The 57671-nt window shown below is 58.2% G+C and carries 48 protein-coding genes, 4 tRNA genes, 3 rRNA genes and 3 pseudogenes (1 of these 58 running past the window's edge); 30 read left to right on the top strand and 28 right to left on the bottom strand.

Features of this window, described 5'->3' with window-relative positions:
* Nucleotides 1-379 carry the 3' portion of a malate dehydrogenase (quinone) gene (gene mqo, locus ACZ9BB_RS00290; RefSeq protein ID WP_476212050.1) on the top strand. The gene continues 1130 nt to the left of window position 1, outside the view, so 379 of the gene's 1509 nt are visible here — the last part of the coding sequence; its start codon lies off the left edge, out of view; it ends in the stop codon at nt 377-379.
* Nucleotides 380-573: 194 nt separating this feature from the next.
* Here the strand turns inward: mqo and ACZ9BB_RS00285 are convergent, their stop codons facing one another.
* Both ACZ9BB_RS00285 and ACZ9BB_RS00280 read right to left on the bottom strand, forming a co-directional pair.
* Nucleotides 574-861: a PA4642 family protein gene (locus tag ACZ9BB_RS00285; protein WP_154855405.1), complete on the bottom strand. Its 288-nt coding sequence runs from the start codon at nt 859-861 to the stop codon at nt 574-576.
* Between the two features lie 63 nt (nt 862-924).
* On the bottom strand, nt 925-1410 hold the full coding sequence (locus tag ACZ9BB_RS00280) for a hypothetical protein (RefSeq protein ID WP_476212049.1): 486 nt from the start codon (nt 1408-1410) through the stop codon (nt 925-927).
* Nucleotides 1411-1561: 151 nt separating this feature from the next.
* Between ACZ9BB_RS00280 and dauA the strand changes: the two genes are divergently transcribed.
* Nucleotides 1562-3283 carry a C4-dicarboxylic acid transporter DauA gene (dauA, locus tag ACZ9BB_RS00275; RefSeq protein ID WP_476212048.1) on the top strand — a complete coding sequence of 574 codons (1722 nt, stop codon included), beginning with the start codon at nt 1562-1564 and terminating at the stop codon, nt 3281-3283.
* Nucleotides 3284-3384: 101 nt separating this feature from the next.
* Here dauA and ACZ9BB_RS00270 read toward each other — a convergent pair whose 3' ends face one another.
* The gene (locus ACZ9BB_RS00270; protein ID WP_007939779.1) at nt 3385-3942 is read right to left on the bottom strand and encodes a hypoxanthine-guanine phosphoribosyltransferase; all 558 of its coding nucleotides are present in this window, start codon (nt 3940-3942) and stop codon (nt 3385-3387) included.
* A 165-nt stretch (nt 3943-4107) separates the two neighbouring features.
* Between ACZ9BB_RS00270 and upp the strand changes: the two genes are divergently transcribed.
* Both upp and ACZ9BB_RS00260 read left to right on the top strand, forming a co-directional pair.
* Entirely contained in the window at nt 4108-4746 is a 639-nt protein-coding gene (upp, locus tag ACZ9BB_RS00265) for a uracil phosphoribosyltransferase (protein WP_223488058.1), read from the top strand.
* 2 nt (nt 4747-4748) lie between these two features.
* The gene (locus tag ACZ9BB_RS00260; protein WP_476212047.1) at nt 4749-6023 is read left to right on the top strand and encodes a uracil-xanthine permease family protein; all 1275 of its coding nucleotides are present in this window, start codon (nt 4749-4751) and stop codon (nt 6021-6023) included.
* Nucleotides 6024-6193: 170 nt separating this feature from the next.
* Here the strand turns inward: ACZ9BB_RS00260 and hemH are convergent, their stop codons facing one another.
* Nucleotides 6194-7216 carry a ferrochelatase gene (hemH, locus tag ACZ9BB_RS00255; protein ID WP_476212046.1) on the bottom strand — a complete coding sequence of 341 codons (1023 nt, stop codon included), beginning with the start codon at nt 7214-7216 and terminating at the stop codon, nt 6194-6196.
* Between the two features lie 8 nt (nt 7217-7224).
* Nucleotides 7225-8133 carry a TIGR01777 family oxidoreductase gene (locus ACZ9BB_RS00250; RefSeq protein ID WP_476212045.1) on the bottom strand — a complete coding sequence of 303 codons (909 nt, stop codon included), beginning with the start codon at nt 8131-8133 and terminating at the stop codon, nt 7225-7227.
* Nucleotides 8134-8329: 196 nt separating this feature from the next.
* On the opposite strand from ACZ9BB_RS00250, the gene ACZ9BB_RS00245 reads away from it, so the two are divergent.
* The 6 genes and pseudogenes from ACZ9BB_RS00245 to ACZ9BB_RS00220 all read left to right on the top strand — a co-directional run bounded on the left by ACZ9BB_RS00245 (nt 8330) and on the right by ACZ9BB_RS00220 (nt 13722).
* The gene (locus ACZ9BB_RS00245) at nt 8330-9316 is read left to right on the top strand and encodes an NAD(P)/FAD-dependent oxidoreductase (RefSeq protein WP_476212044.1); all 987 of its coding nucleotides are present in this window, start codon (nt 8330-8332) and stop codon (nt 9314-9316) included.
* A gap of 243 nt (nt 9317-9559) precedes the next feature.
* Nucleotides 9560-10102 (top strand): annotated as a pseudogene (locus ACZ9BB_RS00240) (YbgA family protein); the annotation flags it as partial.
* A complete protein-coding gene (locus tag ACZ9BB_RS00235; protein WP_476212043.1) occupies nt 10099-11040 on the top strand; it encodes a MerR family transcriptional regulator in 942 nt (313 codons plus the stop codon). The pseudogene ACZ9BB_RS00240 and the gene ACZ9BB_RS00235, both read left to right, overlap by 4 nt.
* A gap of 34 nt (nt 11041-11074) precedes the next feature.
* Nucleotides 11075-12523, top strand: a complete 1449-nt coding sequence (phrB, locus tag ACZ9BB_RS00230; protein ID WP_476218155.1) for a deoxyribodipyrimidine photo-lyase — start codon at nt 11075-11077, stop codon at nt 12521-12523.
* 56 nt (nt 12524-12579) lie between these two features.
* A complete protein-coding gene (locus ACZ9BB_RS00225; protein WP_476212042.1) occupies nt 12580-13356 on the top strand; it encodes an SDR family NAD(P)-dependent oxidoreductase in 777 nt (258 codons plus the stop codon).
* 60 nt (nt 13357-13416) lie between these two features.
* A complete protein-coding gene (locus tag ACZ9BB_RS00220) occupies nt 13417-13722 on the top strand; it encodes a YkgJ family cysteine cluster protein (protein ID WP_476212041.1) in 306 nt (101 codons plus the stop codon).
* A gap of 72 nt (nt 13723-13794) precedes the next feature.
* Here the strand turns inward: ACZ9BB_RS00220 and ACZ9BB_RS00215 are convergent, their stop codons facing one another.
* The 6 genes from ACZ9BB_RS00215 to hemA all read right to left on the bottom strand — a co-directional run bounded on the left by ACZ9BB_RS00215 (nt 13795) and on the right by hemA (nt 19161).
* On the bottom strand, nt 13795-14313 hold the full coding sequence (locus tag ACZ9BB_RS00215; protein WP_476212040.1) for an acyloxyacyl hydrolase: 519 nt from the start codon (nt 14311-14313) through the stop codon (nt 13795-13797).
* A gap of 115 nt (nt 14314-14428) precedes the next feature.
* Nucleotides 14429-15220, bottom strand: a complete 792-nt coding sequence (murI, locus tag ACZ9BB_RS00210; RefSeq protein WP_476212039.1) for a glutamate racemase — start codon at nt 15218-15220, stop codon at nt 14429-14431.
* On the bottom strand, nt 15213-15968 hold the full coding sequence (locus ACZ9BB_RS00205; RefSeq protein ID WP_476212038.1) for a molybdopterin-synthase adenylyltransferase MoeB: 756 nt from the start codon (nt 15966-15968) through the stop codon (nt 15213-15215). Before ACZ9BB_RS00205 ends, murI begins: the two co-directional genes overlap by 8 nt.
* Entirely contained in the window at nt 15962-16792 is an 831-nt protein-coding gene (prmC, locus tag ACZ9BB_RS00200; protein WP_476212037.1) for a peptide chain release factor N(5)-glutamine methyltransferase, read from the bottom strand. The genes ACZ9BB_RS00205 and prmC overlap by 7 nt, the downstream gene beginning before the upstream one ends.
* Complete coding sequence (prfA, locus tag ACZ9BB_RS00195) at nt 16793-17875, bottom strand: peptide chain release factor 1 (protein ID WP_476212036.1); 1083 nt, start codon at nt 17873-17875, stop codon at nt 16793-16795. It lies immediately after the preceding gene.
* Nucleotides 17872-19161: a glutamyl-tRNA reductase gene (hemA, locus tag ACZ9BB_RS00190; protein WP_476212035.1), complete on the bottom strand. Its 1290-nt coding sequence runs from the start codon at nt 19159-19161 to the stop codon at nt 17872-17874. The genes prfA and hemA overlap by 4 nt, the downstream gene beginning before the upstream one ends.
* A 235-nt stretch (nt 19162-19396) precedes the next feature.
* On the opposite strand from hemA, the gene ACZ9BB_RS00185 reads away from it, so the two are divergent.
* The 8 genes from ACZ9BB_RS00185 (at nt 19397) to ychF (ending at nt 26317) form a co-directional block, all read left to right on the top strand.
* Nucleotides 19397-21121, top strand: a complete 1725-nt coding sequence (locus ACZ9BB_RS00185) for a tetratricopeptide repeat protein (RefSeq protein WP_476212034.1) — start codon at nt 19397-19399, stop codon at nt 21119-21121.
* Between the two features lie 4 nt (nt 21122-21125).
* Nucleotides 21126-21743: a lipoprotein insertase outer membrane protein LolB gene (lolB, locus tag ACZ9BB_RS00180; RefSeq protein ID WP_476212033.1), complete on the top strand. Its 618-nt coding sequence runs from the start codon at nt 21126-21128 to the stop codon at nt 21741-21743.
* 2 nt (nt 21744-21745) lie between these two features.
* Complete coding sequence (gene ispE, locus ACZ9BB_RS00175) at nt 21746-22597, top strand: 4-(cytidine 5'-diphospho)-2-C-methyl-D-erythritol kinase (protein ID WP_476212032.1); 852 nt, start codon at nt 21746-21748, stop codon at nt 22595-22597.
* 37 nt (nt 22598-22634) lie between these two features.
* Nucleotides 22635-22709: transfer RNA gene (locus ACZ9BB_RS00170), tRNA-Gln, on the top strand.
* Nucleotides 22710-22755: 46 nt separating this feature from the next.
* Complete coding sequence (locus tag ACZ9BB_RS00165; protein ID WP_003171603.1) at nt 22756-23697, top strand: ribose-phosphate pyrophosphokinase; 942 nt, start codon at nt 22756-22758, stop codon at nt 23695-23697.
* Between the two features lie 142 nt (nt 23698-23839).
* Complete coding sequence (locus tag ACZ9BB_RS00160) at nt 23840-24439, top strand: 50S ribosomal protein L25/general stress protein Ctc (protein ID WP_476212031.1); 600 nt, start codon at nt 23840-23842, stop codon at nt 24437-24439.
* 169 nt (nt 24440-24608) lie between these two features.
* Nucleotides 24609-25193 (top strand): aminoacyl-tRNA hydrolase, encoded by a 585-nt coding sequence (gene pth / locus ACZ9BB_RS00155; protein WP_008074178.1) that lies wholly within the window; start codon nt 24609-24611, stop codon nt 25191-25193.
* 23 nt (nt 25194-25216) lie between these two features.
* Entirely contained in the window at nt 25217-26317 is a 1101-nt protein-coding gene (ychF, locus tag ACZ9BB_RS00150; RefSeq protein WP_007939747.1) for a redox-regulated ATPase YchF, read from the top strand.
* A gap of 193 nt (nt 26318-26510) precedes the next feature.
* Here the strand turns inward: ychF and ACZ9BB_RS00145 are convergent, their stop codons facing one another.
* Together ACZ9BB_RS00145 and ACZ9BB_RS00140 are read right to left on the bottom strand one after the other, a co-directional pair.
* On the bottom strand, nt 26511-27416 hold the full coding sequence (locus tag ACZ9BB_RS00145) for a DMT family transporter (RefSeq protein ID WP_476212030.1): 906 nt from the start codon (nt 27414-27416) through the stop codon (nt 26511-26513).
* A 172-nt stretch (nt 27417-27588) separates the two neighbouring features.
* Nucleotides 27589-28212: a glutathione S-transferase family protein gene (locus ACZ9BB_RS00140; RefSeq protein WP_476212029.1), complete on the bottom strand. Its 624-nt coding sequence runs from the start codon at nt 28210-28212 to the stop codon at nt 27589-27591.
* A gap of 83 nt (nt 28213-28295) precedes the next feature.
* On the opposite strand from ACZ9BB_RS00140, the gene ACZ9BB_RS00135 reads away from it, so the two are divergent.
* A complete protein-coding gene (locus ACZ9BB_RS00135) occupies nt 28296-29141 on the top strand; it encodes a helix-turn-helix domain-containing protein (protein ID WP_476212028.1) in 846 nt (281 codons plus the stop codon).
* Between the two features lie 213 nt (nt 29142-29354).
* Here the strand turns inward: ACZ9BB_RS00135 and ACZ9BB_RS00130 are convergent, their stop codons facing one another.
* Complete coding sequence (locus ACZ9BB_RS00130; RefSeq protein ID WP_476212027.1) at nt 29355-30572, bottom strand: MFS transporter; 1218 nt, start codon at nt 30570-30572, stop codon at nt 29355-29357.
* A gap of 321 nt (nt 30573-30893) precedes the next feature.
* Between ACZ9BB_RS00130 and ACZ9BB_RS00125 the strand changes: the two genes are divergently transcribed.
* The 5 genes from ACZ9BB_RS00125 to ACZ9BB_RS00105 all read left to right on the top strand — a co-directional run bounded on the left by ACZ9BB_RS00125 (nt 30894) and on the right by ACZ9BB_RS00105 (nt 35845).
* On the top strand, nt 30894-32951 hold the full coding sequence (locus ACZ9BB_RS00125) for a methyl-accepting chemotaxis protein (RefSeq protein WP_476212026.1): 2058 nt from the start codon (nt 30894-30896) through the stop codon (nt 32949-32951).
* 116 nt (nt 32952-33067) lie between these two features.
* Nucleotides 33068-33144 (top strand) — tRNA-Met (locus tag ACZ9BB_RS00120).
* A gap of 140 nt (nt 33145-33284) precedes the next feature.
* Nucleotides 33285-35129: a gamma-glutamyltransferase gene (gene ggt / locus ACZ9BB_RS00115; RefSeq protein WP_476212025.1), complete on the top strand. Its 1845-nt coding sequence runs from the start codon at nt 33285-33287 to the stop codon at nt 35127-35129.
* 116 nt (nt 35130-35245) lie between these two features.
* Nucleotides 35246-35470 (top strand): type II toxin-antitoxin system HigB family toxin, encoded by a 225-nt coding sequence (locus ACZ9BB_RS00110; RefSeq protein ID WP_476218153.1) that lies wholly within the window; start codon nt 35246-35248, stop codon nt 35468-35470.
* A 3-nt stretch (nt 35471-35473) separates the two neighbouring features.
* Complete coding sequence (locus tag ACZ9BB_RS00105) at nt 35474-35845, top strand: helix-turn-helix domain-containing protein (protein WP_476212024.1); 372 nt, start codon at nt 35474-35476, stop codon at nt 35843-35845.
* Between the two features lie 31 nt (nt 35846-35876).
* Here the strand turns inward: ACZ9BB_RS00105 and ACZ9BB_RS00100 are convergent.
* The 3 genes and pseudogenes from ACZ9BB_RS00100 to ACZ9BB_RS00090 all read right to left on the bottom strand — a co-directional run.
* Nucleotides 35877-36314, bottom strand: a pseudogene (locus tag ACZ9BB_RS00100) (methyl-accepting chemotaxis protein); the annotation flags it as partial.
* A gap of 150 nt (nt 36315-36464) precedes the next feature.
* Nucleotides 36465-37103: pseudogene (locus tag ACZ9BB_RS00095) on the bottom strand (PAS domain-containing protein); the annotation flags it as partial.
* Nucleotides 37104-37313: 210 nt separating this feature from the next.
* Nucleotides 37314-38627 (bottom strand): MFS transporter, encoded by a 1314-nt coding sequence (locus ACZ9BB_RS00090; protein ID WP_476212023.1) that lies wholly within the window; start codon nt 38625-38627, stop codon nt 37314-37316.
* A 281-nt stretch (nt 38628-38908) separates the two neighbouring features.
* Between ACZ9BB_RS00090 and ACZ9BB_RS00085 the strand changes: the two genes are divergently transcribed.
* Both ACZ9BB_RS00085 and ACZ9BB_RS00080 read left to right on the top strand, forming a co-directional pair.
* Nucleotides 38909-40084, top strand: coding sequence for a hypothetical protein (locus ACZ9BB_RS00085; protein ID WP_476212022.1), 1176 nt, complete (start codon nt 38909-38911; stop codon nt 40082-40084).
* A 181-nt stretch (nt 40085-40265) separates the two neighbouring features.
* Nucleotides 40266-40790 carry an SET domain-containing protein-lysine N-methyltransferase gene (locus tag ACZ9BB_RS00080; RefSeq protein ID WP_476212021.1) on the top strand — a complete coding sequence of 175 codons (525 nt, stop codon included), beginning with the start codon at nt 40266-40268 and terminating at the stop codon, nt 40788-40790.
* An 8-nt stretch (nt 40791-40798) separates the two neighbouring features.
* On the opposite strand, the gene can is transcribed toward ACZ9BB_RS00080, so the two are convergent.
* A complete protein-coding gene (gene can, locus ACZ9BB_RS00075; RefSeq protein WP_476212020.1) occupies nt 40799-41443 on the bottom strand; it encodes a carbonate dehydratase in 645 nt (214 codons plus the stop codon).
* A gap of 152 nt (nt 41444-41595) precedes the next feature.
* Between can and ACZ9BB_RS00070 the strand changes: the two genes are divergently transcribed.
* The gene (locus tag ACZ9BB_RS00070) at nt 41596-42000 is read left to right on the top strand and encodes a serine kinase/phosphatase (protein ID WP_476212019.1); all 405 of its coding nucleotides are present in this window, start codon (nt 41596-41598) and stop codon (nt 41998-42000) included.
* A gap of 98 nt (nt 42001-42098) precedes the next feature.
* Here ACZ9BB_RS00070 and rimI read toward each other — a convergent pair whose 3' ends face one another.
* Together rimI and ACZ9BB_RS00060 are read right to left on the bottom strand one after the other, a co-directional pair.
* Nucleotides 42099-42551, bottom strand: coding sequence for a ribosomal protein S18-alanine N-acetyltransferase (gene rimI / locus ACZ9BB_RS00065; RefSeq protein WP_476212018.1), 453 nt, complete (start codon nt 42549-42551; stop codon nt 42099-42101).
* On the bottom strand, nt 42544-43284 hold the full coding sequence (locus ACZ9BB_RS00060) for an energy transducer TonB (RefSeq protein ID WP_476218151.1): 741 nt from the start codon (nt 43282-43284) through the stop codon (nt 42544-42546). The genes rimI and ACZ9BB_RS00060 overlap by 8 nt, the downstream gene beginning before the upstream one ends.
* A 206-nt stretch (nt 43285-43490) precedes the next feature.
* Here ACZ9BB_RS00060 and mksB point away from each other — a divergent pair, with 206 nt between their 5' ends.
* Genes mksB through mksF form a run of 3 tightly spaced genes read left to right on the top strand, consistent with a single transcriptional unit; the run spans nt 43491 to nt 48296 of the window.
* Nucleotides 43491-44768: an Mks condensin complex protein MksB gene (mksB, locus tag ACZ9BB_RS00055; protein ID WP_476212017.1), complete on the top strand. Its 1278-nt coding sequence runs from the start codon at nt 43491-43493 to the stop codon at nt 44766-44768.
* Nucleotides 44758-45459 carry an Mks condensin complex protein MksE gene (gene mksE, locus ACZ9BB_RS00050; RefSeq protein ID WP_476212016.1) on the top strand — a complete coding sequence of 234 codons (702 nt, stop codon included), beginning with the start codon at nt 44758-44760 and terminating at the stop codon, nt 45457-45459. The genes mksB and mksE overlap by 11 nt, the downstream gene beginning before the upstream one ends.
* Nucleotides 45456-48296 carry an Mks condensin complex protein MksF gene (gene mksF, locus ACZ9BB_RS00045; protein WP_476212015.1) on the top strand — a complete coding sequence of 947 codons (2841 nt, stop codon included), beginning with the start codon at nt 45456-45458 and terminating at the stop codon, nt 48294-48296. The genes mksE and mksF overlap by 4 nt, the downstream gene beginning before the upstream one ends.
* 115 nt (nt 48297-48411) lie before the next feature.
* Here mksF and ACZ9BB_RS00040 read toward each other — a convergent pair whose 3' ends face one another.
* From ACZ9BB_RS00040 to ACZ9BB_RS00005, 8 genes are all read right to left on the bottom strand, one after another.
* The gene (locus ACZ9BB_RS00040) at nt 48412-50715 is read right to left on the bottom strand and encodes a PqiB family protein (protein ID WP_476212014.1); all 2304 of its coding nucleotides are present in this window, start codon (nt 50713-50715) and stop codon (nt 48412-48414) included.
* Nucleotides 50708-51331 carry a paraquat-inducible protein A gene (locus ACZ9BB_RS00035; RefSeq protein ID WP_476212013.1) on the bottom strand — a complete coding sequence of 208 codons (624 nt, stop codon included), beginning with the start codon at nt 51329-51331 and terminating at the stop codon, nt 50708-50710. Before ACZ9BB_RS00035 ends, ACZ9BB_RS00040 begins: the two co-directional genes overlap by 8 nt.
* Complete coding sequence (locus tag ACZ9BB_RS00030; protein ID WP_476212012.1) at nt 51318-51977, bottom strand: paraquat-inducible protein A; 660 nt, start codon at nt 51975-51977, stop codon at nt 51318-51320. The genes ACZ9BB_RS00035 and ACZ9BB_RS00030 overlap by 14 nt, the downstream gene beginning before the upstream one ends.
* A 150-nt stretch (nt 51978-52127) precedes the next feature.
* Nucleotides 52128-52243 (bottom strand): 5S ribosomal RNA (gene rrf, locus ACZ9BB_RS00025).
* A gap of 160 nt (nt 52244-52403) precedes the next feature.
* Nucleotides 52404-55295, bottom strand: a 23S ribosomal RNA gene (locus tag ACZ9BB_RS00020).
* A gap of 237 nt (nt 55296-55532) precedes the next feature.
* Nucleotides 55533-55608 (bottom strand) — tRNA-Ala (locus tag ACZ9BB_RS00015).
* A 34-nt stretch (nt 55609-55642) separates the two neighbouring features.
* Nucleotides 55643-55719, bottom strand: a tRNA-Ile gene (locus ACZ9BB_RS00010).
* An 82-nt stretch (nt 55720-55801) separates the two neighbouring features.
* Nucleotides 55802-57340: ribosomal RNA gene (locus ACZ9BB_RS00005) — 16S ribosomal RNA — on the bottom strand.
* The 16S, 23S and 5S rRNA genes sit together here with 2 tRNA genes alongside, the layout of an rRNA operon.
* Nucleotides 57341-57671: the final 331 nt, after the last annotated feature.

Here is a 57671-nt window from a genome sequence, read left to right as displayed (position 1 = left end):
TTTCTACCCTGAAGCGAAAGCCGAAGACTGGCGCCTGGAAGTGGCCGGCCAACGGGTGCAGATCATCAAGAAAGACCCGAAGAAAGGCGGCATTCTACAGTTCGGTACCGAACTGGTCGCAGCCAAGGACGGCTCCCTTGCCGCCCTGCTCGGCGCGTCGCCAGGCGCTTCGGTGACTGTTTCGATCATGCTTGAGCTGATCGAAAAATGCTTCCCGAACAAAGCTTCCGGTGAATGGGCTGCCAAACTGGCGGAAATCTTCCCGGCTCGGGAAAAGGTCCTGGAAACCGATGCTGCGCTGTATCGCAAGATCAACACGCAGAACAACATCGCGCTGGAACTGGTTGAAGAAAGCAGCGAAACCCCAAGCTACGCTTGATTCAGCCCCATAAAAAACGCCCCGTTCTCATTGAGAGCGGGGCGTTTTTTTATGGGCAGTGAATGTGGCGAGGGAGCTTGCTCCCGCTGGGTTGCGAAGCGGCCCCAAAATTCTGCGAACGGCAGAGAATTTGTGAGCGCTGCGCACTCAAGCGGGAGCAAGCTCCCTCGCCACAGATGCCGGTGTGCCTGACGTTAACCGCGAGCCTTGTCGATCAGTTCGATGTACTCGGCGGCGTTGCGCTGATCCTTGATCAGGGCAACGAAGTCATTGCCGTGTTCATCCTTGCCGTTCAGGTCCAGGCCGGCTTCGACAAAGAACGTCAGAAAACGCTCGAAATCATCGATGCGCAGGCCACGGTACGCCTTGATCAGTTTGTGCAGCGACGGTGAAGTGGCGTCGACCGGCTCGAAATCGAGGAACAGTTTGATCTGCGCATCGCCGATCTCGTCACCAATCACTTGCTTCTTATCTTTACGCATTGCCGACTCCAGCTCGCAGACATTTCACAGGGCGGGCAGTTTACCCCTGCCTTGATGCCGGGCTCAACGCGGACGAACGCTGCCTGTGTGCAGATCGGCCCAGATATGGCCATTGGCGTAACTCAGAAACTGGCAATACACCGTGTCGTTGCGCAGCAAATCGACCACCACCCGGTACTGGGCCAACGGGTAATACAGGGTCAGGGTTTTGCTTTTTTCGTCGTAGATCGGTTTTTTCAGGCTTTTGCTTTCGCCATCGAAGTTGACCAGCACCTGGCTGATGGTCGCGCCCTTGTTCAAGGGTTTGCCCTTGAGGCGGATCAGCAGAGGCGACGTGACCGGGATCGGCTGTTGATTGGACTGGCGCTGGCTGCCGAGTACCACTGAATACTCAGTGACCTGCAACAGTTGCTGCTGCTCGGGTTCAGCGTCACGCAGGGTCAGGTCATCCGGGGGCAAAAACTGCGCGTGCATCGGCGCCGGAGCGGCGGCCAGAGGCAGGCTGAGGGTCAGCAACAGGGCGGCGCAGCTGCGGATCAAAAGGCTCATGACAGGCTCCGGGGGCGGGGCCGAGCACTCTAGCATGATGATCAATCGGGTGAATAACCGATCCAGATCAATACTCTGGAAGACAAGGCTGGGCATACTGAAAGAGCCTTCAGCCCTATTTCGACGGTGCGCCGTCTATTTTGGAGTCCCCATGTCATTCTCCATGCCCCCGTTATTCGCCGCCTGGCGTCAGACCCTGCGTGCAGGTTATAGCCTCAGACGCTTGCGCGGCGACATCAGTGCCGGGGTGACGGTAGGGATTATCGCCATCCCCCTGGCCATGGCCTTGGCGATTGCGGTGGGAGTAGCGCCCCAGCAAGGTTTGTATACGGTGCTGATCGCGGCCCCCCTGATCGCCCTGACGGGAGGCTCGCGCTTCAATGTCAGCGGGCCGACAGCCGCGTTCGTGGTGATACTGCTGCCGATCACCCAACAATACGGTCTGGGTGGCCTGCTGCTTTGCACCATGCTTGCCGGGGCAATCCTGATTGCCTTGGGGCTGATTCGGGCCGGACGGCTGATTCAGTACATTCCTTATCCGGTGACCCTGGGCTTTACCGCCGGGATCGGCATTGTCATCGCCACACTCCAACTAAAGGATTTGCTGGGCCTGAGTACCACCGGGCATGCCGAACATTACATCGAGCAATTAGCTGCGCTGCTCCAGGCGTTACCCAGCGCCCGCCTGGGAGACGGGATCATCGGTGTTATGTGCCTGGCGGTGCTGATTGTCTGGCCGCGCTTTGTGCCGAGGATTCCGGGACATCTGGTCGCACTGGCCGTCGGCGCATTGTTGGGGCTGGCGCTGGAAGATGGCGGGTTACCGATTGCGACGCTGGGCGAGCGCTTCAGCTATATCGTCGACGGCGTCAGCCACCCCGGCATTCCGCCGTTTCTGCCGAGCTTCGACTGGCCGTGGAATCTGCCGGGGCCCTACGGCCAGCCGCTGCATTTGTCTTACGACCTGATCCGCCAATTAATGGCGCCAGCGTTTGCCATCGCCATGCTCGGGGCCATCGAATCGTTGTTGTGCGCGGTGGTGGCCGATGGCATGACGGGCAGCAAACATGACCCCAACGCCGAACTCCTGGGTCAAGGCATTGGTAACCTGGTCGCCCCGCTGTTCGGCGGCATTACCGCCACCGCGGCGATTGCCCGCAGCGCCACTAACGTGCGCAGCGGGGCGTTTTCGCCATTGGCGGCAATTATTCACAGTGCAGTGGTACTGCTGGCGATACTCGTCCTCGCCCCGCTGTTCAGCTACTTGCCAATGGCTGCTCTGGCGGCATTGCTCGTGATGGTGGCGTGGAACATGAGCGAGGCCCGGCATGTCGTGCACACCTTGCGCATCGCACCACGCAGCGATGTGTTGGTCTTGCTGACCTGTCTGAGCCTGACAGTGCTGTTCGACATGGTGCTGGCCGTTGCCGTTGGGCTGTTGCTGGCCGCCGGGCTGTTCGTCAAGCGCATGAGCGACCTCACGGACACCGCCGAATTGCCTCGAGAGTTCCATCAAGCCTTACAGGATTTGCCGGAGCATGTTCGTTGCTATGCGATACGCGGGCCGTTGTTTTTCGGCGCTGCGGAAAAAGCCCTGGGCGTGCTGCGCAAATTCAGCCCGGAAGTCAAAGTGGTGATTGTCGAGATGAGTGCCGTGTCCATGCTGGACATGACGGCGTTGGCGGCCTTCGACAATATCCTCAGGGATTACCGCACCGACGGCATCGGCCTGATTCTGGTCGGGACGGTTGCGCGCGTGCGCCTGAAACTCAGGCGCGCGGGCATCCATCGGGAACAGCGTCAGTTGGCTTACGTGAACAACCTGGAACAGGCTCGACGCAAAAGCGAACGCTGGCTCGTCGGGCAGGACTGAATGCGCAGTTCAAGCGAACTGAGCAGGCATTCGGGTGGGAGATCTGCCTTCAAACGTCAAAGTGTCTGGCGGCTAAAACCGCCCCCAGATAGTCACCCTGCTTACAGGCCTTTAACGGCAAAAATCCCGTTGGCGTTACGCCAGTAGCCTTTGTAGTCCATGCCATAACCGAAGATGTAACGGTCAATGCACGGCAGGCCGACGAAGTCGGCTTTCAGGTCCGGGCGAGCCTTGCGGTCGTGGTCCTTGTCGATCAGCACGGCGGTGTGCACTTTGCGGGCACCGGCGTGTTTGCAGAAGTCGATGATCGCGCCCAGGGTATGACCTTCATCGAGGATGTCGTCGATGATCAGCACGTCACGGTCGATGAACGACACTTCCGGCTTGGCTTTCCAGAACAGCTCGCCGCCACTGGTTTCGTTGCGATAGCGGGTGGCGTGGAGGTAGGACGCTTCCAGCGGGAATTGCAGATGGGTGAGCAGCTTGCCGGCGAAAATCAGGCCGCCGTTCATCACGCAGAACACCACCGGATTGCTTTCAGCCAGTTGTTCGTTGATGTGTGCACCGACGCGGGCGATGGCCGCCTCGACTTCAGCTTCGGTGTACAGGCAGTCAGCCTCTCGCATGATTTGACGGATATGCTCGAGATCAGCGGACATGGCGCTCTCCAAGGGGGGGTTGTAGTCACGAAAGGCGGGCAAAGGTACGCATCAAGCGAGGCCAGATCAAGCGTTTGTGGACTAACGTACTGTATGTCTATAGGACAACACCCTCGGATAGATTAATCTAGGCCGGTTTTTTTGCCCGCCGCCGGAGCCTTTCCCATGCCCATCCTCGAGATCCGCCATCCGCTGATCCGTCATAAACTTGGCCTTATGCGCCGCGCCGATATCAGCACCAAGAATTTTCGTGAGCTCGCTCAGGAAGTCGGCGCCCTGCTGACCTATGAAGCCACCAAAGACCTGCCGCTGGAAAGCTACGACATCGAAGGCTGGTGCGGCACGGTGTCGGTCGAGAAAATCGCCGGCAAAAAAATCACCGTGGTGCCGATCCTGCGTGCCGGTATCGGCATGCTCGAAGGCGTGCTGAGCCTGATCCCGGGCGCCAAAGTCAGCGCCGTGGGCGTGGCCCGCAACGAGGAAACCCTCGAAGCCCACACTTACCTTGAGAAACTGGTGCCGGAAATCGACGAACGCCTGGCGATGATCATCGACCCGATGCTCGCCACCGGCGGCTCGATGGTCGCCACCATCGATTTGCTGAAGAAGGCCGGCTGCAAGGACATCCGCGCCATGGTGCTGGTGGCTGCTCCTGAAGGCATCGCCGCTGTGGAGAAGGCTCACCCGGACGTGACCATCTACACCGCTTCCATTGACCAGAAACTCAACGAACACGGTTACATCATCCCAGGCCTGGGCGATGCCGGTGACAAGATCTTCGGCACCAAGCAGAAGGACGCTTGAGCATGCAGCAAGAGTTCAACGATCCGCTCTGGCGCACGGTACTGTCTGGCGCGCAGATGCTGTTCGTGGCCTTCGGCGCCTTGGTGTTGATGCCGCTGATTACCGGCCTCGACCCGAACGTGGCGCTGTTCACTGCAGGCCTGGGGACGATTCTGTTCCAGATCGTCACCGGGCGTCAGGTGCCAGTGTTCCTGGCGTCGAGCTTTGCCTTCATCACCCCGATCATTCTCGCCAAGGGCCAGTTTGGCCTGGCGGCGACCATGGGCGGTGTGATGGCGGCCGGCTTCGTCTACACCTTCCTGGGCCTTGCGGTGAAGATCAAAGGCACCGGGTTTATCGACCGTTTGCTGCCTCCGGTGGTGATTGGCCCGGTGATCATCTCCATCGGCCTGGCCATGGCGCCGATCGCCGCCAACATGGCGATGGGCAAGGCTGGCGATGGCACTGAGCTGATTCATTACCAGACGGCGATGATGATCTCGATGCCGGCACTGCTGACCACCCTGATCGTCGCCGTGTTCGGCAAAGGCATTTTTCGCCTGGTGCCGATCATCTCCGGTGTGCTGGTCGGTTTTGCCATGGCGTTCTATTTCGGCGTGGTCGATACCGCGAAGATTGCCGCTGCGCCGTGGTTCGCGATTCCACAGTTCACCGCGCCGGAATTCAACTGGCAGGCGATTCTGTTCATCGTTCCGGTGGCCCTGGCCCCGGCCATCGAGCACATCGGTGGCGTGATTGCCGTGGGTAGCGTGACCGGTCGCGATTACCTGAAGAAGCCCGGTTTGCACCGTACCCTGCTCGGCGATGGCATTGCCACCACCGCGGCTGGTCTGTTCGGCGGCCCACCCAACACCACCTATGCCGAAGTGACCGGCGCGGTGATGCTGACCAAGAACTACAACCCGAAAATCATGACCTGGGCGGCGATCTTCGCCATCAGCCTGGCGTTCATCGGCAAGTTCGGCGCACTGCTGCAAAGCATCCCGGTGCCAGTGATGGGCGGGATTCTCTGCCTGTTGTTCGGTTCGATTGCCGCGGTGGGGATGAACACCATGATTCGCCACAAGATCGACCTGGGCGAAGCTCGCAACCTGGTGATTGTCTCGGTAACGCTGGTGTTCGGGATTGGCGGCATGCTGGTCGGCACCGGGACTGGCCCGGACGATTTCGGCCTCAAAGGCATCGCGCTGTGCGCGGTGGTGGCGATTGCGCTGAACCTGTTGCTGCCGGGCAATGACAGTTGGAAGCACAAAAAGGCGGATGAGCCGTTGTTGTAAGCAGGCGACTCAATCCCCTGTGGCGAGGGAGCTTGCTCCCGCTTGACCGGGCTGGCGCACCAGTGCGCAGCACTCACAAAATCTTCATTGACTGCAAAGATTTTGGGGCCGCTTCGCGACCCAGCGGGAGCAAGCTCCCTCGCCACAACAAGCCCACCTTCACTGTGTTCTTACAACGCCAATGGCGCCCTTTCGCACAAGGTGCTCAACGCCCGTGCCCATTGCGGCTCATCGTTAAGGCAAGGCACCAGCACCAACTCCTCCCCTCCCGCTTCGCGGAATTGCTCCTGCCCACGATCACCGATCTCCTCCAGTGTTTCGATGCAATCGGCAACGAACGCCGGGCACATCACCAGGACTTTCTTCACGCCGCTTTTAGCCAACTCATCGAGGCGTGCTTCGGTGTAGGGTTCGATCCACTTGGCCCGGCCTAGACGCGACTGGAACGACACCGACCACTTGCCATCCGGCAGGCCCATGCGCTTGGCAAACTCTGCGGCGGTGCGCAGGCACTGACCGCGATAACAGGTCGCGACCACTTCCGGCGGCGCCCCCGCGCAGCAATCGCCACCACCTTCGAAGCTGTGACCCGGATTGAGCTTCTTCAGGTGCCGTTCTGGCAAACCATGAAAGCTCAGCAGCAGATGATCGTAATCCTGCTGCAAATATGGCGTAGCGCTGGCCACCAGGGCATCGAGGTATTCCGGCTGATCGTAGAACGGCTGGAGAATCGAGAACTGCACGTCGAGTTTCTTCTCCCGCACCACCCGCTTGGCTTCCTCGACTACCGTGGTCACGGTGCTGTCGGCGAACTGCGGGTAGAGCGGCGCCAGGGTGATTTTCTTGTGCCCCTGAGCCGCCAGACGAACCAGCGCCGACTCAATGGATGGCTCGCCATAGCGCATCGCCAGCTCCACCGGCCCGTGGGTCCATTGCGCGGTCATGGCCCGTTGCAGACGACGGCTCAGTACCACCAGTGGCGAACCGTCCGCCCACCAGATCGACGCATAAGCGTGGGCCGATTGCTCCGGGCGCTTGATCAGAATCAATGACACCAGCAAACGCCGCACCGGCCATGGCAGGTCGATCACATACGGGTCCATCAGAAATTGATTGAGGTAACTGCGCACATCCGCCACCGAGGTGGAAGCAGGTGAACCCAGGTTGACCAGAAGCAACGCGTGATCGGTCATGCAACGTCCTATTTCTCAAGGCGGCTGGACACATCGTCCAACGCCGCGCGCAAATCAGTGAACTGGAAAGTGAAACCCGCTTCCAGCAAGCGAGCCGGCATGGCCTTCTGGCCGCCCAGCAACAACAATGACAACTCGCCCAGCACCACCTTCAAGACGAGGGCCGGCATTGGCATGAACGCCGGCCGATCCAGAACGCTACCCAATGTTTTGGCGAATTCGCGATTGCGTACCGGCTTGGGCGCGCAGGCATTATATGGACCGCTGGCCTCATTGCGATGCAGAAGAAAATCAATCAGGGCGATTTGATCGTTGATATGAATCCACGACATCCACTGCCGACCGTTACCGATCGGCCCGCCGAGCCCCAGTTTGAACGGCAGTAACAGCCGCGACAAAAAGCCGCCCTCGGCAGACAACACCAACCCGGTACGGATCAGAATCACGCGAATACCCAAGGCTTCGGCGCGCTGCGCGGTTTCTTCCCAGGCGATGCACAACTGGCTGGCGAAATCATCGATGATCGGTGGAGAGGCCTCGGTCAACTCCCGCTCGCCACCGTCGCCGTACCAACCGATCGCCGAGCCAGAGATCAGCACCTGCGGTTTCTGCTCGCGGCTTTCGAGCCAGGCCAGCAGGGTTTCGGTCAGGGTGATCCGGCTGCTCCACAACAACGCTTTGCGTTTGTGGGTCCAGAGCCGATCGGCGATTGGTGCACCTGCTAGGTTGATAATTGCATCCACCTGCTCCTGACCCAGCTCCTCAAGTCGGGCAACTCCGCGTACCTGAGTGCCACAGATTTTGGCGACTTTTGCAGGCGTGCGACTCCAGACCGTCAGGCGATGTCCCTGAGCCAACCAGTGTCGGCAAAGTTGACGTCCTATCAAACCAGTACCGCCGGTCAGCAATATGTGCATGACATCTTCCTCGCGTGGCGTTTTACCCGGATCACTAGTCTATTTTTATAAGCAGGGATCTTTGGTATCGGGCAGGCTCTGTGTTTAACAATAGGCCAAGCTGTCAGATCGAGAACGCTAAAAGTTATACCAAAAAACAATATTGTACAGGTTTGAACCACGGCGTAGTCTGTACAGACAGGTAAACGAGGCCCCTATGACTGTACCTATCGCAATCATCGGCACCGGCATCGCCGGACTCTCAGCCGCCCAGGCCCTTACGGAGGCCGGGCATGTCGTGCAACTTTTCGATAAAAGCCGCGGCAGTGGCGGACGCATGTCGAGCAAGCGCAGCGATGCGGGTGCTCTGGATATGGGTGCGCAATATTTCACTGCCCGCGACCGCCGCTTCGTCACCGAAGTCCAGCGCTGGCAAAGCAATGGTTGGGTCGCCGAGTGGACGCCGCAGCTCTATACCTTCCACGGCGGCCAGCTCAGACCTTCGCCGGACGAACAGACACGCTGGGTCGGCACGCCACGCATGAGCGCAATCACGCGCGGCCTGCTCGGCGAGCTGGAAGTGCATTTCGCCTGCCGCATCACCGAGGTCTATCGCGGTGAAGAACACTGGCATCTGCAAGACGCCGAGGGCTTCACCCATGGCCCGTTCAGCCATGTCGTCATCGCCACGCCAGCCCCTCAGGCGACCGCACTGCTGGCGGCTGCGCCGAAACTCGCCGGGGCCGCTGCCGGGGTAAAAATGGAGCCGACCTGGGCTGTCGCCCTGGCTTTCGACACGCCGCTGGACACCGCCATCGAAGGCTGCTTCGTGCAAGACAGCGCCCTCGACTGGCTGGCACGCAACCGTAGCAAACCAGGACGCGACACCACCCTCGACACCTGGGTGCTACACGCCACCAGCGCCTGGAGCCGGCAACATATCGATCTGCCCAAGGAAGCGGTGATCGAGCAATTGCACGGTGCTTTCGCCGAACTGCTGCACGATGCCATGCCTGCTCCGACCTTCAGCCTCGCTCACCGCTGGCTTTACGCCCGGCCGGCCAGCAGCCATGAGTGGGGTGCCCTGGCCGATGCTGATCTGGGCCTGTATGTATGCGGCGACTGGTGCCTGTCCGGCCGTGTCGAAGGCGCTTGGCTCAGTGGTCAGGAAGCGGCCCGCCGCCTGCACGAACATCTGCAGTGAGCGGCATCAAGTCGAACCTATTACTGCTGTCGGGAAGGGCAGCAGCCCTGCAGAAAAAAACTTATACAAAAAAATTGACTTGTACACCTTTGGATCTATGCTGAAGTGCATGTTGTACAGAAACACCACTCTGTACAGGTTCAGATTCGAGGTGCTCCAATGCCCGCACAGTTCGCGCCCCGTCCGAAAATCGCCATCAGCGCGAAGGCGTCACAGCTGTGCAGCCGCATCCTTTCTGACTATGCGCTGCATCCCGATTTACCGACGCAAGACAAAGGTCAGCTCAACGATCCGGTGCTGCGGGAAAACTTCCTCATCCGCGTCATCGTTTACGGCGCCTGGCAGCAGTTGCTGCAAGCAGGCCTGACCCGGCGCGGCCTCACTGAGTTTCACTCTCGCTACAAATACCTGTTGATGGCCCATAACCCGGTGCAATACAAAACCCTGGGCAGCCTGCTGGGCAACATGGGCCAGACCGATCCCCAAGTACTCGGCCCGCGCTATTTCAGCGAGCTGATGGTCGCCTTGCAAAAATGCGCCACCCGCAGCACCCACACGAACGTCCTGCAACACATCAGCGGCTATCTCAAACGGGCCATCAGCGCTGAAGACAAACAGCAAATACAGCACGTCATCGACCAGTATCGTCACGGCATCGTGCCCCTGGTGGTGCCACTGACATTGCTCAAACAGCACTTTCACCAACATCCGAATCCGTACATTGCGCAACAGGTTTACCTGCAACCACCCCCGGAAAACCTCTGCCTGCGAAACGCAACTCAATGAAAAGCCCACCCGACACCCGCACCAGTGAAGACCTCGGCATCGACCTCAAGCAGGCCCTGGAGGCAGGCTGGCTGCCCATTCGTGAAGTGGCCCGGCAAACCGGGGTCAATGCCGTGACTTTACGTGCCTGGGAACGGCGCTATGGGCTGATCGTGCCTCAGCGCACTCCCAAGGGGCATCGCCTGTTCTGCGCCGAACACGTTCAACGGATCCTGACGATTCTCACCTGGCTCAATCGCGGTGTAGCGGTCAGCCAGGTCAAGCAACTGCTCGATACGCCTCAAGTGTTTACCGAACCCGTCGGGAACGATTGGCAGTTGCTGCTCCACACACTGCTGCAAGCGGTCAGCCAACTGGCCGAACGCACGCTCGATGACATTGTGAACCAGGCAATGGCGCTGTATCCGCCACGCACCTTGTGTGAACAACTGTTGATGCCGTTGCTGGCCGAACTGGAGCAACGCTGGCAAGGCCAGTTCGGCGCGCAGATGGAACGGGTATTTGTTTATTCCTGGCTGCGTAGCAAATTCGGCGCGAGGATCTACCATAACAACCGCCAACTGCGCAGCGCGCCGCTGCTGCTGATCAATCACTCGGACCTGCCAATGGAGCCTCATCTGTGGCTCGCGGCCTGGCTGATCAGCAGCACCGATTGCCCGGTGGAAGTTTTTGACTGGCCGCTCCCTGCCGGCGAACTGACCCTGGCGGTCGATCACCTGCAAGCACGCGGCGTATTGCTGTATTCCAGCAAAGCCATGAATCTTTCGCAGCTGCCGAAACTTTTGAATGGCATCAGTTGCCCAAAAATGATCGCCGGACCAACGGTATGCATCCACCACGCCGAGTTGTCCGCAAGAACCACCACCATTGCTGATTTGTCCCTGGCCGAAGACCCATTATCGGCCCATCGGGAACTGATTCAGCGCGGGCTTATTTAATGGCGCATTTTTAATGAACCGTGCGGACACCACCATGCAATTGATCTGGCTGCGCAGCGACTTGCGTCTACACGACAACACCGCCCTCTCGGCCGCCGCAGCCCGCGGCCCGAGTGTGGCGGTGTATTTGCTGAGTCCGCAGCAATGGCTTGCGCATGACGATGCGCCGTGCAAAGTGGATTTCTGGCTGCGCAACCTGAGCGAATTGCGCCACGCGCTGGACGCCCTGAACATCCCGCTGCTGATTCGCAAGGCGTCCCGTTGGGATGAGGCTCCTAAGGTCCTGCTCGAGCTGTGCCAGCAACTGAAGATCGATGCCGTGCACGCCAACGAGGAATACGGCATTAATGAAACCCGTCGTGATGCGGCGGTGGCCCAGGCGCTGAAAGCCCAGGGCATCGACTTTCACTGCCATCTCGATCAATTGCTGTTCAAGCCTGGCACCGTTCTGACCAGAACCGGTACTTACTTCCAGGTCTTCAGCCAGTTCCGCAAGGCCTGCAACGAACTGCTGCACGCCTCATTACCCAAGCGGATCGCAGCACCCGTCGCCCAGGCTCCGCTGGATATCGGCAGCGACGAAACGCCCACCCGCGTCGATGGTTTCGACACGCCTGGCGAGCGTTTGCGGGCCCTCTGGCCGGCCGGTGAAACCGAAGCCCAACGCCGTCTCGACGCCTTTACCGATGCACAGATCGATTACTACCACAGCGAACGCGATTTCCCGGCGAAACCCGGCACCAGCCAACTCTCGCCTTATCTCGCCGCCGGGATCATCTCCCCTCGTCAGTGCCTGCACGCCGCGCTGCGAAGCAATCAGGGAGAGTTCGAAAGTGGCAAGATCGGCGCCGTCACCTGGATCAATGAGCTACTGTGGCGCGAATTCTACAAACACATTCTGGTGGGCTACCCTCGGGTCTCCCGGCACCGCGCCTTCCGCCCGGAAACCGAAGCCCTGGCCTGGCGTGACGCCCCCGAAGAACTCAAGGCCTGGCAGCAAGCCCGCACCGGCCTGCCGATCATTGATGCAGCCATGCGCCAATTGCTGGAAACCGGCTGGATGCACAACCGCTTGCGCATGGTCGTGGCGATGTTCCTGACCAAAAACCTGTTGATCGACTGGCGCGAAGGCGAGCGTTTCTTCATGCGGCATCTGATTGACGGCGATCTGGCGGCGAACAACGGTGGCTGGCAGTGGAGTTCGTCCACTGGCACCGATTCGGCGCCCTACTTCCGGATCTTCAACCCGCTGAGCCAGTCGGAAAAGTTCGATGGCGAAGGGGTTTTCATCAAGCATTGGTTGCCGCAGATCAATGAAATGAACAAAAAAGACCTGCACAATCCCGCGAGACTCGATGGATTATTCGGTGTGACGGATTATCCAGCGCCTATCGTCAACCTGAACACTTCCCGCGAGCGGGCCTTGGCCGCGTTCAAGAATCTGCCGTCGCGACAGGGTTTATCGCCACCGGAATCACCTTGATAGCGCAGTTTTACGTATGAACATGGGATTGAATCAGGAAGATAAAGGAGATTGAGATGAGTCGTACACCTCCAAGGCGATACTGGTTGACCGGCGCCAGCAACGGTATTGGTGCCGCACTGGCCGAGCAAATACTGAAAAGCGGCGCCCACCTGGCCGTCAGCTCCCGTTCCCTGGCGCCATTGGAAGCGCTGTCTCGGCGTTATCCCGGACAGGTAATGGTGGTTGCAGGTGATCTGACCAACGGCCAAAGGGTGCGCGAAATCGGCGAGCAGATTGCAGAGCAATGGGGTTCTGTGGACACCATGATCCTCAACGCAGGCACCTGCGAATACGTCGACGTCAGTCAGTTCGACTCATCAATCATCGAGCACATCGTGCGCACCAACCTGCTCGCCAGCAGCTATTGCATCGAAGCCGCCCGGCCCCTGCTGCAGGCGGGCACTGCGCCACATCTGGTGGGCATGGCCAGCTCGGCAACCTACTTGCCCCTGCCACGGGCCGAATCCTATGGCGATTCAAAGGGCGGGCTGCGTCATCTGTTCGAATCCTTGCGCATCGATGTGACCCCGGAAAACATTGAAATGACCGTGGTCAGTCCAGGGTTTATTGATGCCCCCCTGAACAACGATGCTTCGCCCCCCATCGACTGGTCGGCGAGCAAAGCCGCGCGATATCTCTTCGACATGCTCAAGAATCGCCCACTGGAGCTCTCCTTGCCGGAACTGCTCATGCCTACCCTTTGGCCTCTGCCACAAATGCCCGACCAGACGGGACCGGCAATCGGCGAACATGTGGCGCGAAACAACCCGCCGCTCGAGGATCTGTCGTGAAGCCTGGGCGTCCGTCAGGCCTTTCACACAGCAGCTGCCCACTGCCTTACACTGCGCGCCATGAAAATCATTCCCCATACTCAAATCGCCGAGCCTGCGGTCACCTGCTCGACCTGCGCAGCCTGCTGCTGCCAGCTTGAAGTCATGCTGATCACCGACACCGGTGTGCCTGAACGCTTTATCGATACCGATGATTGGGGTGGGGAAGTAATGTTGCGGCTGGATGACGGCTGGTGCGCCGCGCTGGATCGCAACAGCATGATGTGCACCATCTACGAAAAACGTCCGCTGATCTGTCGGGAGTTCGAGATGGGGGCGCCGGAATGCATCACCGAACGCCAGGGAATTGCGACGGCGTATCGGTGACCGCCAGATCCCCGATACCAATGTGGGAGCCCCCTCGTCACAGGTTGCTCCCACATTTAAAACACCGCGGGCTTACAACGGCATCGTGTAATGCAGCGCGTAACTCTCTACGCCGTCGTTTGGGTTGCTGAGCCCGGCATTGGAATAGTGCGTGGCACGTATCCCGACTTCATGTCCGCCGTTAAAGCGCAAACCGAACCCGAAACGGTCTTCAAACTGAAAGGCACTGCCGAGCTTGTTATCTTCGTATTCGGTGTTGGCAAACACCGCGATACCGATACCGGCTTCGACGTAGGGTTTGATGGTCTGACCGGCAAACTCGTACACCAGTACCGGCGAGAACGACAAACTGTGATTGCTCGCTGTTTTGTCGCCATCCCAGTAGGTGTAAGCGCCGCTCCAGTAGCCAGTCAAGCGACCAATATCACTCTGCAACCAGCTCTTGTCCCAATCGAACTGCATGCCCAACCGGTAGGTCATGGTCGAATCGCTGGTCTGGCCAACCCCGAACTCCACCCCTGCCGCCTGCGCAGTAAAACTGTGCCCCATTAACGCGGTCGCAATCGCGGCCAAGCAGAATAGTCGCTTCATTAGAAACATCCTTTCCGAACAATTTAGTATGGTTTTTATGCTGCCCAACAAACAAAGCTATAGAAGTCCCCGTTTAATCAGAAGTTCACCCCAATTATTCGTTTGCTACGCGTCTCTACTCCTCGAAGCTTCGCACAACCCCAGACATATTCCACAGTATCGGCAAGATATTTCTGAAATGCGCAGGATCGGCACTCGACCAGAACTGTGCAGGGCGAGCAGGTCCCTCGGCCAGTAACTCACGCTCGGCCAACAGACGTTGAAGTTGCCGCGCCACGGCAGCGCCAGTATCGATCAGGCTGATGCTCTGCGGGAGCATCTGCTTGAGCAGCGGCTTTAGAAAGGGATAATGCGTGCAGCCAAGAATGATCGTGTCTACACCGGCAGCCAGTAGCGGGTCGACATACCCTTGCAGCAACTGACGCAATGCCTCGCTGTGCAGGTCGCCATTTTCAATCAGCTCCACCAGCCCAGGGCACGGCTGAGTGATCACCCGCACATCGGTGGCGAAACGGTCGAGCAAGGCGGCGAACTTGGCACTCTGCAAAGTTCCGGTGGTGGCGAGTACGCCCACCACACCGCTGCGGGTCGCCGCGGCGGCCGGTTTGACCGCGGGCTCCATGCCGACGATGGGCCACTCGGGGAAATCGCGGCGCAAGTCCGCAACGCCAGCGACGGTCGCCGTGTTGCAAGCCAGCACCAACGCCTTGGCGCCCTGCTGTTGAAAGAACTGCGCCATGACACTGCAACGCTGACGGATGAATGCCGGGGTTTTCTCGCCGTAGGGAATATTCCCGCAATCGCCGAAGTACAACAAAGATTCGTTGGGCAGCAACTGCTGGATCTCGGCCAGCACGGAGAGTCCACCGACACCGGAATCGAATACAGCAATTGGCGCTTCACGCATGGCTCGACCCACAGACGCTGCAGCCCGGATCACGCTTGACCCGCAACTCACGAAAGCGCGTACCCAAGGCATCGATCAATAACAGGCGCCCCACCAGCGGCTCACCAAACCCCACCAATAACTTCAGCGCTTCGAGGGCTTGCAGGCTGCCGACCAGGCCCACCAGCGGGCCAAGTACGCCGGCTTCGCTGCACGTCAACTCGGCTTCGCTGCCGTGCCCGTATAAACAGTGGTAGCACGGACTTTCCGGACGACGGGGGTCGAACACCGATAATTGCCCTTCCAGCCGAATCGCTGCGCCGCTGACCAGTGGTTTACGCGCGGCCACACACGCGGCGTTGACCGCCTCGCGTGTGGAGAAATTATCGGAACAGTCCAGCACCAGATCCACCGCCGCCACTGCCGCGGCCAGGGAATCTTCATCGAGGGCAGTGCGATGGGCAGTCAGTTGAATCTCAGGATTGATCGCGCTCAGACGACGAATCGCCGAATCGACCTTGCTCAGGCCGACACTGTCGGTGTCGTGGACGATCTGGCGCTGCAGATTGGTCAGGTCGACTGTGTCGAAGTCTGCCAGATGCAACTCGCCAACACCGGCCGCGGCCAGATACAGCGCAACCGGTGAGCCGAGACCGCCAAGGCCGACAACCAACACGCGGCTTTCCTTGAGTCGTAGCTGGCCGTCGATGTCGACGTGTTGCAGCAAAATCTGCCGGCTGTAGCGCAATAATTCCTGATCATTCAGCACGGCAAGCGCCCCAGACTGATGCGTTCGTGACTGCCCAGATCGGTGCGGCTATGGACCTCTTCAAACCCGCGGCTCAGCAACAAGTCGCGCACTGCGCGGGCTTGATCGTAACCGTGTTCGAGCATCAACCAGCCACCCGCTTCAAGATGCTCCGGTGCCTGGGCGACGATCAGACGCAGATCGTCGAGCCCATCGACACCGGCCACCAGCGCACTGGCCGGCTCGAAGCGCACGTCACCCTCAGCCAGATGCGGATCGGTGCTCGCGATGTAGGGCGGGTTGCTGATAATCAGTTGGAAACGCTGGCCTTCCAAAGCGCTGAACCAATGGCTGCTCAGCACGGTGGCGTTGTTCAGGTGCAGCCGCTGGCGATTGCGCTCGGCCAGGGCCACGGCTTCCAGCACGCGATCCACGGCGGTGACTTTCCAGGCAGGGCGCTCGCTGGCCAGCGCCAGGGCAATGGCGCCGCTGCCGGTGCCCAGATCAAGAACCCTGGCCGGGGTCGCAGGCAACAGCTCCAACGCGGTTTCTACCAGCAGTTCGGTATCGGGACGCGGAATCAGCGTGTGGGGCGCGACTTCCAGGTCAAGTTTCCAGAAGCCCTGCTGCCCCAGAATGTAAGCCACCGGCTCACCGCTGCGACGACGTTGCAGGTACTCGGCAAACTTCAGTGCCGCTTCGCTCGGGACGATCCGCTCAGGCCAAGTGTGCAGAAAGCTGCGGGATTTGCCCAAGGCAGCCGCCAGCAGCAACTCGGCATCCAGACGCGCGGTGGGCGAGTCGGGCAAATCGGCGGCGCGCAACAAGCTGGCAATGATCGTCATTTACTCACCTATCGCTGCCAATTGGTCGGCCTGGTACTCGGCCAGCAACGGTTCGATGACCGCATCCACGCCACCCGCAAGAATTTCGTCGAGCGAATACAGCGTCAGGTTGACCCGGTGGTCGGTGACCCGGCCCTGGGCAAAGTTATAGGTACGGATCCGCTCGGAGCGGTCACCGGAACCTACCAGCAATTTACGCTCGCTGGCGATGGCATTGGCCGCCGCGCTGGTCTGTTGGTCGTTGAGCTTGGCCGACAGCCAGGACATCGCCCGGGCGCGGTTCTTGTGCTGGGAACGTTCTTCCTGGCACTCGACGACAATACCGGACGGCAAGTGCGTGATGCGGATCGCCGAGTCGGTCTTGTTGACGTGCTGACCACCGGCGCCGGAGGAGCGATAGGTGTCGACCCGCAGGTCCGCCGGGTTGATCTCGATGGCTTCCTGCTCATCCGGCTCGGGCAACACCGCCACGGTGCAAGCCGAGGTGTGGATGCGCCCCTGGGATTCAGTGGCCGGAACCCGCTGCACACGGTGCGCGCCGGATTCGAACTTCAGCTTGCCGTAGACGTTCTCGCCTTCGACCCGGGCAATGACTTCTTTATAGCCGCCGTGTTCGCCTTCGTTCTCCGAGAGGATCTCTACCCGCCAGCCACGCCGTTCGGCATAACGCGAATACATGCGGAACAGGTCACCGGAGAAAATCGCCGCTTCGTCACCGCCGGTGCCGGCACGGATTTCGAGGAACACGTTACGCCCGTCGTTCGGGTCCTTGGGCAGCAGCATACGTTGCAGGCCGGCTTCAAGTTCGACCAGTCGATCCTTGGCTTCGCGGACTTCTTCCACGGCCATTTCACGCATGTCCGGGTCGCTGTCCTTGAGCAGTGCCTGAGCCCCTTCGAGGTCGCCCTGCACTTTAAGCAGTTGTTTATAGGTGTCGACGATCGGCTCGACTTCCGCATATTCCTTGGAATAGGTGCGGAACTTGTTCTGATCGGAAATGACTTCGCCATCGCCAAGCAGGGCGGTCAGTTCCTCGAAACGGTCCTGGAGGATGTCCAGCTTATTGAGCAGTGACGCTTTCATTGCGGTTTCTTATCCGAAAAGCTATCCGATGAGCCCTCACCGAGGGCAAAGAGTTCCTGGGCCATGGCCAGCGCATCGAGGCGGCCTTCGGCAGAGAGCTTTTTCAACTGCACACTCGGGGCATGCAAGAGTTTGTTGGTCAGGCCGCGGGCCAGTTGCACCAGCACGTCCTCGGCACTGCTGCCATTGGCGAGCATGCGCTGGGCCTTCTGCAATTCTTCGTCGCGCAGGCGCTCGCTTTGTTGACGATAGGCCTTGAGCACATCCACCGCCGCCAGTTCGCGCAGACGGATCATGAAATCTTCGGCACCGACCGAAACCATCTCTTCGGCGGCCTGGGCAGCGCCCTGACGGCTCTTGAGGTTTTCGGCGACCACTTCATGAAGGTCGTCGACGCTATACAGGTAAACGTCGTCCAACTCGCCGACTTCCGGCTCGATATCCCGGGGAACGGCGATATCTACCATGAAAATCGGCTTGTGCTTGCGCAATTTCAAGGCACTTTCCACCGCACCTTTACCGAGAATCGGCAACTGGCTGGCGGTGGAACTGATGACGATGTCGCTGCGCACCAGTTCTGCCGGAATGTCCGAGAGCAGCACGGCGTGAGCGCCGAACTGCTCGGCCAGGATGCTCGCGCGTTCCAGGGTGCGGTTGGCGACCACGATTCGCTTCACCCCCAGTTCATGCAGATGGCGGGCGACCAGGGTGATGGTCTCGCCGGCGCCGATCAGCAACGCCTGGCTGCGTTGCAAATCACTGAAAATCTGTTTCGCCAGGCTGACTGCGGCAAACGCCACGGACACCGGGTTTTCGCCGATGGCGGTATCGGTCCGCACCTGTTTGGCCGCATTGAATGTGGCCTGGAACAGCCGCCCGAGCAGCGGACCGATGGTGCCGGCCTCACGAGCGACCGCGTATGCCGATTTCATCTGACCGAGAATCTGCGGTTCGCCCAACACCAGCGAATCGAGCCCGGAAGCAACCCGCATCATGTGACGAACTGCCGCATCATCTTCATGCACATAAGCGCTCGCGCGCAGCTCATCGAGGCTCAAATGATGATAATCGGCCAGCCAGCGCAACACGATGTCAGCCGAAAGGTGATCCTGTTCTATATACAGTTCACTGCGATTGCAGGTGGAGAGGATCGCAGCTTCGCGGCTGTCGGTGAGTCGGCAGAGCTGCTGCAAGGCCTCAACCAGCTGCTCAGGGGTAAAGGCCACGCGCTCGCGGACGTCTACTGAAGCAGTCTTGTGGTTAATACCGAGTGCAAGGAAGGCCATTCAAGGTCGCTGATGGTGACGTGAAGCCGGCAATTGTCCTACTTCGACAGAGCCAGAACAACCACTCGATATCTATCGTTCCTGCAGGAGCTGCACAAGACTGCGATCCATTCTTATTTACACAGTCGCCGAGCCTGCGCAGATTGCGCGCGCGGGTAAATTAGCCGGGCGGTTATGTTTGGCTCAAGGCTTGTGTCATGATGATCCGACCGCAGGTTAGTCGTCCTCTTCCTATATGAATAGATCTTCCGCGTTGCTCCTCGCTTTTGTCTTCCTCAGCGGCTGCCAGGCCTTGGCACCCGTTTCGTCGGACGGTACGCCGCCGGTCGAAGACAGCACTCCGGCACCTGAAAAGCCCAAGGTTTATAGCTCGTTCAGCGAAGAAACCATCTTCAGCCTGCTGAGCGCCGAACTGGCCGGCCAGCGCAATCGTTACGACATTGCCCTGGACAACTATGTAACCCAGGCCATCAATACTCAGGATCCGGGCATCTCCGAGCGGGCATTTCGCATTGCCGAGTACCTGGGCGCCGATCAGGCCGCCCTCGATACCGCACTGATCTGGGCAAAAAATGCCCCGGACGATCTCGAAGCGCAACGGGCAGCGGCCGTGCAACTCGCCCGCGCCGGGCGTTACGACGACTCCATGGTTTATATGGAGAAAGTCCTGCAAGGCAAAGGCGACACGCATTTCGATTTCCTCGCCCTGTCCGCGGCCGATACCGACCAGGAAACCCGCAACGGTCTGATGAAAGGTTTTGACCGCTTGTTGCAGCGTCATCCGCACAACAACCAGCTGATCTTCGGCAAGGCCTTGCTGCTGCAACAGGACGGCGATACCAAGGGCGCGCTGACACTGCTCGAAAACAATCCTCCGGACGAAGGTGAAGTAGCGCCTATCTTACTGCGCGCGCGCCTGCTGCAAGGGCTCAACCGCGGCGATGAAGCCTTGCCGTTGTTGCAAAAAAGCATCAAGAAATACCCGGACGACAAACGCCTGCGGCTGACCTATGCGCGCATGCTGGTTGAACAGGACCGCATGGACGACGCCAAGGTCGAATTCTCGAGCCTGGTGCAGCAATACCCCGAAGACGACGAACTGCGTTATTCCCTGGCCCTCGTCTGCCTGGAAGCCAAGGCCTGGGTCGAGGCCAAAGGTTACCTGGAAGACCTGATCGCTCGGGAAAGCCACGTCGACTCGGCACACCTGAATCTGGGACGTATCGCTGAAGAGCGTAACGATCCCCAGGGCGCACTGATCGAATACGCCCAGGTCAGGCCGGGCAACGACTACTTGCCGGCGCAATTACGTCAGGCCGATATTCTGATGGGCAACGGCAAGACCGCCGAAGCCCAAAGCCGCCTGGCGGCTGAACGCGACGAACAACCCGATTACGCGATCCAGTTGTACCTGATCGAAGTCGAAACCCTGTCTGCCAACAAACAGGGCGACAAGGCCTGGAAAGTCTTGCAGCAAGCCCTGCAGCAATTCCCGGACGATCTGAATCTGCTGTATACCCGGGCGATGCAGGCGGAAAAACGCAATGACCTGGCACAGATGGAAAAAGACCTGCGCCTGATCATCAAGCGCGACCCGGACAATGCAATGGCGCTGAACGCTCTCGGCTATACCCTGTCCGACCGCACCACGCGCTACGCCGAAGCCAAGGCCCTGATCGAACAAGCGCACCAGCTCAACCCGGAAGACCCGGCCGTTCTCGACAGCCTTGGCTGGGTGAATTTCCGCCTGGGTAACCTCGACGAAGCCGAGCGGTATTTGCGCCAGGCGCTGGAGCGCTTCCCCGATCAGGAAGTCGCCGCTCACCTGGGCGAAGTCCTGTGGGCCAATGGCAAACAACGCGAAGCCAGACAAATCTGGGGCAAGTTCCTCAAGGAACAACCCGACAGCCCTGCCCTGCGCAGCACCATCAAACGCCTGACCGGATCAGAGACTCTTTAAGATTATGTTTTTGCGCCACATCATTGTTTTCAGCTTCATCGCCCTGCTCGCCGGTTGCGCGGGCTTCGGCGCCCGCGAATCGGTCGAAGGTCGCGGCAACGCAGCCCAATGGCGCGAACACAAACAGCAACTGACTGGCCTCGACGGCTGGCAGATCAACGGCAAGATCGGCATCCGTGCGCCAAAAGACTCAGGCAGCGGCACATTGTTCTGGCTGCAACGCCAGGATTACTACGACATTCGCCTCTCCGGCCCGCTGGGCCGTGGCGCGGCCCGCTTGACCGGTCGCCCCGGCAAAGTTTCGCTGGAAGTGGCCAATCAGGGCCGCTATGACGCGAGCACCCCGGAAGCCCTGGTCGAAGAACAACTGGGCTGGAAATTGCCGGTGTCCCATCTGGCATGGTGGGTTCGCGGGCTCCCGGCCCCGGACAGCAAGAGTCGCCTGACCCTGGACGTCGACAGCCGCCTGTCCAGCCTCGAACAGGATGGCTGGCAGGTCGAGTACCTCAGTTATGCGGAGCAAAACGGCTACTGGCTGCCCGAGCGGATCAAACTGCACGGCACCGACCTTGATGTCACGCTGGTGATCAAGGACTGGCAACCACGCAAACTGGGGCAGTGAAGATGACTGTTCCACGCCTGACATTGCCCTCGCCCGCCAAGCTCAACCTGATGTTGCACATCCTCGGTCGCCGTGAAGACGGCTACCACGAACTGCAGACGATTTTTCAGTTTCTCGACTATGGCGATGAAATCACGTTCGCCGTTCGCGATGATGGCGTGATTCGGCTGCACACCGAATTCGCCGACGTCCCTCACGACAGCAACCTGATCGTCAAAGCCGCGAAAAAACTTCAGGAGCAATCCGGTTGTTCGCTGGGTGTCGACATCTGGATCGAAAAAATCCTGCCCATGGGCGGAGGCATCGGTGGCGGCAGTTCGAATGCGGCAACAACGTTGCTGGGCCTCAATCATCTCTGGCAACAGGGCTGGGATGAAGATCGGCTGGCCGCGCTGGGCCTGACACTGGGTGCCGACGTCCCGGTTTTCGTGCGTGGCCATGCGGCTTTCGCCGAAGGCGTGGGGGAGAAACTCACCCCTGTAGAGCCTGAAGAACCGTGGTATCTCGTACTGGTGCCGCAAGTATCTGTAAGTACAGCAGAAATTTTTTCAGATCCACTGTTGACACGTAACTCTCCTCCCATTAAAGTGCGCCCCGTTCCCAAGGGAAACAGTCGAAATGACTGCTTACCGGTGGTAGCAAGGCGTTATCCAGATGTACGTAACGCATTGAATTTGCTAGGTAAATTTACCGAAGCAAAACTCACCGGAACTGGAAGTTGTGTGTTTGGGGGCTTCCCAAGCAAAGCTGAAGCTGATAAAGTCTCGACCCTTCTTACAGAGACCCTTACAGGGTTTGTAGCAAAAGGAAGCAACGTTTCGATGTTGCATCGCAAGCTGCAAAGTCTGCTCTAAAAGGAATCGAGTACTGGGTACTCGTTGCAACAGATACAGGGGCGTCGCCAAGCGGTAAGGCAGCAGGTTTTGATCCTGCCATGCGTTGGTTCGAATCCAGCCGCCCCTGCCATTTTCCTATACTCATCCAGGTTACCCTCAGCCTTCAGGTACTGCGCGTGTCCAAGATGATGGTCTTTACGGGGAACGCTAACCCCGATCTGGCTCGGCGTGTTGTACGTCAGCTGCATATCCCTCTCGGTGACATCTCTGTCGGTAAGTTCTCCGACGGCGAAATTACTGCCGAGATCAATGAAAACGTTCGCGGTAAAGACGTCTTCATTATTCAGCCGACTTGCGCTCCGACCAACGATAACCTGATGGAACTGGTAGTGATGGCTGACGCCTTCCGCCGCTCCTCGGCTACTCGTATCACTGCTGTTATTCCTTACTTTGGTTATGCCCGTCAGGATCGCCGTCCGCGTTCCGCACGTGTGGCAATCAGCGCGAAAGTCGTCGCTGACATGCTTACCGTAGTCGGCATCGACCGTGTTCTCACGGTTGATCTGCATGCTGACCAGATTCAGGGTTTCTTCGATATTCCGGTAGATAACATCTACGGCTCCCCGGTACTGGTGGATGACATTGAAGATCAGCGCTTCGAAAACCTGATGATCGTGTCCCCGGACATTGGCGGCGTCGTGCGTGCACGGGCTGTTGCCAAATCCCTGGGCGTGGATCTCGGGATCATCGACAAACGCCGTGAGAAAGCCAATCACTCTGAAGTGATGCATATCATCGGTGATGTCGAAGGGCGTACCTGTATTCTGGTCGATGACATGGTCGATACCGCCGGCACTCTGTGCCACGCGGCCAAGGCCCTGAAAGAGCATGGCGCGGCCAAGGTTTTCGCCTACTGCACGCACCCTGTGCTGTCGGGTCGGGCGATCGAAAACATTGAAAATTCCGTGCTGGACGAGCTGGTGGTGACGAACACCATCCCGCTGTCCGCTGCAGCACAAGCCTGTGCGCGTATCCGTCAACTGGATATCGCACCGGTAGTTGCCGAGGCGGTCCGCCGCATCAGCAATGAAGAATCGATCAGCGCGATGTTCCGTTAAGGGCCCTGCCCTTTTCATTACATCCTGTTGACGAAAAGCGCCCCGCCCCGGCATTCCTGTCGGGGCGGGGCTTTTTTGCCCATATCGCCTTTAGCGCTGGTCGCAAACGCTGGGGCGAATGTGGTTATTTTGGAGATACAACATGAACGATTTTACTCTGAATGCTGAAGTGCGTTCCGACCTGGGGAAAGGTGCGAGCCGCCGCCTGCGTCGTCTCGCCGCCCTGGTTCCAGCTGTAGTTTACGGTGGCGAAAAAGCCCCTGAATCCATCAGCATGCTGGCGAAAGAAGTTGCCAAACTGCTCGAAAACGAAGCGGCTTACAGCCACATCATCGAGCTGAACATTGGTGGCACCAAGCAAAACGTCGTCATCAAAGCTCTGCAACGTCACCCGGCCAAAGGCCACGTGATGCACGCTGACTTCGTACGCGTAGTTGCCGGCCAGAAACTGACTGCTATCGTTCCAGTGCACTTCATCAACGAAGCTGCGCCGGTCAAGAAAGGCGGCGAAATCTCGCACGTCGTTTCGGAAATCGAAGTTTCTTGCCTGCCGAAAGACCTGCCTGAATTCATCGAAGTTGACCTGGCTAACGCCGAAGTCGGCTCGATCATTCACCTGTCCAACATCAGCGCTCCTAAAGGCGTTGAATTTGTTGCTCTGGCTCACGGTAACGACCTGGCTGTTGCCAACGTTCACGCTCCACGTGTTGCTCCAGAAGCTGCAGAAGGCGCTGCAGAGTAATTTCACTCTGTACGCCGGAGTGACCGGAAACATCGCGGACTAGAGCGTAGCGAGAAAGCGGGCGAGAACGCGGAGTTTACATAATGGTAAATGAGCACTTGTCGTCCACTTTCGCCGCACACCCTGATGGCGGCGATGTTATCCATCACTTCAAGGAAGGGCCCCTATCGTGACTGCCATCAAACTGATCGTTGGCCTGGGAAATCCAGGCGCTGAATACGAACAGACCCGGCATAACGCAGGGGCCCTTTTTGTTGAGCGCATCGCGCAAGCACAGGGCGTAAACCTTGTGGCCGATCGTAAGTATTTTGGCCTGACCGGGCGCTACTCGCATCAAGGTCAGGATGTTCGTCTACTGATTCCCACCACCTACATGAACCGCAGCGGCCAAGCCGTGGCGGCACTTGCCGGCTTCTTTCGTATAAAGCCTGAAGAAATCCTGGTGGCGCATGACGAACTCGACCTGCCTCCGGGCGTTGCCAAGCTCAAACAGGGCGGCGGCCATGGCGGTCACAACGGGTTGCGCGACATCATTGCGCAGCTGGGTAATCAGAATACCTTTCACCGCCTGCGACTTGGCATTGGCCACCCGGGCGTTGCCAGTATGGTTTCAAACTTCGTCCTGGGTCGTGCGCCACGCGCCGAACAGGAAAAACTCGATGCCAGCATCGACTTTGCCCTCGGCGTACTGCCGGATATCCTCGCCGGTGAATGGAACCGCGCGATGAAAAACCTGCACAGCCAGAAGGCCTGACTCTAACTCCTCGGGGAAACACCATGGGATTCAATTGCGGCATCGTCGGCCTGCCTAACGTCGGTAAGTCCACCCTGTTCAACGCCCTGACCAAGTCCGGGATCGCGGCCGAGAACTTCCCCTTCTGCACCATCGAGCCCAACAGCGGTATCGTGCCGATGCCGGATCCGCGCCTGGAAGCCCTGGCAGTCATCGTCAAGCCCAAGCGTATCCTGCCGACCACCATGGAATTCGTCGACATCGCGGGCCTGGTTGCCGGCGCCTCGAAAGGTGAAGGCCTGGGTAACAAGTTCCTCGCCAACATCCGCGAGACCGATGCCATCGCCCACGTAGTCCGCTGCTTCGAAGACGAAAACGTAATTCACGTCTCCAACAGCGTTGACCCGAAACGCGACATCGAAATCATCGACCTGGAACTGATCTTCGCCGACCTCGACAGCTGCGAAAAGCAACTGCAGAAAGTCGCCCGCAACGCCAAGGGTGGCGATAAGGATGCAGTGGTCCAGAAAGGCCTGCTGGAGCAACTGATTGCTCACTTCACCCTCGGCAAGCCTGCGCGCAGCCTGATGAAGAACATGAGCGCCGACGAGAAACAGGTGATTCGCGGTTTCCACCTGCTGACCACCAAACCGGTCATGTACATCGCCAACGTCGCTGAAGACGGTTTCGAGAACAACCCGCTGCTGGATGTGGTCAAGGCCATCGCCGAAGAAGAAGGCGCCGTGGTGGTTCCGGTCTGCAACAAGATCGAAGCCGAAATCGCCGAACTGGAAGACGGCGAAGAGAAAGACATGTTCCTCGAAGCCCTGGGCCTCGAAGAACCGGGTCTGAATCGCGTAATCCGCGCCGGCTATGAAATGCTGCACCTGCAGACCTACTTCACCGCCGGTGTCGAAGAAGTCCGCGCCTGGACCGTCCGCGTCGGTGCTACCGCACCACAAGCCGCTGGCGTGATCCACACCGACTTCGAAAAAGGCTTCATCCGCGCCGAAGTTATCGCTTACGACGACTTCATCCAGTACAAGGGCGAAGCCGGCACCAAAGAAGCCGGTAAATGGCGTCTGGAAGGCAAGGACTACATCGTTAAAGATGGCGACGTGATGCACTTCCGCTTTAACGTGTAACAGGAACCGTGGATTTCCACGGATCTCGATAGACTCAAAATCCCCGTAATCACTTGATGATACGGGGATTTTTGCGTCTTGGGATCACCATCTTCCTCGACCACACGCAGACCTCGCGGGCCTGTGCGTAACGTATTGGTGGCCAGGGTCATGGCAGTCCGTCATTCACGATACCGCCGTGATACACCTTCTATCAGGTCGCTTCGGGCAAAGAGTGCGCTTTCTCAGGCGGTTTGATTGAGCCAATGTAAACCGCAAAGACAGTCAGCAGCGCGCCACAAATCTGCAGCGTGGAGCTGGCCTTGCCGAGAAAGGTGACATCAATGAAATACGTGATCACCGGCTCCAGCAGCAGGATCAGACCGGCCAACCCCAGGCTGATGGCTCCAATCGAACGGTTGACCAACAACCAGCCGACAAACTGCACCAGCACCCCGTATATGATCAACATCAGCAAGGTTTGCCCATCCACGATGGCCAAGCTTTCCCCAGTTGCCAGCGCGTATGTCAGCAGAACCAGCGCCGCCCAAAGACTCAAATTGAGCATCTGTGCGATCTTGTCACCCCCGCCGTCAGGCAACTGGGTGTTGATCTTCAGGAAGTACACGCAGATGGCATACGCCAGCCCCGACAGCACGCCATACACCACGCCCTTGATCCCTACCGCACTGGTCATCTCGGGTAGCAACAACAGATAGAGCCCGACAAATGCCAAGGTAATGGATACCAGGAAGTAGATCGAAGGTTTTTCCTTCAACAGGTACAACCCCAGTAGGGTCATGAAGAACACCTGACAGTTGGTCAGGATCGACCCGATGCCCGGGCCGACGATATAGATGCTCTGGTGCCAAAGCACCAGGTCAATGGCCAGAAACACCCCAGCCAACGCGGTGTACAGCTGCGCCTTGGCGGTTTTGAGCAGCACCGGTGTTTTGCGCACCTTGAGCAGCAGGAAGAACAGGATCGAGGCGAACACCATCCGATAGAACCCTGCGCCACCCGCACCGATATGGGCGAAAGCGACGGCTAGAGCAGACAGACTGAGCATCAGTCCGCCGATGGTCAATTCAATGATTGCCCGATTGTTATTAGTCGACATGAGAAACCTCATTGATAAAGACCGGCATTAACTTTATGAACACTCACAACTCCCCCCAGGTAACAAACACCGGACTCGACAAAGCAGAAAAGCCCCAAAGGTCTTTTCTGCCACGCGTCAAAAACACAACTAATTTTTAATTAGCTTTAATAGTTAGCCGCCACACAATTCTTTAAACTTCTTGCGCGGCCAACTTCAACCATTGTTGTACCGGCGCATAACTCAGAATGTTTTCGACATAACCCTGCAGTTGTTCAGGGATGGCAATCCCATAACGACGGAAGCGGAACACCACCGGAACAAACATCGCATCAACAATGCCAAAGTCACCGCAGAGGAACTGTGTTGAACCGCTCACCTCACGGAGCTGCTTCCAGATTGCGAATACCCGCATGATTTCCTCTCGGGTCTCGGCGGTCAGGCTTTCCGGGATGTCACCGGTGTTCAGGCCAAACGACATCTGCGTGCGCAGATGGGTGAAACCGGAGTGCATCTCTGCCGCAGCAGCTCGTGCCAGGGCCCTGACCCGTGAATCTTGAGGCCAAAGGTTGGCGGTCGGATATGTGCCGGCAATGTATTCGCTGATGGCCAGGCTGTCGTTGATGACAACATCATCAAGCAGCAGCGCCGGTACCTTACCGGAAGGCGAGTGCTCCAGAATGCGCTCGCGCGTGTCGCTTTGTTCCAGTTTGATCTGAAGGGTTTCAAATGCAACATCCGCTGTCACAAGAACCAGCCACGCACGAAATGACCATGAAGACTTATTAAAATCCCCAACTACCAGTTTTGTAGACATCGCATCCCCTAGCTTGTGTTGTGAAATAGGTGCTAAATTTAGCGACCTTTTCTTCATACGTATTGCACAAAACTGGACAATTAATGGATGAGAATCGCCACAACAAAGCCTCTCAAAAAAACAAGGACTTTGTTCAATTCTGGCGTATACCCGAAGGCGACTGTGAATTGCTATCTGCGCGTTACAGCACTCAATCTTTCGGCCGACATTCACATGACCGGTACGCTATCGGCGTTATAAGTAGCGGTGTTGAAAAGCTTTTTTATCGCGGCAGTTACTACATGGGGGTCGCTGGCAGTGTGGTCACCATTACCCCCGGGGAGATCCACGACGGCTTGCCAGGCCATGATGAGGGCTGGATGTATCGAATGCTCTATATCGACCCCGAATGGGTCAATCGGATGGTGTTTCAAGGGCGTTTTTCAGACAATCATATTCATCTTTTTCAAACAGCTCTGAGCCAGGCCCCCGACTTCGCCCGGACCTTTTTGCATCAACATCAAATCATTGAAAAATCCCCCTCCAGCCTTGAACGGGAAACTATCCTGCTGGATCTGGTGACGCAGCTCTTCGAGCGCAGCGGAGCGCCCATCGAACCGGTCAGTGCGGTTGAGCAGCATGCAGTGCAAAAGATCAAGAGGAAGCTCGAAGACGAGTTCGACAAACATCTGTCTCTGGAAGAACTGGCACAACTGGTGAATCTTGACCCTCTTTACCTGATCCGGGTGTTCAAAAAAAGCGTTGGCGTCTCCCCCCACAGCTATCAAATCCAGAAAAGAATCGCCCAGGTCCAAAAACTGCTGCGCACCGGGTCCAGCCTCGCAGAAGCGTCATTCGCTTGCGGCTTTTTCGATCAAAGCCACATGACTCGGGCCTTCAAAAAAGTAGTGGGCATCACACCCGGCAGGTTCCGCAAAAGCAGTACCTGAGCTTGTGCGTCCCCATCGTCTGACTCATTTGAGCCCGTATCCATTGCACCTTCCTGATAAGAAGTCGGAAGGTGTAAACCTTTTTCAGGGCGAGACATGTTGCTTCCGACCCGTAGGAGCGAGGCTTGCCCGCGAAAAACGATGACGCGGTGATTCAGGCAAACGGCATAACGGCCTTCGCGGGCAAGCCTCGCTCCTACAGGTGCAGCAGTGTTACGCTTTTTTGGTTCTCGGCAGGAAGATCGCCAACACCCCAAGCAACGGCAAGAACGAACACAGCAAGTACACGTACTCAATGCCATGGATATCCGCCAGATGCCCGAGCAACGCGGCGCCAATCCCGCCGAAGCCGAACATCAGGCCGAAGAACACCCCGGCAATCATCCCGACATTCCCCGGCACCAGTTCCTGCGCATACACCACGATGGCCGAGAATGCCGAGGCTAGGATGAAGCCGATCACTACGCTCAGAATACTGGTCCAGAATAGATCGACGTGGGGCAGGATCAGGGTGAACGGTGCGACGCCCAGGATCGAGAACCAGATCACCGCCTTGCGCCCGATTTTGTCGCCGATCGGTCCGCCGAAGAAAGTCCCCGCCGCTACCGCACCGAGAAACAGGAACAGATGCAGCTGCGAGCTGGCCACCGACAGGTCGAATTTCTCGATCAGGTAGAACGTGAAGTAACTGGTGAAACTGGCCATGTAGAAATACTTGGAGAACACCAGCAAGCCGAGTACCACCAACGCACTGATCACCCGGCCTTTAGATAAACCGTGCGTCGCTGCCTGACCTTGTTTGAGTTTGAACAGATTCAAGTGATTGGCGTACCAGCGACTGATCCGGTACAGCACGAACAAGGCAAACAACGCAAACAGTCCGAACCAGGCCACATTGCCCTGGCCGTAGGGAATGATGATCGCTGCAGCCAACAACGGCCCGAAGGCCGAGCCCGCGTTACCGCCGACCTGAAACGTCGACTGCGCCAAGCCAAAGCGGCCACCCGAAGCCAGTCGCGCCACGCGAGAAGCTTCCGGGTGAAAGGTCGAGGAGCCGATACCGATCAACCCCGCCGCCAGCAGAATCATCGGGAAGCTGCCGACCACCGACATCATCAGAATGCCAATCAATGTGCAGACAGTGCCGGCCGGCAATAACCATGGCTTGGGATGGCGATCCGTGTGGTAACCGACCCACGGCTGCAACAGCGAGGCCGTCAGTTGAAAGGTCAGGGTGATCAGGCCGACCTGGGTGAAAGTCAGGCCATAGCTGGCCTTGAGCATCGGATAGATCGACGGCAGCACCGCCTGAATCAGGTCGTTGATCAAATGCGCCAGCGCCACCGCGCCGATGATACGCATGACCAGCGGACTGCTTTGTGAAGTGGCGGGCGTCTGTGTCGCGGCGGACTGAACGTTGCTGATGGCCATGAGAGTTTCCGTACTGCGGATGGGTGCGCACTGGCAGGTCGGTCAATGTGCCATTTTTCGGTGCAGGTACGCCATCCCCTTAGCCTGCTAACGACCTCGAAAAAAGGTGATAGCGCAAAGCCATGGTCTGAATCTTGCCTTGTTTATTCGCTTCAACGCGGCCCCTTACAAAGGGGACCGAGAATGGGAAGTTTCGCTACAGAGTCGGCCTACAGAGCTGACCAAGGTGAACTTTCGAGGCCTTTTAGAAGGGCACAAGTCGCGGTCGCAATGACCTCGACGCACGCCAATGGTGCGTGGTGTCCAGAGGAGTCATGGGGCATGCAGGCTTTTTTATCACCGGGGATCGGGCTGCTGGGGCGTTTCGGCTTCGCGCGCAAATTTCAGCTGCTGTTTCTGCTGTTTATCCTGCCACTGGCAGGCAGCCTGTGGATGATTGGCCAGGACTATCGTGACAAGTTGAGCCTGATCTCCGGCGAACGCGCCGGGGTTCGTCAATTACTGGCCCTCGATGCACTCGACAACCTGCTCGCCGCCCAGCGCGACCGCGCCGCTCGCTGGCGTGCCACCGAAACCAATCGCCAACCGACACCTGCGACTATCGCGGCGATGGCTGCGTTCGACGCGGTTCAACCGGCCGTCGCCCAAGCCACCACGGACCTGGGCAATACGCTGAAAAACGAAGGCGCCGAGGGCGCAACCCTCACCCGCTATCAAGCCCTGCAAACCGCCCTCACCGGCCTGGATTCGAAAAGCCTCAGCAGCGTCGGTTGGTGGCCGGATGGTTACGATCGGTTCACCAATGCCTTGACTGCCCTGCAAGCGTTGCGCGAACAAATCGCGATGGACAATCGCCTGACTCTCGCGCCATGGCTGGAAACCTGGCTGCTGACGCAGATCTCCACTCAGCATGCACCGGACCTGATCGAACGGGTCGGCCGCCTCACCGCGGTCGGCCAAGCGTCGGTGGTGTCCGGGCAGTTCACCCTGCAAAGCCGTCTGCAACTGCGGGACCTGCGCAGCCGCATCGGCGATGCCCGGGAGCAGCTTGTTAAAACGGCTGGCCTGCTGGAAGCGCGTCTGCCCAGCGCCTTGCAAACCTGGGCCGGGCAGTACCACGATAGCCTCAAGCATCTGGATGCCGGTTTGAAAGTGCTGGACGATGGCGTCTTCGGCGGCAGCATCAACCTCAAGCCGGAAGACTTCGAACGCAGCCTCGACGCCCTGCTCGGCGACCTCGCCTCGCTGCGTCAGCAATCGCTGGTTTCGCTGGATCAACGGCTGGATTATTACCACGGCTCGGCCATCCGCCAGTTCATCCTGGTGGCGACAGTTTTTGGCTGCCTGCTACTGGCTGCACTGTACCTGTTCATCTGTTTGCAGGCCTCGATCCGTCGCAGCGCCAGCGGCATCACGCTGCTGGCCGAAGCACTGCGTGACGGCAACCTGAGCCTGCAAGTACCAGTGCAGGGTCGCGACGAACTGGCGGCGATCAGCACCGCACTCAATGTCGCCGTGGTGCAACTGCGCAACAGCCTGCTGGGGGTCGATCATGAAACCCTGCAGTTGAGCAACGCAGTACGCGCCCTTAATGATCATTCCAGCGGTGCCCTCGGCGAAGTCGAGGCTCAGCAACTGCAGATCAGCCAGATCGCTGCGGCGGCCACGCAACTGGCAGCCACCTCGCAAGGGGTCGCCCAGAGCTGCGAACAGGCGTCAGGCAGCGCCCAGCACACCCAGCGCATTGCGGCCGACAGCAGCCGCGACAGCCAACGCACGACGGCGAGTATTCAGCAGCTCAATCAGCGCTTGAACGACACTGCGGCGGCACTGGGTCGGGTCAGCGAGCAAGGGCAACAGATTCAATTGGTGGTCGATACCATTCGCGGCGTGGCCGAGCAGACCAACCTGCTGGCTCTCAACGCCGCCATCGAGGCCGCACGGGCTGGCGAGCAAGGTCGCGGCTTTGCCGTGGTGGCCGATGAAGTGCGCAGCCTGTCGCAACGCACCCAATCCTCCACCGCGCAAATCGCCGGCACTGTCGACAGCTTGCGCAGCACCGTTAACGAAGCGGTGAGCTTGATGGAAGCCGCCTGCGGCCAGGCACAATCGGATGCGCAAGCTGTCACAGGTCTCGGCGAGCGCCTGGGAGAAATCGCCAGCGCGGTGCAGAGCGTAACCGACACCCTGGCGCAGATCGCCACCGCCGTCGAAGAACAAGCGAGCACTGCCGATGAAGTCAGCGGCAACATCCAGCAAGTCGATCAGGCTGCGGTACGCTTGCTTGAAGGCGCGCGAGCGGTGAACCTGGCCGCAGACAGCTTGAGCCAGGGCAGCAAGGCCTTGAGTGCGAATACAGGGAGATTTCAGCTCGGTTGATGCCCTTCCCTGACCCGTTTTTTCGGGTCAGCGGGATAAGCGGTTGAAAGTGTGGAGAAATATTTTAGATTTACGCTTGACGCATCTTCATTCCAGGTGAATAATGCGCGCCACTTGGCTACATAGCTCAGTTGGTTAGAGCATAGCATTCATAATGCTGGGGTCCGGGGTTCAAGTCCCTGTGTAGCCACCAAGTACTAAAAACGGCTTACCGAAAGGTAGGCCGTTTTTTTATGCCTCGAGAAAAGTTTCGGCCCTCATCCCTGAATTGCGTATCACGCCCTCGGCCGATAAAGTCCTCAGACCTTTTATCCCATGGACGGAGTGCCCCGCGTGTTCTCAGCCTTCCACTTGAGCCTCTCTCGCCTGTCAGCCCTTTCGCTGATTGCCAGCGCTTTTACCCTCGCCGCGTGTAATGCCCCGCCCTCTTCACCTTCGGTCTCGACCCTGCCGGTCGCGCCGGAAATCGCTTCTGGTTATCGCACCGACCTGCAGACCCGGCACGCCTCCAGGCATATGGCTGCCGCCGCCAACCCGCTGGCTGCCGAAGCCGGGCGGGAGATGCTGCGTAACGGCGGCTCGGCGATTGATGCGGCCATTGCCATGCAAGCGGTGTTGACGCTGGTCGAGCCGCAATCGTCGGGTATCGGCGGTGGCGCGTTGATTGTGCTGTGGGATGGCAAAGCTGTGCGCACCTACGACGGTCGCGAAACCGCTCCGGCCGGTGCCACCGAGAAACTGTTCCTGCAAGCTGACGGCACACCGATGCCGTTCACCCAGGCGCAGATTGGCGGGCGTTCGGTGGGTACACCGGGTGTGTTGCGGGCGCTGGAGCTGGCCCATCAGAAGCACGGTCGCCTGCCGTGGGCGACCCTGTTCGAACCCGCCATCAAACTCGCGGAACAAGGCTTCGCCCTCTCGCCACGCCTGCATCAAATGATCGCGGCGGATTCGTTCATACCGCGCTCACCCGACATGGCCGCCTACTTTCTGAATGCCGATGGCAGCCCGAAAGCCGTCGGTACGCAGCTGAAAAATCCGGCACTCGCCGCGGTATTCAAGCGCATCGCCAAGGAAGGTCCCGACGCGCTGTACAAAGGCCCTATCGCACAAGAGATCGTCGCCAAGGTTCAGGGCCACACTAACCCTGGCAGCCTGTCTCTGAACGACCTGCAAGGCTACAAGGCCAAGGAACGCGCGCCGCTGTGCACCGACTACAAGCGCTGGCAGGTCTGCGGCATGCCGCCACCGTCGTCGGGCGGGATCGCCGTGGCGCAAATCCTCGGCACCTTGCAAGCCCTGGAAACTCGCGACCCGCGCTTTGCCTTGGCGCCGCTCAAACCGGTCAAGACCAGTAAACCGGCAGGCATCGAACCGGTCCCTGAAGCCGTGCACCTGATCGCCGACGCCGAGCGCCTGGCTTACGCCGACCGCGCGCAATACGTCGCCGACACTGACTTCGTACCCGTGCCGGTAAAAGGTCTGATCGACCCGACTTATCTGGCCAGCCGCGCCACCTTGATGGGTGACCGCAGTATGGGCCTGGCCAAACCCGGCACTCCGCCGGGCATTCAGGTTGCCTATGCGCCGGACCGCTCGCCGCTGCGCATCTCCACCTCGCAAGTGGTGGCGGTCGATGACGAGGGCGGCGCCGTGTCCATGACCACCACCGTGGAAGCAGCATTTGGCTCACACCTGATGGTCCAGGGCTTTATGCTCAACAACCAGATGACCGACTTCTCCTTCATCCCCGAGGAGCACGGGCAAAAGGTCGCCAACCGGGTCGAGCCCGGCAAACGCCCACGCTCGTCCATGGCGCCAACGCTGATCTTCGACCGCCAGAGCGGCGAGTTCCTGGCCACCATCGGCTCCCCTGGTGGCTCGCAGATCATCGAATACGTCGCCAAATCCACTATCGCTCTGCTCGACTGGAATCTCGACCCGCAAGCGGCCATCAGCCTGCCCAACTTCGGCAGCCGCAATGGCCCGACCGAACTGGAACAGGGGCAGTTCAGCCCGACGCTGGTTCAGGCGCTAAAGGACAAAGGGCACAGCGTGAACGAGATCGACATGACCAGCGGGACTCAAGCGATTGTCCGGGTCAAGGATACGCAGGGCAAAGCGGCATTGGCCGGCGGGGCCGACCCACGGCGTGAGGGGGAAGCATTGGGGGATTGAGTCGTACGCAGAAATGAGGAAAGGCTTACCGGGAGGTAGGCCTTTTTTGATTGGAGAAGAATCCAGATCAAGTTCCTCGCGTAGCCTTTTCCTACCCTCAAATTGCTACCTCTTGGATAGGGTATGGAAACCGTTTTTATCTCGAAAACCTTGTTAATCTCAAGGCACACTTTGCCACCGCCAGCATTCTCAAAAGCCGCAGAGTCGTGTTCAACATCAAGGGCAATGACTTTCGGTTAGTAGTCGCGGTGGCCTATCGTTTCGGCGCTGTATACATAAAATTTGTCGGCACCCACAAGCAATACGATGGGATCGACGCTGATACCATCGAAATGGAATAACCCATGAACATTCATCCGATTCACACCGACGAGGACTACCGTGTAGCCCTCAAAAACGTATCGGCACTATTCGACAATGAGCCTGAGCCGGGAACCCCCGAAGGCGATTACTTCGACATCATGATTACCCTCATCGAGGCCTATGAGTCGAAGCAGTTTCCGGTCGACCTACCCACTCCGATCGACGCGATCAAATTTCGTATGGAGCACTCCGGTCTGTCCGCCGCTGATCTGGCACCAGCCATTGGCCGGACAAACCGGGTTTATGAAGTACTCAACGGTAAGCGTGCGTTGACGCTTCCGATGATCTGGAAGCTTCACGATCTATTTGGGATACCAGCCGAAAGTCTGATAAAGCCAGTGAAGCAGGCCTGATTTTTTAGGGTTACGAAGCGGATTCAGGGCATCAAGTCGATAGTTGGTTGGCAAACTGCCCAACCGCGTTCACCACTTTCTGCGCACCGTCCTGGATCTCGACGATCACCGTGCCCGCCTCCGCCGCCAGCGCCAGGCCTTGTTCAGCCTGCAGTTTGCCGTCAGTCATGAGGGCCACGGCGTTGCGCGCCATGTCCTGGTTCTGACGCACGACGCCGACAATTTCATCGGTCGCCTGGCTGGTGCGCGAGGCTAATTGCCGGACTTCGTCCGCCACCACGGCAAACCCGCGCCCCTGTTCACCGGCACGCGCCGCTTCGATGGCCGCGTTGAGCGCCAGCAAGTTGGTCTGCTCGGCGATGCCGCTGATGGTTTTGACGATGGTGCCGATCACCAGCGATTGCTCGTTCAGTGCTTCGATGCCTTCGCCGGCGGTTTGCATGTGTTTGGCCAGGTCACGCATCACGTCTACAGCTTGGGTCACCACGGCAGTTCCGCGCTGTGCACTCTGGTCGGTTTGCTGAGAAGTGCTGTAGGCAATGTTGGCCGCCTCGGCGACAGCCTGCTCCTGATTGACCTGATCGGTAACCACCGTGGCGAACTTCACCACTTTGTAGAGTTTGTTGTTGGCGTCGGCCACCGGGTTGTAGGAAGCCTCCAGCCAGACCACGCGACCGTGGCTGTCGACGCGTTTGAAACGATCAGCGACGAACTCGCCGGCGTTCAGGCGACGCCAGAAGTTCTGATAATCGGCACTGTTGTATTCCTCTGGCTCGCAGAAGGTACGGTGATGTTTACCCTGGATCTGCGCCAGACTGTAACCCATGCCACTGAGGAAGCGGTCGTTGGCTGTCAGCACGTTACCATTGAGATCGAACTCGATGACCGCCGTCGAGCGCACCAGCGCACCGATCAGGTTTTCATGCTCACGAGATGCCTCGATGGTACGGGTCAGGTCGCTGGAGTAAATCGAGAAGTTCTTGATCCGGCCGTCCGAGGACCGCACCGGTTGCATGATCGAACGCAACCAGGCTTCGGCACCGTTGCCACGCAACAAACGGACCGCGCCGGCAAAGTGTTCGCCACGGCCCAGCGCGGCCTTGAAGCGGTGATGGAATTCATCCGACTTCACGTGGACCGGGACAAGGTCTTCGATGTGACGGCCGATCAGGTCGTTGCTTTTGTAGAGCATCTCGCCGATGAAGTTTTGGTTGACCGATTGAATTCGCCCATCGGGGTCGAGGGTCAGGACCAGCATCTCGCTTTCCAGGCTCTCCTTGACTTGCAGAAGGCTGGAGAGTTCTTCGCGAAGAGCCGACAGCTCCTGCTTCAAGCGTTTATTGAACATGGGAAAGCACCGATGGACAGAGATAAAAAGCGGCTTACAGCCTAGCCATCGGCTTTGCGGGTATTTTCTGAAGAGAGTTTTCAGAGTTGTCCTACAAAAATAGTCGCGGCACAAACAGCCTCATGCCGCGCCAGCTACCGAACAGCGTCCGACTCTCGGCATTCGCGCACCGAAATACACCGCGCTGCTGATGCCCACGGCCCCCATCACCGCGCAGAAGATCACACAAATCCACGGACTCCACGGCATCAGACCGATCAACAGCAGCGGTGTGACACTCGCCCAGGCGGCGTAGGCAATGTTGTAGGTGAAGGAAATCCCCGATACACGAATCCGCGCCGGAAACAGGCTGACCATCACTGACGGCACTGCGCCGACTACCCCGCAACCGAGGCCGGCCACTGCATAAGCCAGGCCGAGCCACTGGCCTTCGATGATCAGGCAGGTGTAGAGCACGCCGATGCCCAGGGGCAGCAGCAGGCTATACAGCATTACCGTGCGCCAGGCGCCGATGCGGTCGACGAGCAGCCCGGCGAGTACGCAGCCGATGTTCAGAAAGACGATGCCCAAGGCACTCAGGGCGAAGGTGTGGCTGGCGCTCATGCCGAAGGTTTTCTGCATCATGGTCGGGGTAATGACCACAAACACCACCACGGCCGAGGTCAGCACGCAGGTAAGGATCATCGCCGGCAGCATCGCCAGGCGGTGCTCCCGAAGGACCGTGCGTAGCGGCAGTTCGACAGCCGCCTCGCGCTGGGCCTGCATCGCCATGAACACTGGGGTTTCGCTGAGCCAGCGGCGCAGCCAGACACCGATGACGCCAAACACACCGCCCAGCAGAAACGGGTAGCGCCAGGCGTAATCAAGGATTTCCGTCGGGGTGAATACCTGAGCCAGAAAGGTCGCCGTCAAAGCGCCGATCAGGTAACCGAAAGTCAGCCCTGCCTGCAGGAAACCGAGGGCATAACCGCGATGCCCGACCGGTGCGTGTTCGGCGACGAATACCCAGGCGCTCGGCACTTCACCACCCACCGCAGCGCCTTGCAGGACCCTCAGGGCCAACAGCAACAGCGGTGCGAAATAGCCGATCTGGGCGTAGGTCGGCATGATCCCGATCAGCAGGCATGGCAACGCCATCATCAGGATGCTCAGGCTGAAAACCTTCTTTCGCCCCAGTCGATCGGCGAAATGCGCCATCAGGATTCCACCCAACGGACGCGCCAGGTAGCCGGTGACGAAAATCCCGAAGCTTTGCAGCAGGCGCAGCCATTCGGGCATTTCGGGTGGGAAGAACAATTGGCTGAGGGTCAGCGCGAAAAATACGAAAATGATGAAGTCGTAGATTTCCAGCGCGCCACCAAGGGCTGCAAGCCCCAGGGTCTTGTAGTCCGAGCGGGTGAAGGGCGCCGGGCGCGCGTCGGTGTTGGCAGTCATGGCAAAGAACTCTGGCAGGCAAAAAACCAAGGCGCCCATGGTCTACGCAAATGCGCCTGTGGACAACCCATCAGACCCTGGTCCCAAACACCCAAAACAACGTCAGCACTGGCCCCCTCTTCCATCCCTCACAGCCAGCGCCCCGACGAAAGATGCTTTCGCGGATGAAGGATGCTCTCAGGCTGGCGATCTTTTCATGTGGGTACTAGACCGTTCGACACAAGTAGTTTCAGTATGTACTCGCCCCGCCTCCGAGGGCTCACGCTGAAAAGGATCTGAGCATGTTAAAACTCGCAGGACTCACCCTGGCCGCACTCACCCTGAGTACCGCCGTCCACGCCGATGTCGATCTGAATCTGGGCAGTACGGAACGCGTCACCCGTCTCTTCTCCTACCCCAACAACTGCAACGTCATCTGCTATCGCAACTGGACGCTGGAGCAGACCGTCGAGCATTACCTGACCCAAAGCGTACAGCGCGATGGCTACAAAACCGCAAAAGTGCTGGTAAAAACCGACAACAATCAGCTCTACGCCAATATCAGCGGCGTACCCAAAGGCTATGACAAGCCACTGACCGCATTGCTCAAGGCCGGGGATTTGGCCTACAACGGCGCCAGCAAACTGAACGCCGATGGTAAATGGACCTTTAGCTGGTACCTGTTCCTGCCGCTGGGCATGGCGCTGGAAAACCGCAAAAGCGTCGAACTGCTGCACTTCCCCCCGGATTATTCCCTGACCCAGGCCCAGGACTACCTGGAGTCCAAGACCACCGACCGCTGGGCCGCGCTGCTGACGAACAACGGCATTCCCGCCGACCAGACGCCGGCCTATCAGACCATCATCGACATCGCGCCGATTGCCGCGCCGTCCAGCGCCGGCAAGGATCTGGAAGGCGTCTACGGCTACTTCCAGGACTACCAGACCACCATGGTCAAGGAAGTCAGCCAGAACGCCAAAGGCGCAGCATTGCCAATGGTCGCCTTTGGTTCACCGGTGCGTAACTGGATCAAGCAACAATACGGACAGACCGTGGACGTGCTGGGCCTGGCAACCATCATCCCGAGCAAGGGTGTGGCGGTCCCCGTACTGGGTTCCAACCACCCGAGCTACATCTGGTACGCCGCCGACCCCGCAGCCTATAGCGGTGACGATGCGCAGGCCAAGGCCGACGCCGCGGGGCTGAAAGTCATGGGGCAGGATTTGAGCGCCGCGTGCTGGCAGGCCGGGATGGGCAGCAAACCGGGCACTGACCCTACCGTCCAGCTGAAAAGCTGTACTCAGACCTGGCAAGTGACCCAGAAAGAAAAAACCTGCGAACTGTTTTACACCTCGATCCGCAACCTGACGCCTGAACAGGCCGTGGTCAAGTGTTCGACAGCGCAGGTCAAATCTCAGCTGAAACAGTTGAAGATCCCGGCCCTTGTGACCTCCTCCGCCCCTGCTCCACACTTGTAAAACGTTAAAGCTCTTTCTCGCGTGAGCCATGGCTCACGCGAGAAAGAGCTTTTTTCGCCTGTCATATCTGACAGTAGATCAATTGTTTCATTTGCGAGAGGCTTGGGGCACACCCATGTGCTGCAGGGCTGACAGGATGTCAGTAGACGGCGGTCGTAGCACTCGACTGACAAGGATTGTTATGAGAGCCCATGCAGAACAAGCAATACCCCCACCACCATCAAATGGCATCTATCCGTTTGTAGAATTGCCCCTTCGTCTTGGGTTCCCCTCCAAAGACGACTTTGAAATCATCGACAACGCTCAGGGGGCGGCAATGGCTGTCGTGGCACTGCGCGAGTTCCCGCGCATCAGCCGAATCTGCCGGGTTTCCGGACATTTGCTGCCCTATCGCTGCCGACACACTCGGCAACTGGCTCCAGGAATCCACCTCTACGATCCGCGCTTCTGCGGTCTGCTGAGCCACTCCTGCGACCCCAACGTCTTTCTCGACATGAGCGAGCTGTGGTTATGGGCACTCAAGGACATCAAAAAAGGTGATCGACTGACGATGGATTTCGCCGCGACAGAAGACAAACTGCAGCGCCAGTTCGCCTGCCACTGCGGTTGTCCCTGCTGCCGTGGCTGGATTATCGGCTATGACGAGTCGCCGAACGCCAATGGAGAACGGTTTTTCCAACACTGGCGTCGACGAAGTCTGCGCTGAAAGCGTTCTTACAACGCTTCGACCGGACGCAGGCGATATTGCGGCGGCAATTGCTCGAAACCGCTGATGGTAGCGTTCAGGCTTTTCCAGCGACCGTCCTTGATGCCATAGATGCAGCCGTGGATCGACAGGCTCTGCCCGCGATGCCAGGCGTTTTGCACAATGCTGGTGTGACCGACGTTGGCCACTTGCTGGATCACGTTGAGCTCGCAGAGGCGGTCGACCCGTTCTTCTTCGGTGGGCAACTTGGCCAGTTCGTCGCGTTTTTCATAATAGAGATCGCGAATCGAGCGAAGCCAGCCGTCGATCAGACCCAACTGACGATCCTGCATCGAGGCGCGTACACCGCCGCAGCCATAGTGGCCGGTCACCAGAATGTGTTTGACCTTGAGCACATCGACCGCGTACTGAATCACTGACAGGCAGTTGAGGTCAGTATGCAGCACCACGTTGGCCACGTTACGGTGGACGAACAGATCGCCCGGCAGCATGCCGACGATCTCGTTGGCTGGCACGCGCGCATCGGAACAGCCGATCCACAGGTATTCCGGGGTTTGCTGACGGGCTAGCTTGGCGAAGAAATCAGGATCTTCCTGCTTGATCGCATCGGCCCAGCGCTCGTTGTTATCAATCAGATCTTGTAAGTCGTTCATGCAATGAAGCCTCGAGAATGATGCGCTGGTTTGACAGACAACCGCCTGTCGGGGTCACGCGCGAGATGCAGATACCCGGAGTCCATGCCGGCGGAATTCTCAGGAGTACAATAGGGTCAATGGTAGTAGGGCCTACAGTATGAGGAATTGCCATGACTGATTCACGACGTTCGTTCGAGGCGGCACAACCCGAACCTGTCGACGACGATGAAGACCGCACGGGTTCAGTGCCTGAGCTGGACTTCAACGAAGAAGAATCCGGCACCAGAATCGGCGATCTGATCCCCGAACGCGAGCGTGCGCAAAAAATCCCCGACGAGCGCGTCCGTGAGGCCGGTATGACCGGGGCCTCGACCGATGACCACGAGTCCACCGACGATGACATGAGCCCGGAAAACCTGATCCGTGAAGACGGCGCACGAGATGCCCATGAAGCGGGTGAAGGCGAACAGGCCGATTGGGACTTGAGCATTGTCGATGAAGACGACATCGGCGGGGGTAATGGCCTGGATGAGGCGGAATTGGCGCAGCGCGACCCTGTCGATGGCAAGCGTTGATCTACAGCGCCTGACAGACCGCCTTCGCGGGCAAGCCTCGCTCAGAGGTCGCACAAGCCCCAAGGAGCGAGGCTTGCCCGCGAAGCTTTTAAAGGGGATCAGTCAACCAAGGTGCAGGCCATGACGACAGCATCTTCGCGCCCACCAACGGCCGGGTAGTAATCCCGTCGACGCCCAACCTCGTTGAACCCATACCGCTCATACAACCGAAACGCCGCCCGGTTGCTGTCGCGCACTTCCAGAAAACATTCCCGCGCCTCTGCCTTATAGGCAATCGACATCAAATGCTCCAGCAGCGTCAAACCCAGGCCTCGGCCCTGATTTTCCGGCTTGACGGTGATGTTCAGCAAATGGGCTTCGTCGAGAATGATCTGCACCACGCCATGACCGACCTGTTGCTGACCTTCGAACATCAGCCAGATCTGGTATTTGCCCAGGCCATCGAGAAAAATCCCGCGGGTCCAGGGATGACTGTAGGCCGCATATTCGATTTTCAGTACAGCGTCCAGGTCCGCCTCGGTCATTGGGCGGAACGATACAGCGTCACTCATTCGATTCTTTCCAACGCGCCATTAGCCGACGCATGGCTTGCCAGACATCAGCCTTACGCTGTGGCTCTTCCATTAATAACTCCAGACCCGGCAGGGCCCAGACCGAACCCAGGCCTTCGACCTGAAGTTCACGGTTGAAGGATTCGGCGTTCGCCTCACCGGCAAAACGCACGGCCGGCAGGCCGATCAGCCACAGGCAGACGCATGGAGCGTCTTCCAGGCGGGCCGCCAGAAAACCTTGCACGAAATCCCGGGCCGCCTCCGGCCCCTGATCCATCGTCCCGCGAGCCAGCAGCGGCCAACGCACCGGCTCGCCGACGATCTGCGGGCTGTCCGGCAGACCGGCGGCGCGTAACATGTCCTTGAGCAACAGATAGGCAGGATCGCGGGTCTGGAAGGTTTCGCCTGTGGGTAACTCCACCAGCAGCAGGCAGCGACCGGCCCGCAACAATTGCAAGGCGAATCGCGGTGGCGGCACGATCGGCGCCTTGACCGCGACAGGCGCCACTTCTTCTTCGACCTTGGCGTTCGTGCGCGTGCTGGCCAACGATGGCCGTGGCACTTCGATTTTCACCCGTTCGGCCGGTTTGACCGCAGGTTCCACGGGCGTCTGTACCACCGGAGCAGGCGCAACCGGGGCGACGACCAATGGCTTGGGCATCTCCAGCAGTTCGGGGCGCGAGGGCGCGGCAAAGGGCAATTCGGTGCGCGGCAGCCAGTTGACCACCTGCATGGCGGTCAAATAAGCGCGGCGACGGGACTCGATAAGCAAAGGTCGGCCACTTGTGGATAACTAAAGTGCGTTGATTCTACCGCCCTTCGCTCAAGATCGCCCGCGCTTGATCGATAGAAAGCCAACTGTCCGTCCCGAGAGTGAATCGCAACGGGAGTGATGCAGTACAATCGCGACTTTTAATCGCCAACCAGCCGGCCATTCCGATGATCGAACCCAAGCGCGTCTTGCGCGCCCTCGCTGAACACTGGGCACTTCTGGAGCCACTGTGCGAGCACTTCGACCAAGGCACCCTGAGCCTCAACGAACTGCGCACGCAACTGGCCGCCCAGCAACTGGATAGCACGCCGCAGGACATCACCAGCCTGCTGGATGTGTGGATCCGCCTCGACATTCTGGTTCCCGTGGCGAAAAGCCCGAACCGTTTCGAGCTCAACGCGCAGATTCACGACTTCCTCGCTTACCTGCGCCGCGAGCACCGCCTTGGCCTGTGCCTGGAAATCGAAGCCTATTTGCGCCATCTCGAGCGCCTGGCCGGTTACATTCAGGACGCCTTCGACATTCGCGACGGCAACGATCTGGCGCGCCAGTTGCGTCTGCTCGACATGCGCGTGCGCGACGTGCTGAAAAAACTCGACAACGACGAACAGGCGTTGGTGGCCGTCGCCGAACGGGCAAAAACCAGCGATCGGCAGATCCCGCTGCGTCAGCGCTACGCTGAAGTGCTGGCGACCTGGGACGAATACGTCGAGCCGATGATTGAACTGGTGAACGCCGACGGCGCTTTCGAACAAGGCGTGCGTAAGGTCGAAACGGTCCTGCTGAAGATGCTCTCCGAACAGCAGCGCCTCGGCCATCTGGTCGATGACGATATGCTGCTGCGCACCCACGCACGCATCCTCGAAATGCAGACCAGCGCCCAGCTGACCTTGCGTCATGCCCGTGAACTACTGCTGCCACTGCGTGAAGAAGCGCGCCGACACAATGCCGTAACCCGTGGCGCGGCGCTGGCCCTGGCGGCGATTCGTCGTAAAGGTATCGATGCGGTGCCGCAAGCCGCGATGCCGCTGTTCACCCGCCCGCAAAGCACCTTCCTCGGCAGCGCCAGTCAGGTCGAAGCCTACGTTTATGCTCTGGCCCGTTTCGAGCCGAAACCGACGCGTTTCCCCAAGGCCCACAAAACCCAGAAAGGCGAAGCACCGCGCGCGCCACGCACAGTTCGGGAAATGCTCGAACGCTGCGAAGACGCCCTGCCGATGCCGGACCTGATGACCTGGCTGCTGGAGCAGGAGCCGGACGGCGCCACCGACGAATTGCTCTACTGGTTCTCGCGCCTGTCGCGGGAAAAACGCTTCAAGCGCGAGCGTCTGGAACGCCGCGATTACCACACCCACGAGCACCAGGTCAGCCTGCGCTCCTTCGCCCTGCTCTCGGCCGGCGACACCTGCGCCGAGAATTCTGCGAGCATTCCACATGCATCTTGATCTATCCGAACTCTCCCAGCTGGCGCCGATCTTTCGCGAGCTGTTCAAGGGCTACCACGTCAGCCGCCGCGATCCGGAGCTGTACGCACAACTGTCGAACTTCCAGGACCAGTACCGCACGCTGTTCAAGGCGTTGGGCTTTGAACTGGTCTGCGACACCCGTGGTTTCTACTACTTCGTACCAGACCTGGCGGCAGCAGCGGTCAACAAGACCGCACAACGTCTGGCGCTGTTCACCTTCATCCTCGTCGAACACCTGGCCGACCAGGGCCGTGACCCGATCGCCGTACTCGACGGCGGCAGTCTCGGTCGCGATGAATTGCCATCCTTGCTGGAAAAGTACCGTGACCTGTTCATCCAGGCCGAAGTCCAGACCCAGGACGAACTGGAAGAAAAGATCATGCGCCGCATGACCCAGCTCGGTTTCGCCAGCGAAGAGCCTGGTATCTACCGTTTCCTGCCGCCGATGCACCGCTTCCTCGACGTGTGCCTGTCGGTTCAGCAGGACCGCGATCTGGCAGCCAGCCTGCACAGCGTCCTGCCATTGCCGGTGCCCGTGCTGATCGACGAAGACAGCGACGAGAAACTGCTGCAGACCGACGATCCATTGGATCTCAGTGATTTCGCGGAAGAAAGTGAAGAAGACGCCCTGGCCCGCGCCATTGCCGAAGAACAGGAGACTGACGCATGAGCAAGGAACGCTACGGCATTCGCCGCTTTGCCCTTTTGAACACCGCCGGTTACAGCCTCGGCCTGTTCCCGCTGGAAGAGCCGCTGTCGGTCTACGGCGCGAACAACCTCGGTAAATCCGCTTCGATCAACGCGTTGCAGTTCCCGATTCTGGCGCGCATGTCGGACATGAGTTTCGGCAAATACAGCCTGGAGCAATCCCGGCGCTTCTACTTCGCCTCGGACACCAGTTACATCCTCGTCGAAGTCTCCCTGCCCCACGGCCCGCACGTGATTGGCGTGGTCGGTCGCGGCCCGGGCGGCGGTTTCGGTCACCAGTTCTTTGCCTATGCCGGCAAACTGGACCTGGCTCATTATCAGAAAGATGACACCTGCCTGCGTCAGAAAGAACTGTTCACCAACCTTGAGCGCGAAGGCCTGAAAGCCTACGAACTCAAGCCGGATGAACTGCGCCGTTTGCTGGTGGGCGGTCACACCTCGATTCCGCTGGACCTGACGCTGATCCCGCTGCGCTCCACCAGCGAGCAAAGCCTGAAGACCTTCCGCGCCCTGTTCATCAACCTGCTGCACATGCGCGAAATCACCGCGGCCAAACTCAAGCAGCTGTTTCTCGATGCCTTCGAACACAGCCTGCGTTCCGGCAGTGTCGATTACATCGCCGCGTGCGAAGAAGCCTTCCGCGATGTACGCCGCATGGAACAGGACTACAACTCGCTGGTCGCCGCCGGCCCATTGGTCGAAGCCTTGGCCAACGGCGTGAAACAGCGGGACATTCTGCGCGGCAAACTGCATCGCCTGTCGCCGCTGCTCGACTCCCTGCTCGGCACCTGGTCGGACTACGCCAGTGCGCGCAAGGAAGAACTGACGATTCAGGCCGAGCATTACCGCAACGAGCAGGACGCCCTGCAAAACGATCAACGCGGCGGCACTCAGGAGCTGATGCGTCTGGAGCGGGAAATCACCGGCATCCAGCGCTGGCTCGGCGAGCTGTCGGTGCTCAAGCATCGCTTCGCGCTGGTCGATGACGTCAAAGTCCTGGAGCAGCAATTGCTCGCGGCCAAGGACGCGCATGACGAACTGGCTGGCGCATTGGCTCAGTCGCGCCAGTTCAGTGCCGAAGACCTCGAAGAGCGTCTGCGGGACCTGGAAAAACGCCTCAAATCGGTGAAGCAGCAACTCGATCACGCCGACAACAACAGCTACGCCCGTCTGCGCGAAGAGTTTTCGCAGCAGGACGTCGAGCGCCTGATGCGCCTGTTCAACAGCGCGCTGTTCAGCCTGCCACTGGGTGAACACGGCATTACGCTGGACGAGGACGGTCAGTGGGTCAAATCCATGGAGCTGATCCTCGATGGTTTCAAAGGCGAGCGTTTCGAAGTGCCGGGGCTGTCCATCGACATCTCGCACATCGAGCCACCAGCCCTGCAAGCCCTGGCTGACCGCGCGGCGTTGCGCGATCAGAAAGAGCGTCTGGACAAAGAACTCAAGCAACTGAAAACTCAAGCTGCCGTGGCGGCAGACCGCGCGGCCAGCAAGACCCAGACCGAAGCGCTGTACCAGCAAGTGCTGGACGCGCAGAAAGCCCTGGAAGACTTCCGCCGCGCACAAACCCTGAGCGCCGAAGAAGGCGACAAGCTTGAACAATTGGCACAGATGGAAGCCGCCCAGGACGAATTGAAGCGTTCCAGCGATGCCTTCACCGAACGCGTCCAGCAACTGTCGGCCAAGCTGCAATTGGTCGGCCGGCAGATCGGCGACATGGAAGCCAAGCAACGCACCCTCGACGACGCCCTGCGCCGCCGTCAGCTGTTGCCAGCGGACTTGCCGTTCGGCACGCCGTTCATGGACCCGGTCGACGATTCCATGGACAACCTGCTGCCGCTGCTCAACGATTATCAGGACAGCTGGCAGGGCTTGCTGCGCAGCGACGGACAGATCGACGCGCTCTATGCTCAGGTTCGCCTGAAAGGCGTGGCCAAGTTCGACAGCGAAGACGATATGGAGCGTCGCCTGCAACTGCTGATCAACGCCTATGCACACCGCACCGACGAAGCCCTGACCCTCGGCAAGGCTCGTCGTGCGGCGGTCACCGACATCGCCCGGACCCTGCGTAACATCCGCAGCGATTATGACAGCCTCGAGCATCAGCTGGCGTTGTTCAACCGCGAGATCAACAAGCGTCAGGTCTCTAACCTGCAAAGCTTCCGTATCGTGCTCGCGCCGAACAAGGAAGCGCTCAAGCACATTGACCAGATCATCCACAGCGCCGGTCAGTACGAAGAAGGCGAAACCCTTTCCGTCTTCGACCTGAGCCAAAGCGCCGATCAGGACAACAAGAACGAAGAGGCCAAGGAATACCTGGCGCGGCTGGTGGCGGCGAACCACAACCAGCTCGGTCTCAAGGACTTGTTCGAGCTGGCGTTCGAGATCACCAAGGTCAACGGCCAGCCGGTGATCCACACCGACATCGATGGCGCGGCGTCCAACGGCACCACCATGACCATCAAGGCGCTGACCAACATGTACTTGTTGCTGCACTTGATGGACCGCGACCAGGCCGGTCGCGTGCGTCTGCCGTACTACCTCGACGAAGCGGCGGACATCGACGAGAAGAACCAGGCAGCACTGCTGGAAACCAGCCTGCAACTGGGCTTCGTGCCGATTCTGGCGAGTGTGAAGCCACAGGTTTGCGCCAGTGTCGCCATCGACCTGGAAGGCGGTAGCGGCCCGAACGGCATTTACATCGACGAGGCGGACTGGAAGTACATCCGTCGTCACGATCAAGTGAAGGCAACCCTCAACGTGCAGGCGGATGAACCGGAGCTGGATGCGGTCTGACGCTTGAATCGAAGCCAATAAAAAGGCCGCGATCCAACATGGATCGCGGCCTTTTTTTATCTTTTCATTGTAGGAGCGAGGCTTGCCCGCGAAGGCGTCATTACAGACGCAATAACTACTTGCCGATCGAAATCTTCGGCGCCCAGGTCAGCCATTCATCTTCGAACTGGTCGAACAGCGGGAACGTTTGCTCGGGCCGCACCGGGGCACCCATGCGATCGCCATCCGGTGTGGCAAACGCAATGCCGCCCTGGACCAGGGTCTCCAGCGACTCGGTGCGTATCGTCGCGCCTTTGAACAAGCCGTAGTCAAAGCCAAAACCACTGGTGTTCCAGAAACGTGTGCCACTGCGCACCAGCGGCGCGTACTTCGGCTCGATCAAGATGTGCACCAATACTCGATCCGCCGTCTGGCCCAGCTCATAGCCAGTCACCTTGCCTACCGTGATTTCGCGATAGGTGACGGGGACGCCAGTCTTCAACGAACCCCGACGAGCAGCACTCAACACCAGGCTCAAGCCGGCTTCTTCCTTGGCGGTTTCCGGGGGAATAGTCAAAGCCACGAAGTCCTTTTGCGGACCGAGGTTCTTCAGTGCCGGTTGCACTTCTATGTATTGCCCGGTCACCAGTGTCTCGAGGTTGGATGTCTTGATCAGACCCAATTCAGGTTTGACCACCCAGAACTGACTGCCCACTCGAGCGATACGCTCCGGCACTTCAGTGATCCGCGCGGTCAGCAACACCGATTGCAGATCGTCACTGAGGTCGACGTCTTCAATCTTGCCGACGTCCAGGCCTTTGTATCGAATCGGAGTGCCAGTGCGCAGGCCATCGGCGCGGTCGACCTTGATCGTCACCACAGCGCCTTTCTGCGTTGCCTCGTCATGGCTCGCATGCAGGCGGAAACGTGGGATACGCTTCTGCAGCGGCGCTTTGGCTTCCGGAGTTTCGAAGGCAATGCCGCCGGCCATCAGGCTTTGCAGCGACTCACTTTTGACCTGGATGCCGCCGGTCAGTCCCCCTGTCAGCGTAATGCCACTGGCATTCCAGAAACGCGTCGAGGCGTTGACCAGCCCTTCGTATTCCTTCTCGATGTGCACACCGATCACAAGCTGCTTTTTGGTGCGGGAGAACTGATAGCTCTGCACCGAACCCACCTTGACCTGCTTGTAGAGAATCGGACTGCCGACTTCCAGTGAACCGAGGTTTTCGGTGAACAACACCAGGTGCAGGCCCGGCGAACGCAGATCCAGTGGCGGCGCCTTGGCCCGAGCTTCGAACTCGCGCTGCGGTGCGCCCCCCTTGTCGCCAGGTCGCACGGCGATGTAGTTACCTTTGACCAAGGCTTCCAGACCGGTGATGCCGGCAAGCGAAATAGACGGTTTGACCACCCAGAACTGAGTGCCGGTGACCAGGTAATCCTCGGCCAGCGGATCGAGGGTCAATTCAGCGGTTGCACTGGACAAGTCCGGGTCAACCTTGAGCGCTTTCAGATTGCCGACCTGGATGCCTTTGTACATCACTGGCGTGCGGCCGGCCTGCAGGCCTTCGAAATCGCTGAGTTTGACCTTGACCCGAATACCGGCTGCAGCTGCATCGAAGTCTTCGTAGAGACGAAACGGCAGGCTTGGATCGGTGGGCGGGCTGTCCTTGCGGTTTTCCGGAGTGGCGAAAGCGATACCACCGGCGACGATGCTGGCGAGGGACTCGCTACGCACTTTCACACCGGAGAGGTTGGCGTCGATACTGATGCCGCTGGCATTCCAGAAACGCGTGTGTTTGCGTACCAGGCTGGCGTAGGTCGGCTCGATGAAGACTTTAAGTTCGACAGTATTCTGGTCTGCGGACAGCAAGTAGCTTTTGATCTGACCGACCTGGATCTGCTTGTAGAACACCGGGCTGCCGCGATTCAGCGAGCCGAGACGGTCAGCCTTGATGGTCAGGTGCAGACCGGGCTTGGCATCCGACAGCGGCGGTTCTTCGGCCAAGGCCCTGAACTTGCGGGTCGGCTCGCCTTCCCCCGGGCTGACGGCCACGTAGTTACCCGAAACCAACGTCTCCAGGCCCGTGATACCGGCCAGGGTCACGCTCGGTTTGACCAGCCAAAAACGTGTGCTGGTCCTGAGGTATTGCTCCACGTCCTTATTCATCTCGATGGTAGCGATCACGCCTTTGGAGCTGCCTTCATCATCGAGTGTGAGGGCTTTCACCTTACCGACCGACATACCTTTGTAAACGACTTCGGTCTTGTTGGCCTGAATACCTTCGCCACTTTCGAAGCGCACATGGATCTCGATGCCTGTCTCGCTATAGGCACGCCAGGCGAGCCAACCGCCAATGAGCAAGGCGATCAGGGGCAATACCCAAATGGCAGACCAGTTCGAGGCCGGTCGGATTTTCGCTTTAGGCAAATCAGTCATGGTCGTCGTCCGACTCCGTGTTATCCCAAATCAGTCGGGGATCGAAAGTTACTGCGGCAAGCATCGTCAGAATCACCACACTGGCGAAGGCGATGGCGCCAAGATTGGCTTCGACGCTGGCAAGCCGTCCGAAATTCACAACCGCCACGAGGATGGCGATCACAAAGATATCCAGCATCGACCAGCGGCCGATGAACTCGATAAAGCGGTACATCCAAATGCGCTGACGCGCCGAGAGTGGCTGGTGGCGCTGCACCGAAAACAGCAGCAACGCGACCCCCACCAATTTGAACGTGGGTACCAGAATACTGGCGATAAAAACCACGGCTGCGATTGGAATCATGCCGTGCTGAACCAGCTGGATCACACCGGACATGATCGTGCTCGGATCACCCTGCCCCAGGGAACTGACGGTCATGATTGGCAGCACATTGGCCGGGATATAAAGAATCGCAGCCGTGATCAGCAACGCCCAGGTACGCATCAAGCTGTTCGGGCTGCGGGCGTGAACCAGCGCACCACAGCGGGTGCAGACCTGCTCGTCGGTGTCGGCTTCCTGCTTGTTCAACTCGTGGCATTCGGCACAGATCAGAATGCCCGCATCAATCGCCCGCATGGGCATCTTCTCCTGATAGACCCTGCCAGATCTGGTGCGGTGACATCACCACTTCCAGCCAGACCTGGACCAACAACAAACTGATAAAACATGCCAGACCAAGACCTACGGTGATCGCCGCCATATCGGCCAGTTTGACGATCGCAACCAGTACGCCCATGAGATAAACCTCGAGCATTCCCCAGTCCCGTAGATGGTGATAAATGCGGTAGAGCAGCAAGCCGTAACTGCGTCCGATGTCGAAGCGAATACTCAGCAGTACGAACAGTTGGCAGAGCAGCTTGAGCAGCGGAATCCCCATGCTGCAGAGAAACACCACTGCCGCTACGCCTTGCATACCGGTATCGAACAGGCCGACAACACCGCTCCAGACAGTGTCATGCGACGATTGTCCGAGTAGATGGAGCTGCATGATGGGTAAAAAGTTCGCCGGGATATACAACAATAGTGCGGCAATGACCAAGGCGAGACTGCGCTGCACGACATTATGTCGATGGGCATACAGCTCATAGCCGCAGCGTGGACAGATGGCCTTCTCGCCATGGGCGAGCTCAGGTTTGCGCATCAGCAAATCGCACTCATGACACGCTACCAAGTCGTCCAGTGGTAAATCTGACAGCCCAGGGGCGTCAACCGGATCTGGCATAAAGGCTCTGGCTCCAAAAAAGTTGGACCTATTCTAGTGTCCTGACTCGAAAATAACTGTGTAATTTTTGTATTGTCAGCGAAGTGGGCCTTTCCTGCGGACAAAACAAAACCCCTACCTGCAGATGCAGATAGGGGTTTCGGAATTTAATCTTGACGATGACCTACTCTCACATGGGGAAACCCCACACTACCATCGGCGATGCATCGTTTCACTGCTGAGTTCGGGATGGGATCAGGTGGTTCCAATGCTCTATGGTCGTCAAGAAATTCGGGTACCGAACCGTCTTTCGACGCTTCAGCAAATTGGGTATGCGATAGTTTGTGTGTTTGCTTCTCGAACTTTCGGTTCATTGCGTCTTCACACACCGCAATCTGGTGCCCTTTCGCTCTTCAGCTCGAAGCCTACAAATTGCTTGGGTGTTATATGGTCAAGCCTCACGGGCAATTAGTATTGGTTAGCTCAACGCCTCACAGCGCTTACACACCCAACCTATCAACGTCGTAGTCTTCGACGGCCCTTCAGGGGACTCAAGGTCCCAGTGAGATCTCATCTTGAGGCTAGTTTCCCGCTTAGATGCTTTCAGCGGTTATCTATTCCGAACATAGCTACCCGGCAATGCCACTGGCGTGACAACCGGAACACCAGAGGTTCGTCCACTCCGGTCCTCTCGTACTAGGAGCAGCCCCTCTCAAATCTCAAACGTCCACGGCAGATAGGGACCGAACTGTCTCACGACGTTCTAAACCCAGCTCGCGTACCACTTTAAATGGCGAACAGCCATACCCTTGGGACCGGCTTCAGCCCCAGGATGTGATGAGCCGACATCGAGGTGCCAAACACCGCCGTCGATATGAACTCTTGGGCGGTATCAGCCTGTTATCCCCGGAGTACCTTTTATCCGTTGAGCGATGGCCCTTCCATACAGAACCACCGGATCACTAAGACCTACTTTCGTACCTGCTCGACGTGTCTGTCTCGCAGTCAAGCGCGCTTTTGCCTTTATACTCTACGACCGATTTCCGACCGGTCTGAGCGCACCTTCGTACTCCTCCGTTACTCTTTAGGAGGAGACCGCCCCAGTCAAACTACCCACCATACACTGTCCTCGATCCGGATAACGGACCTGAGTTAGAACCTCAAAGTTGCCAGGGTGGTATTTCAAGGATGGCTCCACGCGAACTGGCGTCCACGCTTCAAAGCCTCCCACCTATCCTACACAAGCAAATTCAAAGTCCAGTGCAAAGCTATAGTAAAGGTTCACGGGGTCTTTCCGTCTAGCCGCGGATACACTGCATCTTCACAGCGATTTCAATTTCACTGAGTCTCGGGTGGAGACAGCGCCGCCATCGTTACGCCATTCGTGCAGGTCGGAACTTACCCGACAAGGAATTTCGCTACCTTAGGACCGTTATAGTTACGGCCGCCGTTTACCGGGGCTTCGATCAAGAGCTTCGCGTTAGCTAACCCCATCAATTAACCTTCCGGCACCGGGCAGGCGTCACACCCTATACGTCCACTTTCGTGTTTGCAGAGTGCTGTGTTTTTAATAAACAGTCGCAGCGGCCTGGTATCTTCGACCGGCGTGGGCTTACGGAGCAAGTCCTTCACCCTCACCGGCGCACCTTCTCCCGAAGTTACGGTGCCATTTTGCCTAGTTCCTTCACCCGAGTTCTCTCAAGCGCCTTGGTATTCTCTACCCAACCACCTGTGTCGGTTTGGGGTACGGTTCCTGGTTACCTGAAGCTTAGAAGCTTTTCTTGGAAGCATGGCATCAACCACTTCGTGTTCTAAAAGAACACTCGTCATCAGCTCTCGGCCTTAGAATCCCGGATTTACCTAAGATTCCAGCCTACCACCTTAAACTTGGACAACCAACGCCAAGCTGGCCTAGCCTTCTCCGTCCCTCCATCGCAATAACCAGAAGTACAGGAATATTAACCTGTTTTCCATCGACTACGCTTTTCAGCCTCGCCTTAGGGACCGACTAACCCTGCGTCGATTAACGTTGCGCAGGAAACCTTGGTCTTTCGGCGTGGGTGTTTTTCACACCCATTGTCGTTACTCATGTCAGCATTCGCACTTCTGATACCTCCAGCAAGCTTCTCAACTCACCTTCACAGGCTTACAGAACGCTCCTCTACCGCATCACCTAAGTGATACCCGTAGCTTCGGTGTATGGTTTGAGCCCCGTTACATCTTCCGCGCAGGCCGACTCGACTAGTGAGCTATTACGCTTTCTTTAAAGGGTGGCTGCTTCTAAGCCAACCTCCTAGCTGTCTAAGCCTTCCCACATCGTTTCCCACTTAACCATAACTTTGGGACCTTAGCTGACGGTCTGGGTTGTTTCCCTTTTCACGACGGACGTTAGCACCCGCCGTGTGTCTCCCATGCTCGGCACTTGTAGGTATTCGGAGTTTGCATCGGTTTGGTAAGTCGGGATGACCCCCTAGCCGAAACAGTGCTCTACCCCCTACAGTGATACATGAGGCGCTACCTAAATAGCTTTCGAGGAGAACCAGCTATCTCCGAGCTTGATTAGCCTTTCACTCCGATCCACAGGTCATCCGCTAACTTTTCAACGGTAGTCGGTTCGGTCCTCCAGTCAGTGTTACCTAACCTTCAACCTGCCCATGGATAGATCGCCCGGTTTCGGGTCTATTCCCAGCGACTAGACGCCCTATTAAGACTCGCTTTCGCTACGCCTCCCCTATTCGGTTAAGCTCGCCACTGAAAATAAGTCGCTGACCCATTATACAAAAGGTACGCAGTCACCCAACAAAGTGGGCTCCCACTGCTTGTACGCATACGGTTTCAGGATCTATTTCACTCCCCTCTCCGGGGTTCTTTTCGCCTTTCCCTCACGGTACTAGTTCACTATCGGTCAGTCAGTAGTATTTAGCCTTGGAGGATGGTCCCCCCATATTCAGACAAAGTTTCTCGTGCTCCGTCCTACTCGATTTCATGGCCAAGAGATTTTCGCGTACAGGGCTATCACCCACTATGGCCGCACTTTCCAGAGCGTTCCGCTAATCTCAAAGCCACTTAAGGGCTAGTCCCCGTTCGCTCGCCACTACTAAGGGAATCTCGGTTGATTTCTTTTCCTCAGGGTACTTAGATGTTTCAGTTCCCCTGGTTCGCTTCTTAAGCCTATGTATTCAGCTTAAGATAACCATCTTATGATGGCTGGGTTCCCCCATTCAGACATCTCCGGATCAAAGTCTGTTTGCCGACTCCCCGAAGCTTTTCGCAGGCTACCACGTCTTTCATCGCCTCTGACTGCCAAGGCATCCACCGTATGCGCTTCTTCACTTGACCATATAACCCCAAGCAATCTGGTTATACTGTGAAGACGACATTCGCCGAAAATTCGCGATTAAACTCACAAATTTTACCTTAGCCTGATCCGTTACCAGTGAAAGTAACGTTCAGTCTATCTTTCTATCACATACCCAAATTTTTAAAGAACGATCTAATCCAAAGACTAGAAATCAACATTCACCATCATCACGATGGAATGCTCATTTCTAAGCTTTCAACAAACAGAAGCAGTAGTGGTGGAGCCAAACGGGATCGAACCGTTGACCTCCTGCGTGCAAGGCAGGCGCTCTCCCAGCTGAGCTATGGCCCCGTATTTCTACAGGCGTTTCCCACACAAGCAAAATTGGTGGGTCTGGGCAGATTCGAACTGCCGACCTCACCCTTATCAGGGGTGCGCTCTAACCAACTGAGCTACAGACCCAATTTCGGGCTGCTTCTTATCGTCTTCTTCAATGAATCAAGCAATTCGTGTGGGAACTTATGGAGCAGCTGATGTCGTCGATTAAGGAGGTGATCCAGCCGCAGGTTCCCCTACGGCTACCTTGTTACGACTTCACCCCAGTCATGAATCACACCGTGGTAACCGTCCCCCCGAAGGTTAGACTAGCTACTTCTGGTGCAACCCACTCCCATGGTGTGACGGGCGGTGTGTACAAGGCCCGGGAACGTATTCACCGCGACATTCTGATTCGCGATTACTAGCGATTCCGACTTCACGCAGTCGAGTTGCAGACTGCGATCCGGACTACGATCGGTTTTATGGGATTAGCTCCACCTCGCGGCTTGGCAACCCTCTGTACCGACCATTGTAGCACGTGTGTAGCCCAGGCCGTAAGGGCCATGATGACTTGACGTCATCCCCACCTTCCTCCGGTTTGTCACCGGCAGTCTCCTTAGAGTGCCCACCATAACGTGCTGGTAACTAAGGACAAGGGTTGCGCTCGTTACGGGACTTAACCCAACATCTCACGACACGAGCTGACGACAGCCATGCAGCACCTGTCTCAATGTTCCCGAAGGCACCAATCCATCTCTGGAAAGTTCATTGGATGTCAAGGCCTGGTAAGGTTCTTCGCGTTGCTTCGAATTAAACCACATGCTCCACCGCTTGTGCGGGCCCCCGTCAATTCATTTGAGTTTTAACCTTGCGGCCGTACTCCCCAGGCGGTCAACTTAATGCGTTAGCTGCGCCACTAAGAGCTCAAGGCTCCCAACGGCTAGTTGACATCGTTTACGGCGTGGACTACCAGGGTATCTAATCCTGTTTGCTCCCCACGCTTTCGCACCTCAGTGTCAGTATCAGTCCAGGTGGTCGCCTTCGCCACTGGTGTTCCTTCCTATATCTACGCATTTCACCGCTACACAGGAAATTCCACCACCCTCTACCATACTCTAGCTCGACAGTTTTGAATGCAGTTCCCAGGTTGAGCCCGGGGATTTCACATCCAACTTAACGAACCACCTACGCGCGCTTTACGCCCAGTAATTCCGATTAACGCTTGCACCCTCTGTATTACCGCGGCTGCTGGCACAGAGTTAGCCGGTGCTTATTCTGTCGGTAACGTCAAAACAATTACGTATTAGGTAACTGCCCTTCCTCCCAACTTAAAGTGCTTTACAATCCGAAGACCTTCTTCACACACGCGGCATGGCTGGATCAGGCTTTCGCCCATTGTCCAATATTCCCCACTGCTGCCTCCCGTAGGAGTCTGGACCGTGTCTCAGTTCCAGTGTGACTGATCATCCTCTCAGACCAGTTACGGATCGTCGCCTTGGTGAGCCATTACCTCACCAACTAGCTAATCCGACCTAGGCTCATCTGATAGCGCAAGGCCCGAAGGTCCCCTGCTTTCTCCCGTAGGACGTATGCGGTATTAGCGTCCGTTTCCGAGCGTTATCCCCCACTACCAGGCAGATTCCTAGGCATTACTCACCCGTCCGCCGCTCGCCACCAGGTACAAGTACCCGTGCTGCCGCTCGACTTGCATGTGTTAGGCCTGCCGCCAGCGTTCAATCTGAGCCATGATCAAACTCTTCAGTTCAAACATCTTTGGGTTTTTAAGAAACCCTAAACTTGGCTCAGCAATCGTTGGTTACATCTTTGATTTCTCGCGGAGTAACTTGTGATGCTGATAATCTTGTTGACTATCAGTCTGACTCCACAAGCACCCACACGAATTGCTTGATTCAGTTGTTAAAGAGCGGTTGGTTAAGAGCTTTCGTCTCAACCGAGGCGCGCATTCTACAGCAGCGCTTGTTGCTGTCAAGTGATTATTTTCAGAAGCTTTCAAAGTTTCGCTTGGAAATCTTTAACAACTTCAACCACTTGCGCTTCCGATCTCTCGTTAGCGGGAGGCGAATTCTACAGCGTTA

The organism is Pseudomonas sp. TE3552, from assembly GCF_056278945.1.
The sequence above is the reverse complement of the archived record's forward strand: the minus strand, read 5'-3'. Positions and strand labels throughout refer to the sequence as shown.

Coding starts and splice junctions, on each gene's coding strand:
- ACZ9BB_RS00285 (WP_154855405.1), bottom strand. CDS start 861: ATGCGTAAAGATAAGAAGCAAGTGATTGGTGACGAGATCGGCGATGCG.
- ACZ9BB_RS00280 (WP_476212049.1), bottom strand. CDS start 1,410: ATGAGCCTTTTGATCCGCAGCTGCGCCGCCCTGTTGCTGACCCTCAGC.
- dauA (WP_476212048.1), top strand. CDS start 1,562: ATGTCATTCTCCATGCCCCCGTTATTCGCCGCCTGGCGTCAGACCCTG.
- ACZ9BB_RS00270 (WP_007939779.1), bottom strand. CDS start 3,942: ATGTCCGCTGATCTCGAGCATATCCGTCAAATCATGCGAGAGGCTGAC.
- upp (WP_223488058.1), top strand. CDS start 4,108: ATGCCCATCCTCGAGATCCGCCATCCGCTGATCCGTCATAAACTTGGC.
- ACZ9BB_RS00260 (WP_476212047.1), top strand. CDS start 4,749: ATGCAGCAAGAGTTCAACGATCCGCTCTGGCGCACGGTACTGTCTGGC.
- hemH (WP_476212046.1), bottom strand. CDS start 7,216: ATGACCGATCACGCGTTGCTTCTGGTCAACCTGGGTTCACCTGCTTCC.
- ACZ9BB_RS00250 (WP_476212045.1), bottom strand. CDS start 8,133: ATGCACATATTGCTGACCGGCGGTACTGGTTTGATAGGACGTCAACTT.
- ACZ9BB_RS00245 (WP_476212044.1), top strand. CDS start 8,330: ATGACTGTACCTATCGCAATCATCGGCACCGGCATCGCCGGACTCTCA.
- ACZ9BB_RS00235 (WP_476212043.1), top strand. CDS start 10,099: ATGAAAAGCCCACCCGACACCCGCACCAGTGAAGACCTCGGCATCGAC.
- phrB (WP_476218155.1), top strand. CDS start 11,075: ATGCAATTGATCTGGCTGCGCAGCGACTTGCGTCTACACGACAACACC.
- ACZ9BB_RS00225 (WP_476212042.1), top strand. CDS start 12,580: ATGAGTCGTACACCTCCAAGGCGATACTGGTTGACCGGCGCCAGCAAC.
- ACZ9BB_RS00220 (WP_476212041.1), top strand. CDS start 13,417: ATGAAAATCATTCCCCATACTCAAATCGCCGAGCCTGCGGTCACCTGC.
- ACZ9BB_RS00215 (WP_476212040.1), bottom strand. CDS start 14,313: ATGAAGCGACTATTCTGCTTGGCCGCGATTGCGACCGCGTTAATGGGG.
- murI (WP_476212039.1), bottom strand. CDS start 15,220: ATGCGTGAAGCGCCAATTGCTGTATTCGATTCCGGTGTCGGTGGACTC.
- prmC (WP_476212037.1), bottom strand. CDS start 16,792: ATGACGATCATTGCCAGCTTGTTGCGCGCCGCCGATTTGCCCGACTCG.
- prfA (WP_476212036.1), bottom strand. CDS start 17,875: ATGAAAGCGTCACTGCTCAATAAGCTGGACATCCTCCAGGACCGTTTC.
- hemA (WP_476212035.1), bottom strand. CDS start 19,161: ATGGCCTTCCTTGCACTCGGTATTAACCACAAGACTGCTTCAGTAGAC.
- ACZ9BB_RS00185 (WP_476212034.1), top strand. CDS start 19,397: ATGAATAGATCTTCCGCGTTGCTCCTCGCTTTTGTCTTCCTCAGCGGC.
- lolB (WP_476212033.1), top strand. CDS start 21,126: ATGTTTTTGCGCCACATCATTGTTTTCAGCTTCATCGCCCTGCTCGCC.
- ispE (WP_476212032.1), top strand. CDS start 21,746: ATGACTGTTCCACGCCTGACATTGCCCTCGCCCGCCAAGCTCAACCTG.
- ACZ9BB_RS00160 (WP_476212031.1), top strand. CDS start 23,840: ATGAACGATTTTACTCTGAATGCTGAAGTGCGTTCCGACCTGGGGAAA.
- ychF (WP_007939747.1), top strand. CDS start 25,217: ATGGGATTCAATTGCGGCATCGTCGGCCTGCCTAACGTCGGTAAGTCC.
- ACZ9BB_RS00145 (WP_476212030.1), bottom strand. CDS start 27,416: ATGTCGACTAATAACAATCGGGCAATCATTGAATTGACCATCGGCGGA.
- ACZ9BB_RS00140 (WP_476212029.1), bottom strand. CDS start 28,212: ATGTCTACAAAACTGGTAGTTGGGGATTTTAATAAGTCTTCATGGTCA.
- ACZ9BB_RS00135 (WP_476212028.1), top strand. CDS start 28,296: ATGGATGAGAATCGCCACAACAAAGCCTCTCAAAAAAACAAGGACTTT.
- ACZ9BB_RS00130 (WP_476212027.1), bottom strand. CDS start 30,572: ATGGCCATCAGCAACGTTCAGTCCGCCGCGACACAGACGCCCGCCACT.
- ACZ9BB_RS00125 (WP_476212026.1), top strand. CDS start 30,894: ATGCAGGCTTTTTTATCACCGGGGATCGGGCTGCTGGGGCGTTTCGGC.
- ACZ9BB_RS00105 (WP_476212024.1), top strand. CDS start 35,474: ATGAACATTCATCCGATTCACACCGACGAGGACTACCGTGTAGCCCTC.
- ACZ9BB_RS00090 (WP_476212023.1), bottom strand. CDS start 38,627: ATGACTGCCAACACCGACGCGCGCCCGGCGCCCTTCACCCGCTCGGAC.
- ACZ9BB_RS00085 (WP_476212022.1), top strand. CDS start 38,909: ATGTTAAAACTCGCAGGACTCACCCTGGCCGCACTCACCCTGAGTACC.
- ACZ9BB_RS00080 (WP_476212021.1), top strand. CDS start 40,266: ATGAGAGCCCATGCAGAACAAGCAATACCCCCACCACCATCAAATGGC.
- can (WP_476212020.1), bottom strand. CDS start 41,443: ATGAACGACTTACAAGATCTGATTGATAACAACGAGCGCTGGGCCGAT.
- ACZ9BB_RS00070 (WP_476212019.1), top strand. CDS start 41,596: ATGACTGATTCACGACGTTCGTTCGAGGCGGCACAACCCGAACCTGTC.
- rimI (WP_476212018.1), bottom strand. CDS start 42,551: ATGAGTGACGCTGTATCGTTCCGCCCAATGACCGAGGCGGACCTGGAC.
- ACZ9BB_RS00060 (WP_476218151.1), bottom strand. CDS start 43,284: ATGCAGGTGGTCAACTGGCTGCCGCGCACCGAATTGCCCTTTGCCGCG.
- mksB (WP_476212017.1), top strand. CDS start 43,491: ATGATCGAACCCAAGCGCGTCTTGCGCGCCCTCGCTGAACACTGGGCA.
- mksE (WP_476212016.1), top strand. CDS start 44,758: ATGCATCTTGATCTATCCGAACTCTCCCAGCTGGCGCCGATCTTTCGC.
- mksF (WP_476212015.1), top strand. CDS start 45,456: ATGAGCAAGGAACGCTACGGCATTCGCCGCTTTGCCCTTTTGAACACC.
- ACZ9BB_RS00040 (WP_476212014.1), bottom strand. CDS start 50,715: ATGACTGATTTGCCTAAAGCGAAAATCCGACCGGCCTCGAACTGGTCT.
- ACZ9BB_RS00035 (WP_476212013.1), bottom strand. CDS start 51,331: ATGCGGGCGATTGATGCGGGCATTCTGATCTGTGCCGAATGCCACGAG.
- ACZ9BB_RS00030 (WP_476212012.1), bottom strand. CDS start 51,977: ATGCCAGATCCGGTTGACGCCCCTGGGCTGTCAGATTTACCACTGGAC.